Genomic DNA, 57,671 nt, shown 5'->3' on the forward strand with positions numbered 1-57,671 from the left:
TTATCTAACTGGTCGCCTTGTGACTTGTCGTGATGTCGCCCATCGTCGTTTGATCGAACAAGGACGTGAACTACCTGTCAATTTAGAAGGTGGCGCCATTTTCCATGCTGGTCCCATCGTCCGTAAAAAAGATAATGGCAGTTTTGAAATGGTATCCATTGGACCCACCACCAGTATGCGCATGGAAAAATTTGAGCGTGAGTTTATCAAACAAACAGGCGTAAAACTGATTGTAGGTAAAGGTGGTATGGGACCTGAAACCGTTGCCGGCTGTCAGGAGCATAAAGCTGTACATGCCATTTTTCCTGGCGGTTGTGCGGTACTCGCTGCCACTCAAGTCGAGGAAATTGAAGGCGCTGAATGGCAAGACTTGGGCATGCCTGAAACTTTGTGGATTAACCGCGTAAAATTATTTGGCCCTTTGATTATCTCGATTGATACGCATGGAAATAATTTAATTCAGCAAAATAAAACGCAATTCCAAGCCAAGAAAAAGCCTGTGCTAGAGCGCATTAGCAAAGAATTGAGTTTTATTAAATAATTTCCCAGCAGACAACATTTCCCTGTAAATGTTGTCTGCTTATAGCGCCTTCGCAAGATACAACCGCATTTTGAAGGATGAATGAGTAAAAAGTTTATTTTTCACATCCCATTTTGTCCCAAGCTCCAACAAAACCATGTGCCTAAATAAATACTTTTGACTCAACAGAATATGGACATTTTCACCTAAGTCATGGGATAAAAAATAACGATGGAAAATTTAGCAAGTCAACAGCCTTTATACATTCCCTATGCTGCACACACCCTCTTAGAACTTCCGTTATTAAATAAAGGGGCAGCCTTTACAACACATGAACGTAATACCTTCAATTTACATGGTCTAATTCCACATGTGGTTGAAACTATTGAAGAACAAAGCCAACGCTCTTATCAGCAATATTGCGCATTCAATGATGATATTAATAAGCATATTTACCTGCGCAATATTCAAGACACTAATGAAACCTTGTTTTATCACCTGATTGAACATCATTTGAGTGAGATGATGCCCATCATTTATACCCCAACGGTAGGTGAGGCCTGTCAGTGCTTCTCGGATATTTACCGCCGTCACCGTGGGATTTTTATTTCTTATCCTGACCGTGCACAAATTGATGACATTTTGTATAACGTGAATAAAAAGAATGTCAAAGTGATTGTGATTACTGATGGTGAACGTATCTTGGGCTTAGGTGATCAGGGTATTGGTGGAATGGGTATTCCAATTGGTAAGCTGTCATTGTATACCGCATGTGGTGGTATCAGTCCTGCCTATACTTTGCCAATTACCCTAGATGTGGGCACCAACAATCAGCAATTACTGAATGATCCGATCTATATGGGTTGGAGTCAGCCGCGGATCAGTGGTGAAGAGTATTATAACTTTGTTGATGAGGTGATGGCAGCAATTAAACGTCGCTGGCCGAAAGCACTGATTCAGTTTGAAGATTTTGCACAGAACAATGCGATGCCATTGTTAAATAAATACCGTGATCAAGTCTGCTGTTTTAATGATGATATTCAAGGCACTGCCGCTGTATCGGTAGGAAGTTTAATTGCGGCATCGCGTGCTGCAGGCAAGCAATTGAAAGATCAGATTATTACCTTCTTGGGTGCGGGTTCGGCAGGCTGTGGTATTGCGGAGCAAATTGTTGCACAAATGATGGCGGAAGGCTTAACCGAAACTGAAGCGCGTGCACGCGTGTTCATGGTCGATCGTTTTGGTTTAATTACTGAAAATCAGCCTAACTTGCTCGATTTCCAACGTAAATTGGCACAAAAGCCAGAGGCGATTGCAGCTTGGGGCAATGCAGAAGAGCATATCTCATTATTAGATGTGGTTAAGCAAGCAAAGCCTACAGTCTTGATCGGGGTGTCTGGTCAGCCAGGATTGTTCACTGAAGAGGTGATTCGAACCTTGGCGAGTAATTGTGAGTCCCCAATTGTATTGCCTTTATCCAATCCAACTTCACGCGTGGAGGCGGTGCCTGCAGATATCGTGCAATGGACCAAAGGTCGTGCCTTGATTGCAACAGGCAGTCCATTTGCACCAGTCAATTATCAGGGCAAGATTTATCAAATTTCGCAATGTAATAATTCGTATATTTTCCCAGGGATTGGTCTGGGTGTGGTGGCTTCAGGGGCAACCCGTGTCACGGACAGTATGCTCATGGCATCGAGTAATGCTTTGGCGGACTGCTCGCCAAAACTCAATAATCCTGATGCGGACTTACTGCCAGATATTAATGAGATTCAGCAAGTGTCCAAAATCATTGCTTTTAAAGTGGCAAAAGCAGCGATGGATGCAGGTGTGGCGCCGATGGTGAGTGATGAGTTGTTACATCAGGCGATTGAAGCGAATTTCTGGAAGCCTGAGTATCGTCAGTATCGCCGTATCACGATTTGATTGATCCTACATTCATGTTCAAATGCTGACGTAATTGCAGATTGCCTTTCAGGGTTACAACTCTATCAACTAAAAAGCACCCAGCCCTTCAGCAGAGTGCTTTTTTATATCTCTTCGGCTTTGTTGCACAAACCTACCGATAAGGTCTTATTCCACAATATAATTCTCAAATGAATAAGCCTAAACCTAAAATTTATCGTACAACCAATTGGTCTGCTTACAATCAAGATTTAATGAGTCGAGGAAACATCTCGATTTGGTTTGATCCTACTATCAAATGGTATGCCCAACGAAAATGAAACAAGGACGAATTCAAACTTATTCCGATACAGCTATTCAATGCTTTCTTATGATCAGATCTCTATTTCGATTGTCTTTACGCATGGTCACTGACTTTGTTCTAAGTCTCATTCGTCTTTGCGGATTAGATTGGACAGCCCCAGATTACTCCATCCTTTGTAGAAGACAAAAGCATATTGATATTGTAATTCGCTATCAAAAAAGTAGTGGTGGGCTTCATCCACTCGTTGATTCTACTGGCTTAAAATTTTAGGTGAAGGTGAATGGAAAAGGAAGAAACATCAGCCTGAATATCGTAGGCAATGGTGTAAACTGCATATCTGTACAGATGTAAAAGCATACAAATACGGGCTGTACAGTTGACTCCGAACAATGTGAGTGATTCACAAGTCTTTAGGGAGTTACTTGATTAAATTCCACAAGCGCATGCTGTTATTGCACGAAGAAAAAATGCGAAATCTTGGAAAGACAAAAAGCTGAGATCTTTAGAGAGAAATGAATGACTGAAAACGGTCAAATGCCTAGGAGGAACTATATACACAAGTTGTCACTTAAATTTGAGTAATTTAGGGTAACTTTAATTTTTAATTCTTTGTGCAACAAAGCCAGTAAGAAGTAATAAACCAGAGACTGTCGTACTTAGATCTGAATATTTTTATCAACTCTTAGATGAATTTGAAAGGGTAGAGATTGAAATTCTTGTAGAGTAAATGACAAGAGAGTTATTTGAAATTGCTGTACTAGAAGGGCGAAAGACTGCTTTTTACAAGGTTGATGAGAATGGAGTTTTTCGTGAAGATCATCACTGAACAACACTATGTGGCATTTAAGTTGTTATTGTCATTAATTCCAAACTTAACAATTTTTATCTCCTTGCAATCATCATTATAAAAAAACCTTCAAGGCGTGTTGACCGATCTAAAGAATACTCTATTAACAATGCAACTTTGCTTTGTGTTCAGTGTAGAGAAAGATTGGATTCCACACTGAACTAAGAATTTTAACTATGCTCTATGGAATAGATTTACACATCATATTCCGCAGAGCCATTAAAACTTGTTAAAAATAGTTTATTTGTTTGGAATTTGGCTAGATCGGAATGCCTTTGTTGAGAGAATTTAAAAGTCACTTTTTTTAGTATTTTCGCTAATAACGATTTAGTATTGTGATTTTAGCTTTTTAAGCATGTCTTTAATTGGATTTGATAGAATTGAGAAGGGGAAAATAATGCTAGAAGATGAAAATAACCAACAACATGATCCAAAATATTCATTACAAGTTGATTGTGCTTCAGCTTTGAGTTTTGTCTTACAACAAAATTCAGTTCCCCTGATTCGACAAATTCTAATATCTTCTACTGACATAGTTTCTGATTCCCGACTAGTTATTCGTTCTAATCCAGAATGTTTCAAGGAACACACGAGTCATATTGCAAGTTTGGATGCTCATCAAGTTTTGGCTCTTGATAAGCCAAAATTAGTTTTTGATATCAAACTATTGCAGGAGCTACCCGAGCCTCTTAAAGGCAGTATTGAAATACTTTGGTTGAATGAAAGGGACGAGATACTGGCAGATCAGCGGGTAGAGATTGATTTATTAACTATTGATACTTGGGGTGGGGAACGCCAACCCATAGAATTATTGGCGAGTTTTTCACAACCGAATGCTTCAGCACTCAGCCCGATTTTGGTAAAGGCCAGTGAAATTTTAAAAGCAAAAGAACTAGGTTCATTAAGTGGTTATCAAGACCGAGATCGAGATTCTGTTTTATCTCAACTGAATGCCTTATGGGAATCTTTATTACAACAAGATATTCATTATATTGTTAACCCAGCAAGCTTTGTTAAATCGGGCCAAAGAATACGTTTGGCAAAGCAGATATTTGACGAGAAGCTAGCATGTTGTTTAGACACGACAATACTTTTAAGTGCCTTGGCTGAACAAATAGGCTTAGATACTTTACTTATTATTGAAGAAGGACATTCGTATCTTGGTGTTTGGTTAAATGAGACGCCAAATGTTGACTTGATTATTGATGATATTCAAGCATTAAGAAAGCGTTATGATTTGGGTGAAGTTGTTTTTATAGAAACAACGCTGCTCACACAACAAGCAAAGTTTGCATCCGCACTTGAAACAGCAAAACAGTACATTAAGGAAGAATCCCGCCAGAATAATTTCTATCTTGCGATTGATGTTCGTCAGTCCCGGTTGCGTGGTATTAAACCAATTTCCTCATACCAGGATAAGAAAAATCATTTGGATGAAACAGAAATTGAATGGGCTCCTGCATCGATTCCTGTTTACGATGTTGAACGTCCTGTTGAAAATAAAGCCACTCGGGTTGACCGCTGGTTGCGTCGTCTTCTCGATCTAAGTCTGCGTAACAAGCTCCTAAACTTTAAGGACAATCGTTACAGCATTCCCTTACAATGTTCTGAGTTAACACTGGGTAAACTTGAAGATGCATTGGCGAACCAAGAGGGTTTCTTATTTAAGGGGGTTGATAGTATCTCGCTAAAAGACGTCCAGCGTGACAATGAAAGCCAGCATATCAATCAATATGTTGATGAGAGCCTGTCCAGAAAACTATTGTTTAGTCCACTCGATACACCCTTATTGGAAAAGCGCTTAATTGAGGTTTACCGTGCCTCACGTACTGCTTTGGAAGAGGGCGGAGCGAATACACTATTTCTTGCGATCGGTTTCTTGGAATGGAAAGAATCAGAGCGATCAAAACGCACCTTTAAAGCGCCTCTACTGCTTATTCCTGTGCAGATCACTCGCGAGACCGCTAAAACAGGTTATCGCCTGTTTATGTATGATGATGAGCCTCGCTTTAATTCGACCTTATTACAATTATTAAGACAGGATTTTGAACTAGATATTTCGGGTTTAAATCCTTTGCCTACAGATGATTCTGGTATAGATGTTAATCAAGTCTTACATATTGTGCGTAAGGCTATTGTGAATATAGCAGGATGGGAGGTTAAAGCTGAGGCTGCCATTGGTCAGTTCTCATTTTCAAAATATTTAATGTGGCTTGATTTGTCTACACGAATGGATCAACTTAAAAATCAATCTGTAGTAAATCATCTTATTGAAACACCACGAGAACCGTTCATTAAGCAAGATGATTTTCCGCAACCAGCTCAACTAGACCAACAATATCAACCGCAACAATTATTTACACCATTATCGTCTGACTCTTCACAGCTAGCAGCAGTGATGTCCGCCGCATTAGGACGTACTTTTGTACTTTCGGGCCCTCCTGGTACAGGTAAGTCGCAGACCATTACCAATATGATTTCACAATGTCTAGCAGATGGAAAATCCGTGTTATTCGTTTCGGAAAAAATGGCTGCTTTAGAGGTTGTCTATCGTCGTTTGACACAGATTGGTTTGAGTGAGTTGTGCTTGCAGTTACATTCTTCCAAAGCTCAGAAAATGGAGGTTTTGGATCAACTACGGGAAAGAGCACAGAAAAACAATGATCCATACTTTCTAAGTGCTCAGCCAAAGACAACTGAATGGCAGAAGCTATCGGACAGATTAATCCAGTCACGTGATGAACTGAATCAGCACGTAAATAACCTGCATACCGTACATGCGATTGGTTGGAGTCTGTATGCAGCAATGAGTGATGAACTTTGTTATCGGAATACACCACATTTACGGTTTCCTGAGATTAATATCGCGACATTGACATTAGAAAAGCGTGAATTGCTGAATAAGACTGTGACACAAGCGGTAAGCTTGCGTCAGCTAGTGAATGAAAATGCTAAAGACGTATTGGATGGTTTTGCGGAGGGCTTGTCTGAACCTATTTGGAGTCTGGCATGGCAGGAGCAATATCAGCTATTACAGGACCAACTTATCGGTCAGATACAGCAATTACAAAAGTCTATTTCTGCTTGGCAACAGGCTTTTGGATTAAGTGAGAAGCAAAATCTGAGTCTGGTTAAGCAGGATGTTTCGATTTTTAAGGCAATATCTAAACTAGTTCAGCAAACAGATTTAAAACTATTAAATACGATTAAAGATATCGATTTAAAAACCATTACCCAGACAAAATACTTAACGCAGGATCTTAAGCAACAGCGTTCTTCATTAGTAGGGCAATACCAATCTCAAATTTATCAAGCAGATTTAAGTCAAATGGGCTCTAAATGGCGTGAAGCAGAATCAAAAATGTTCCCATTTTCATGGTTCGCTAAATTCCAGTTGAGAAACTTAGTCAAGACCTATCAAGACTCGACTCAACGCCCAACAGCGTTGGCAGTTGCACATGACTTACCTATCTTGCAACATATCCAAAGCCAACAACGACAGTTTACTGAATGTGAAAAACAGTTAGCGAATGAGCTTGGTTCTTATTGGCAGGGTGAAGATAGCGCATGGCAAAGTTTTGAAACTATTCACAATCAGTGGCAAGAAATTAAGCAGATAGTTGCGTCGTCAATTACCGATCAAGCAACTTTATTAAAAGCGGTAGAGTTCAGTAAAAATCATGATTTGGATGAACTGACGCAAAATATAGCTCAGGTGGAGAATACATTCAGTCAATTGTTGAATGATCATGTACTGAAGGGTGATACTGAGATCACCGCATATTCAGATATTGATTTTAATGAAATTATCGAAAGACAACAGCAATTGCAGCAATATGTTCTAGCTTGGAGGCATTGGTTAAATTGGCAGGCAATTAAAAGCCAGCTTATTAAAAGTGGTTTAAAACCATTGGCATTTGAACTTCTGCATGCCCCACTGGATTTGGATGCTGCCCTAAAACGCTTGAATATTAATTTAGCGAGACACTGGATTACACATAAGTTTAGCCAGCATCCAGAGTTAAATCAATTTAACAGCCAACAACATGAACAGAAAATAATGTCCTTTGCCCAGCAGGATAAAGAACACCAACTTGCTGCAAGCCAGGAAATTATTCACCGTTGGAATAATATTTTTACTGAACAAAACCAGTATAAAGGGCAATGGACTGTTCTTAACAAAGAGTTGGGTAAGAAACGCCGTCATATTCCTGTACGAGAGTTGATGCGTCAAATTCCTGATGTTTTAGTTGGCTTGAAACCATGTTTATTAATGAGTCCATTATCAGTTGCCCAATATCTGGACACAGAAGCAAAATTTGATGTAGTAATTTTCGATGAAGCATCACAGATTCCTGTATGGGATGCAATTGGTGCATTAGCGAGGGGTAAACAGTCAATCGTGGTGGGTGATAATAAACAAATGCCACCAACCAGTTTCTTCGGTAAAGGCGATTCTGAAGAAGAAGTTGATGAGGAGGTTACCGAAGATCTGGAGAGTATTTTAGATGAATGCCTTGCTGCTCAGTTACCAGAATTAGCTTTGAACTGGCATTACCGCAGTCGTTACGAAAGCCTGATTCAGTTTAGTAATCAGAAATACTACAAAGGTGGTTTATTTACTTTCCCCGCACCTGTTGCTAAGGATACAGCTGTAAAATTGCATGTGGTTGATGGAGTCTATGACAAAGGGGATACACGTACCAATCCGAATGAAGCTAAGGCAATTGTTGAATTCATTATTCAGCATTTACAGTCACAGTTGGGGCAAGAGAATCCTTTGACTCTAGGAGTGGTCACTTTCAATATGACTCAGCAGAAGTTGATTGAAGATTTACTGGATAATGAATTGGCAAATCATCCCGAGTTAGAGACATTGAGTAAATCAGGCATTGAGCATTTATTTGTTAAAAATTTAGAGAATGTGCAAGGGGATGAACGCGATATTATCGTTTTCTCAATTACTTACGCAAAAGACCGTGATGGCCGCTTATCTATGAATTTTGGTGCGCTTAACCGTCAAGGTGGTCAGCGCCGTCTAAATGTAGCAATTACTCGCGCTCGTCAAGGATTACATGTTTTCTCGGCCTTAAGTCCAGAAGAAATTAATTTGGCACGCACCAATAGTGAGGGTGTAAGGGATCTAAAAGATTTCTTAGTTTTTGCTCGTAGTGGTCAGCTGCATTTAAATTATGTTGATCAAAACAAACAGCAGACTAAAAAAGAATTTGTACAGTACTTACAGAATAAGCTTCAAGAAAAAGGTTGGAGCGTGGACCTCGGAATAGGTCAGGGAGATAGCTGTGTAGATCTAGCTATTAAAGATGACTTGCATGCAGATAGCTATATTGTAGGTATTCTAGTCGATGGTGAAAATTATGCAAAAGCAGCTACAGCAAGAGACCGTGATCAGCTCAAACCAACAGTATTAAATGGGTTAGGCTGGCAGGTATTATCTGTGTGGACAGTTGACTGGTGGCTGGATCCAGAGCAGAACTTAACTAAATTGGTAAAAGAATTGGAAGAGATCAAAATAAATCAACAGGTTGCTTAAATTGTCTGAAAATTTTGAGATGAAAAGCATGCTTTAAATCAAGTCATTGACTTGGGCTGTATGGTCCATGCGAGTCGTAAATTCCATGAACTGCATGTGACGGGGAAAAGTCAGATCAATGAACAGGAATTTTTAAGGTCATCAGATTAAGTGCATTCTGATAATGAATAAAGTGCCGTTTGGCGCTTTATTCATCCTAGCCCTTCAATATTGCAAAATGCGATAATTGGTTTATACTTGATTTATAGCAAAATGCGATAAAATGTTATGCATGTGATCACCCACGCTCGAATTATAGAAGCAATGCACAAGTGGCCACAGGCTGAAACGGCATTAGATGGTTGGTATCGAACCATAAAGGCAAACGATCCGAAAGATTTTGCTGAGATGAAACAGCTCTTTCCAGCGGTCGATAAAGTTGGAAAGTTCCATGTGTTCGATATTGGCGGGAACAAGATCCGACTTATTGCAGTCGTGATGTATCAGGCGAAACGTGTGTATATCCGTCATGTCTTGTCCCATAAAGAATATGACAAAGGTCATTGGAAGGAAGGTTAGTATGAACGCGATGATTAAACAGGCCGTAGACCACTGGCACTACGTTGCACCATTGCTCAGCAAGCCAGAAAATGAAGAAGACTTTCATACACTTGTTGAAGCTTTAGATGAACTTTTAGATACCGTTGGTGATGATGAGTCTCATCCTTTAATGGGGCTTATTCATCAGCTTGGTGATCTGGTTTCTGATTATGAAAATGAGCATCTTCCTATGCCTAAAGGGGATGGTCGCGCTGCTTTGGCTTTTTTGATGGAGCAACATGGTTTAGGTCAGTCTGACTTAGCAGAGGTTGCAACCCAATCTGTGATTTCTGAGATTTTAAGTGGTAAACGCCAACTGAATATTCGTCATATTAAGGCATTGTCTGAGCGGTTTAATGTATCGGCAGATACGTTTTTCTAAAAGATAGGGCGCCGTGAGGCGCTCTATTAGTAATCAATTTGAATTTCTCGTTAGTCTTGATATTTCAATTTACAAAGTCTACGTGCCTATAATCGCTTTATTCCTTCGTTAAGAATCACAAAAACGGTAATAAATAAAAAAACCACTATATAAAATTATCATTGAAATACTGCTCATTGTAGCTTTATGCAGTAAAGTTTTTTGCTTTCTGCACTTAATAAAGTGAACCGTACCGAGTTTGTCTGAGACAAACTTTCTTGACGAATATGGCAACATTCTAACGCCATTTCAATATAGTGTTGCGTATAATTATACAATGAATAGCAAAGACATTATTAAGTGTCTAGAGCAGGAAGGCTGGTACAAAGTGGGAGATAAAGGCGACCATGAGAAATAAAAGCATCCTGAAAAATCTGGTCATGTTGTAGTTCCTCCCCCGAGGAAAGACATGCCGATTGGCACTTTACGCAATATTTATAAACAGGCTGGTTGGGAGTGGAGGTAAATATGTTATATCCAGTATATGTTCATAAAGATGAAGATACTGCATACGGCTTAACTTTTCCTGACTTTGAAGGGTGTTTTAGTGCAGCGGATGAAATGCAAGATATTCAACGCATGGCGCAAGAGGCTGTAGAGCTTCATTTTGATGGCGAGGAATCAAAATTACCAAAACCATCAAGCCCTGAACAATGGTTGGGTGATGAGCGATTTCAAGATGGGTTCTGGTTGTTGATTGATATTGATACAAGCAAAATCAGTCCGTATCAATGTCAGTATGTCAGAGTCTTTGGTCAAACGTCTTGATGCTGTTGCAAAAAGATAGCATTTAAGTCGATCTGCCTTTTTGGCAAAAAAAGTGCAGAATTAGCACTACACGATTAAGATCTTAAGAGAGCAACTACCCGTCTACATGGCGGTTTTTTTTTTGCGTAATTTATGAAAAATACCGATCTTCTTAGCGCTGATAAGGGATATGACTCGAAAGCTTTGAGAGAGCAGATAGAAAGAAAATCCACAAATGTTAAATGAACTCTGGCTGAAATAGCCTAAGCAAACTGAAAAGGGGGAATTGTTTAAAAATCTCTCTGGTTATAAGTAAGCTGTCTTTATGAAAAGCATCATGCTAACTTTGATTCATAATAAGGGGAATTTAAAAGCTTTAGCATCACAGTTTGATTGCTGGATTTACGAAAATGGTGTGAAGATTAGCACTTTGGTAAATCTATGAGCTGAAGTGTTGTAGTCCAAACCCGATCTGACAGTTACCCATTTTTTAGTGGGCCCGTCAGGTTAAATTTGAGCTAAATTTTTCTCAGCCCAAATTCATTTCCAATCAAGTAATGTTTCAAGTTATGTGCAGACACTGCACAATTTAATTCACCGTACCTAAGACTGGTATCAACTTTGGTCCAGCCATCCTTGCTTTACTAATAATCTCCACCAACTCATCATAAGTCAGTTCAAACTTATCTTCGCTATCAAAAACATAAACCATATTCTTGCCTTCATATTCAGGTGGAGTAGGTGGTACAAATCGTTTCGGGATTAGGAGTTGAGTAATTTGTTCGTCAGTTAGTTTAAATAAGTGCATGTTTTATCCTACTCTTGGTAAGTCAGACCATTTTGTTAAATACGATGGTGATCTAAGGTTTTGATTCATGTGCCATGAGGCTTCTCGATTGTTAGCAATGCCTAGCGTGACGAGATTCTTCCCAAACCGTTCACTGATGGCTTCGATGGCATCTGAAAGCCTTTCGCGCTCTTGCTTATGCGAATAGTCCGTGAATAGATCGGGCACAAACTTGGATTTATCTGTGATTTCGAGCAGCACGATTCCCGCCTTTTTATACTTAAAACCCTTCTTAAATATCTGATCGATACCTTTCATCGCAGCCTTGGTGATAAGCAATAAGTCGTCTGTATGTTCGTGCATTTGAACCACGATATAGGGGGAGTAACGCTCAGTCTTGTCAAAGCGACTGGTTTGGATATAGACACCGATCATCTTGCAGATTGAGCCATCTTCCCGCATACGCTTCACTGCTCTGGCCACATAAAGCCGGACAGACGCTTTGATATCATCCATTTCATACACTGGGTTGCCATATGAACGACTGCTGATGATTTGTTTCTTCGCTACTGCATCATCAGTCAGGTCAATACAAGAAAGGCCCTGTAGTTCAAGCACCGTCTTTTCCATCACGATACTGAACTGTTTTTTGATTTCTTTAGGATTGGCATTGATCAGATCTAGAACAGACTGAACACCCATGGCATTGAGCTTCTTACAGTTCTGTCTGCCGACGCCCCAGACTTCCGATACATCCACTTGTGCGAGTAGCGTTTCTGTAGAGCATGGGTCCATCTGGGCCAGATTACAGACCCCATTGAAGAACTTGTTTTTCTTGGCGAGATGATTGGCAATCTTGGCTTCAGTTTTAGAGCGACCGATTCCAATACAGCAGGGTAGTCCTAACCAACGCCAAGCCTTAGCCCTCATATCCTGAGCATATTCTGTCAGGTCAAATAAATGCTCATAAGCTGTGAGCTTCAGGAAGCATTCATCAATCGAATAGACTTCTTGATCTCCTGGTGCAACATAGTCCCCAAGCAGTTCCATAAAGCGCTTGGACATTTCGCCATATAAGGAGAAATTACTGGATAGCACCTGAATGTTATGTTGTTTGATCAGCTCTTTAATTTGGAATACAGGAACACCCATCTTGATGCCGAGATCTTTCGCTTCTTGGCTTCTGGCCACGGCACAGCCGTCATTGTTGCTGAGTACAATGGTCGGTCGATCATTCAAGGCAGGATTAAACACACGTTCACACGAGACGTAGCAATTATTCACGTCGACTAACGCGAATATTTCATTTTCACTTTTCATTGTTATTCTTCTTTTTATGAGCGGTGATGAATACGCTTTAGGTTAAAAGTCACTACACCCCAAACAGATATCGTCTGACTATCATCGGGAATGATGTGATTGAAATTAGGATTTTCAGCCTTTAACCAAAGTTCTGGAAGCGGATAATTTTCATCGCCAAATATCTCTTTGATTTCAGACTTTGACATCTTATTGGTGATCATCAACCGTTTAATGGTCGAGGCACTATTATCAATCAAGGCAACCACGATATCGTAATGTTTGGCTTCAATACTGCGATCGACAATGATTGGATCGTTGATCTCAAAACCTGCATCGAGCATGGATTCACTGTCTACATAAGCAATGAAAGTAGAAATAGGGTTGTGAATCAGGAACTCATTCAAATCGAGTGCTTTGTCTTGCTCATCCTTGGTGCTGAAGGCTGGACCTGCAGGGATTCGTTCTAAAGAGACAGGAATTGAGACTTTGGATTTTGGTAGGACTGCGGTAAGCCCTAACTGCGCAACCAGTTCATTTTGAACAGCGATTTGTTCAAGCACGGTATTGATGGTAGGGCTTGGCTTACCCTCTGGACCCATGAGCTCTTGTAAAGATGACCATGCGTCGTCAGAGAAGTAGATAGGCAACTTCTTAGACATATGATACTCCTACGCTACGAGGCGTGTTTGGAAGTAGAATTTGTCTAAATAGGATATTACTAACAACGTTTAAAATTCAAATTTAAAAAGTTGTGGATAAACAAGGATGCGTCAGAATAAGACGTTTTGTTTCTGCTCATCGCGTGGAAAAGTGACGAATTCATCGGGCATTGGAAAGAAATACTCATGCGCGTGTTCATGATCTGCTGTTAGCCAGTCTTTTCGATATTGCTCCGGAATCACGATGATGGATCGTTTCTCATCCTTCGGTGCATGGAATTGCTTCATGAATGGGTGCTGATCAGAATTGATGGTTAACATCGAAAAGGAGCGTACCTTATTCCCATCAATCACAGCATCATCATAGATCCCTGCTATCGTAAAAGGCTGATTATCTTTACGCTTGATAGTGTACCAGTGTGGCTTACCATTGATGTATTTCGGCTCGTAGAACTCTTGCACAGGGACTAGGCAGAACTTGCTGTACTTCCAAGCATGTCGAAAGCTGGGCTTATCTGCTACAGACTCAGTTCTGGCATTATAAGTATGACTGCTGAACTTCAATTCTTTTGCCCAGCTCGGCAGTAATCCAAATTTTGCGATATCAAGCTCCAAATGTTCTGAGCCATTCAAGATGATTGGAGCATGGTAAGAAGGGAATACATGGTCCTTAAGCTCAAGATCAAACTGGCTTGTATCGACACCTAAGAGCGTCAAATTTCTTTTACTTGGGAATAGGTAATTTGAGCACATATGGATGGCTTAAACTCAAAGTTTTAATTGGAATTATATACCTACTTACACGAACAAGCTGCGTGTAAGGCTCTAAATAAGGATGATGAAAGCCCTTTAGTGAGGATTGGGCGTTCAAGACTTTATTAATGAAAATAACTACATATCTATAATGATGAAATTACGAAAATAATTATTAAAAAAGGATCCCTTAAATCATCGAACTTAACTTTAACTTCCGCTTCATTTTCCATAAAAATATCATGATTATTGAATAGCCACCAACTAGCCCTATCAATTTCAATAGAGCTTTGTTTCATGGGCAATAGCATCTAATTGGTCACGTCTTTCGGATTCAGAAAAGCAATCAGCTCCATTACTTGGAAGAACAGATTGTCGGCTGAATTAAGCTATTTTAAAGAAGATCATCTATACAATGATCTTCTTCTTTTTATTTAGAAATTATAGAAGAACAATAAGTTCAGCATACGATTTGTACTATTGTCATCTCCAGCGGCAAGTGAATCAGCCGAACCGTTAATAAAGACGTCATTTTTGCCAATAATATATTCGGCGGCCATCGAAAACTGTTTAACGTCTAATTGAGCACCAATGATATTTCGTGTGGAATCTTTATAGCCTGACTTATTCTTAACATAGCTTGAATAAGTCAGATATGGTGTCAGAGTAAAGCGCTGATTTGGATCTTTATAAACATAGTTTAAATCTGCAGTATAAAAATCGGCATCATTAGCAACATAGTAAGTGCTGTCAAAAGACCCCATAACTGAATAGTCTGGCGATATTGGATCTTTGTTGGTAATTTTATTCTTACCACCTGTTAAGGTTATATTTAGCCCTTTATAGTTGGTCCGAGCAAATGCTGCCCAAGCGTTCCGACTTCCTGTGTCGCCACTGGTTAAGTTTTCAATTTCGGAATGCCAGTATGAACCACCAATACTTAGATTCAAGTCAGAGATATTGAAATTAGGGAGTTGCTGATCAATTCGACCTACAAACATATTTTTTTCATTGTAAGAGCTATCTCCAGAAACATTTGTTTTTACATAGTTTACAGTGTAACGAGATGAATCATAGCTTTTGCCTACGTAGTTGCCAGCATCCCCTACAAAATACGCTAAATCAATTTTGGTGCCATCAGAAATATAGGATTGAAAATCTAATCCGAGGTTATGTATATCTTCTAGACCTGCATTTACATCAATTCCACCATACCAGCTTGTTGACCAACCACGACCAGGTCCAAAAGGTACATCTTGTACACCGACAGTAACGCGATTAGCATCATTGAACTTATAGCCTAAATTCGCATTAACTAAGGATGAAAAATCACACAAAGTATCGAATTGATAGCAACGATATTCAAAGTTTCCAAATAACTTATTTGCATCATAATTTACATTAATTTTTGCAGCATTAAATTGTAGTTTATGATCGTTATCGGAATAGTCTTTATCCTGAATATTGGCTCTCAACCAACCTGATATCGTCACTTTACCGAGATCAGTATTGGCATCTCCTAACGCAAGATCGGATGCAAAAGATGGGGTAGTGGAGAACAAAGCAATGGATACCCCAGTGAATAGAGCATTAGATTTAGTGAAAATCATTTAAAAAATCCTAATTGTGTATCAAAAAATGCCCAATAAATAATTAAAAAATTCAGGCATTCTTTTAGATTTATTGATAAATATAAAAATTTTTTGGTAATTATGAGTTTGTCTGCATTAACCTGGATAAATACCACGTTCGATACGAGCAATCAGGATACGCTCACATGCAACGATATATGCTGCGGTTCTTAAGGAGCACTGGGTTTGAATTGATTTATTCCAAATATCATTAATCGCATCACGCATGATTTTATCCATGCGAAGATTAATTTCATCTTCAGTCCAGAAAAAGCTTGATAAGTCTTGAACCCATTCAAAATAACTCACTGTGACACCACCAGCATTACAAATTACATCTGGAACTACCGTAATATTACGACTGGCGAAGATGTCATCAGCAGCTGCTAATGTAGGCCCATTAGCACCCTCTAAAATTAACTTGGTTTGAATTGTTTGAGCAATTTCAGCATCAATGACACCTTCAAGAGCGGCAGGAATAAAAATTTCAGCTTCTAATTTCCAAAATTTGGACTTATCTACTTCATCATCAGGAGCATAATTTTTAATACCTCCGTGGTTTTTCTGATAAGACATTAATTTCACAACATCAATACCATTAGGTTGATATAAAGTGGCACTGTGATCTTGAATACAGATAACTTTTGCTCCATTTTTTTGGAACAATAGAGCAGCCTCACTGCCAACATTGCCGAATCCCTGAACACAAATACGCGCATTGGAAATATCAAGATTAATTTCTTTTGCAACTTCAAGACCAGTGATGAATACACCTCGTCCAGTTGCATGAACGCGGCCTAAAGATCCACCTAAATGTACTGGTTTCCCCGTTACGACTCCTGTAACTGTATTTCCAGCATTCATTGAAAAGGTATCCATCATCCAAGCCATAATTTGAGGTGTCGTACCTACATCTGGAGCAGGAATATCTTTTTGAGGACCAATGATTAAATTAATTTCTGCAGCATAACGTCGTGTCAGACGTTCAAGTTCACGTTTAGATAAAGAGCTTGGATCTACTCGTACGCCACCTTTTGCACCACCAAAGGGTAGGTTTAAAGCAGCACATTTAATTGTCATCCAGGCAGATAAGGCCATGACTTCATTTAAATCGACGTCAGGATGAAAACGAATGCCACCTTTACCTGGGCCTCTAGCTAAACTATGTTGAACACGGAAACCTTCAAAATGTTCGATGGTGCCATCATCCATTTCGACAGGAATATCTACGATTAATGCACGTTTGGGATGACGTAAAAAATCCAATCGCTGCCTTAATGGGTCATCCAGAAAAGGTTCTACCCGTTTTAGTTGCTGTAAATAATTGTCCCATGCCGAATTACTTTGGCTTACATATGAAAGACTTGCCATTTTATTACCTATGACAGAAATGACAGTAAAAATAGGTGTGTTACCTCAGATGTGTAGATATAAACCTATTTTGTTCATTTCTTTTAAAATTGATCTCTGTTAGTGCTTATTAAACAAAGCAAACCCTAAGCACGTATTCATAGTTATATAAGCGAGTGAAAAATGCACGAGTGCAAAGATGATTTGTTTAGGAAAATAAATCTTAGGGACATTCCCTTTTTTCGTTTTATTTCAAATGCGAAAATTTTTATTTTGTATGAGGGATAATGGGATAAATTTCTAGATGAAACGAAAACAAATTGATTTATTTGCAGTAGTTAGCATGATAATTCTATGTGCAATATGGGGATTACAGCAGGTGAGTATTAAGTCAATAATTTTTGATATTTCGCCTGTGCTACAGGGAGCCATCCGTTCTCTGATAGCAACTCTAGCAGTCTATGTTCTTATACAGTTTAGAAAAATACCATTATCATTATCTACTTCTGTATATAAATATGGAGCGCTCGCAGGACTGCTTTTTGGTTTAGAGTTTCTATTTGTGAATGAAGGGCTCAAATATACTTCAGCTGCGCACATTTCAGTATTTATTTATACCTCACCAATCTTTGCTGTGTTGGGTATGGGGTTATTTGTGCCAGAAGAGCGCTTAACCTCAAAGTAATGGAGTGGAGTTCTACTTTGTTTTATTGGAATCTTAATTGCTTTATTTTGGGGGCATCAAAGTACAGAAGACCAGACTTCACTTAAAGGAGATATTTTGGGGTTGCTTGCAGGCCTAAGTCTTGGGGCTACGACAATAGTCATTCGTTGTACTAAATTAGGATATGCGCCAGCAACACATGTGCTCTTTTTCCAAGTTTTGGGTGCGACACTGCTTTTGGGAATATATGCAGTTTTAACAAATCAATTGACTTTTAAGGTTACGTTTTTATCTATATCCAATCTTTTATTTCAAGGACTTATTGTTTCTTTTGCCAGTTTTTTGATGTGGTTTCACTTAATTAAAACCTATTATTTATCTCAAGTTGGGAACATTGGCTTTCTAACACCTATTTTCGGGGTGATTTTTTCAGTACTTTTACTGGGAGAAATACTCACCTTTAGTTTTATGATCGGTGGGATTTTTGTAGTTTTGGGGGTGATCTATTTAAGTTTATCTCCTAAGAAGAAAATTGAAAATTACGCATGAAAAAATGGAATGGCCCTATTAAATATATTCGCTTGATAAGCTGGTTATACAAAGATTAAATAAAATCTCATTCTAAATTTAAAATAATTTGAATCTTCTTGTTTGATTAAATCATAGTAAGGATATTTATCATTACATGATTGCTTAATGTTTAGATAGATCAATTTTTTTAATTTAACTCTAAAGTCAATATTTGAGGTTCATCATAATGAGATTGGTTAATTCAGATGAATTGAGATCTAGATATATAAAAATGGTCAATGATCACTTTTATATTAAAAATCATGAGTTCGCTATCATCTCAGATGTAATCAAAGATATTAATAATATTGAACTGATTAAGAGCCCGATTCTTTTGGAAAAACTGAGAAAACAAGGGGAAAGAGACTTTTACATCGAAGAGTTGGAGGTGCACTATAAAATTAGAAATAAAATTGATCTGAGTATTGTACGTCAAATTTTTGCAGTTCTTGGTTTGTTTCCAGTTGGGTTTATTCTACAAGGAAGTTTACAAAATCCTGTACCGTGTACTTTATTTCGTCCTATTAATAATTCGAACACAAAAAAACACTATATTAGAGTCAAGCTGTCTTATGCATATGATTTAAAATCTTTCAAAAAAACATCGAAAGAAGAAGTTTATATACCAAAAGCAGCTAAATCATGTCAAAAGTTAAAGCAATTTCTTGATGGATTTCAGAAAGATTCTTATTTCATTGATTCAGATGTAGAGCTGTTTTTAAAAGAAGTAATTGATTTTTTGCATCCTGAATTTAACACATCTACAGTTGATCAAGAAATACGCAATAGTGGTATGAGGGATAGTAATAGCATCTGTGAGATTAGATTCCCAACATTAAGTTTGTCGCGTACCCTGTCGATGATCAGCAAGTATAAGTTTGATATAGATTATAAGGTGAATTTACCGGAAGGTAGAAAACATCCTCTTTTATATAATCTTGCTAATATTTTCCTAAAATTAACAAACAACCACTTATATCAAACCAAAGTGGAGCCTGATGCTTTACTAAATATCCAATTGGTTCAACGAGGAATTGCATTAACACCTAAAGGTAAGAGTCAGTATAGTAAAACACTTGCTGAAATTTTTTCAGAACAAAATCAATATAATAAAAAAATTGATAATTTACAGCGTTCGATAAATCGAAATTTTAGAAAATTTCCAGATTCAACTTCTCAGTTATATCAAGAAGGTTTGGCTTATTTTTATTTTAAGTTGAAACCTGATATCCATTTATCAAATTATAAGAATTGGAGTAAAGAAGATCTCTCAGATTTAATTCATTCAAATCATATAGATGTATTACCAATCATGTTTGATGGTTTGATGGATACTCAAGAGTTAAAAATAAATCAATTAGATGAGTTAGTAAGAGCTCATAAGTGTGCATTTGAAGAAAAACTTGGATGTTCGATTCAAGATGAGCATGAGTATTACTTGATGCTTCAACATCAGTCATTGCAGCAATGTTTAGCTGTCTTAAATCAAGTCTCTTCTGTTCGTCAGAATGTGAATACCACAACCGCAATGATTTAATTTTAATCGCATTTTCATTAATTATTTAGATTTAGTACCCAATCATGACAGATCTAGCTCCAAATTTTTTAATCAAAGACTTTATTGATCAGCTAAAACCATTATTCTATGGTGATATTGATGAGTCAGATTCAGCCAAATATGTACATTCAACGGATAACTCGATTTATCAGGTTATTCCACAAGTTGTTATATATCCAAAAAACATTGAAGATATTCAGTCGCTTATGCAGTTGGCCCATTTGGATCAATATAACAATTTAGTCATAACTCCACGTGGTGGAGGTACTGGCACGAATGGACAATCATTGACCAATGGTATAGTGGTCGATTTATCTCGATATATGAATAAAATTATTCATATTGATCCAATCCATCGTACGGCAATCGTTGAAGCTGGTGTGGTAAAAGACCAATTGAATCTGGAATTAAAAAAACATGGTTTGTTCTTTGCGCCAGAATTATCAACATCAAATCGAGCCACTATAGGTGGCATGATTAATACTGATGCGAGTGGACAGGGGAGCTGTCGTTATGGAAAGACACATCATCATGTTTTGGGCTTAAAAACAGTATTAATTAATGGTGAATTACTTGAGTCAGAGGCTGTAAAAATTACAGAACTTTATTCTGTACTGTCACAAAAAACTTATTTTCAGCAAAATCTATATAAGCAATTGCTTGATATTGTGCAAAATAATCAAGGACTGATAGAAAAAAGTTTTCCTAAGCTGAACCGTTCTTTAACTGGTTATGATTTACCTGCACTTTATGATGATCAAGAGTTGAACATCAATAATATTCTGTGTGGAAGTGAAGGGACTTTAGGATTTATTGTTGAAGCAAAATTAAATGTTTTACCAATACCAAAGTGTCGTGCCTTAATTAATATTGGTTATGATAATTTCCAAAACGCATTAAAAGATGCGAAAGCGTTGATGGTGCTTAATCCATTATCAATAGAAACTGTAGATTCAAAAGTTCTAAATTTAGCTAAGAATGATATTGTTTGGCAAAAAGTAGGACGATATTTCCCTGAACCAGAGGCACCACTTCAAATACTAGGGATCAATTTGGTTGAGATTGATGCAGAAACACAAGAAGAACTGGATGTTTTAAAGACTAATTTTATACAGCATTTACAAAATGACCCAAGTGTTAAGCGGTTATGTATAACTTTGGCGAATGGTGATGATGAAATTAAGGATGTTTACACCATGCGTAAGCGTTCTGTTGGGCTACTTGGGAATGTTGTAGGAGAAAAACGACCACAACCTTTTGTAGAAGATACTGCTGTTCCTCCAGAGAACTTGGCAGATTATATTTTGGAATTTAGAGCATTGCTCGATAGCAATGGTCTAGATTATGGGATGTTTGGACATGTGGATGCAGGTGTTTTACATGTACGACCATTATTGGACATGAAGGATGCCCATTCAGCAGAACTAGTACAATTAATTAGCGATAAAATCGTTGAACTCACTCATAAATATGGTGGTGTAATTTGGGGAGAACATGGCAAAGGCCTACGTTCAGAATATGCTCCCATTTTTTTTGGCGAAGCATATCCATTAATTCAAAGAGTAAAGGCACTTTTTGACCCATTGAATAAGCTTAATCCAGGTAAAATAGCAACGCCTGATACTCAGCCGAAGGCAAGTTTAATCAAATTGTTGGAGGCTCCGTTAAGAGGAGACTTTGACAAGCAAATTGCAAGAAAAGACTGGCAAAAATTTTCAACGACGATGCATTGTAATGGCAATGGTGCTTGTTTTAATTTTGATGTGGATGATCCAATGTGCCCTTCATATAAAGTGACACGTGATCGCATCCACTCTCCGAAAGGTCGCGCAACATTAGTCAAAGAATGGTTACGTCGTGAAAATTCAGGAGAGCAAAGTCAGGCATTTGATGTAGAAGTTTATGATGCATTACATGGCTGTTTATCATGTAAATCTTGTGCTGGTCAATGCCCAGTGAAGGTGGATATTCCTGATAGTAAAGCCAGATTTTTACAAAAATATCATGAGAGATACAAGCATTCAATTCGTGATTATTTAATTAGTAATCTCGAGCGTTTTATGCCATTAATGTCTAATTTTTCTGCTTTATATAACTTTTTTCAAAGAATGAAATTAGTTCAAATTGTTCAACGAGATGTATTTAAAGTAGTTGATATACCTTTATTTCACCCTCAAGCAAAAGCTGATTTATCCGAACTAGGCGCTATTTTGCTAAATAACGATTTATCTAACTTACCTAAGTCATCAAATAAAGCGGTAATTTTAGTTCAAGACGCATTTACTCGATATTTCGACACGTCTGTATTTATCGAAACAATTCAATTTATTCGTAAACTGGGCGTGCAACCTTATATTTTGCCGTATTTCCCAAATGGTAAACCTCTGCATGTTCATGGATTTATTAGAGAGTTTGAGGACCTAAGATTAAAAACTTCTTTGCTATTGAATAAAGCTGCTCAAAGTGGCATTGCTTTAGTTGGGATAGATCCTGCAATGACCTTGGTTTACCGACAGGAATATAAGGCTCAATATGATCATGAACCACCAGAAGATTCGTTTAAAGTATTAATGTTGCAGGAATGGCTGAAAGGGTGGTTACAGTCAAATTCGTTACCAGCCTTACCAGCCATTTCGAATCAAAAATATTATCTGGCTGGTCATTGTACTGAGCGTACTCAGGTGCCTGCTTCTACCGCACAATGGCAGTCCATTTTTAAAGCTTTTGAAATTGAACTTGAGCCATTGGCTCTGGGATGCTGTGGCATGGCAGGTACCTATGGTCATGAGGCTGAACATCGCCAACTTTCTGAGCAGATTTATCAGCAATCTTGGCAGGAAAAGCAGATTGAATATGGGGAAAGCTTTCTAGTTACAGGTTATTCTTGTCGTAGTCAGATTAAGCGACTGCAGCAAGAACAGGCACTTCATCCAATTCAGATTCTTAATCATAGACTTCAGGCTGTTTAAGCCTGAAGTATCAAATTTCGTACTCTAAAAATGTCTCTATAAAAGCGTATAGGGACATATCTTGTATAAAACTCATAAAATATTTGTGGTAGAGCAAAGTAATGACAATAATCGGACTTTTGTAACTAGCTTGATTAAAGTGGGTTGTATCGCAGGATTTCTTTTTGGTCTTATTATACTGCAACCGGTTTTTCCTTGTCTTCAACTGAGCAAATAATGGAATGGTTGGAGCAGGTGGACTAGAACTTTCCACTAGCCTTTTAACTTCAATTGCTTTTGGAAGTATCACCATATTTGATGTGTTTTCATATTATTAAGCTAGGCTAATTTCTTTGTTTATAAAAGTGTATTTCAAAAAAGTAATATGAAAAAAAGGAATGTCAAAAGTCATTTTATTCGCTTGTGAACCTATCCATGCAACGCTTAAATAAACTCATCAACCACAATTCTAACGAGAAGTACAGTGAGTCAAAATCAAGGAGTATCAAGCGCATTAGGGCTGATTCATCCTGTCATTTTAGACAAAGGATGTAATGCCGAAGTTTGGGATGAAAACGGTCAGCGTTATATCGATTTTATTGGTGGCATTGGTGTGCTGAATTTAGGGCATTGCCACCCAAAAATTGTAGAAGCAATTCAGCAGCAAGCTGCAACGATGACCCATTATGCGTTTAATGCGGCACAGCACCGTCCTTACCTAGAATTTATGCAGCAGTTGCTGGACTTTATTCCTGTGGAATATCCATTGGCAGGTATGCTCACCAACAGTGGTGCAGAAGCTGCGGAAAATGCCTTGAAGGTGGCGCGTATAGTCACAGGTCGTACAGGTGTGATTGCATTTGATGGAGGCTTCCACGGTCGCACACTGGCAACAGTAAACTTGAATGGTAAGGTTGCACCGTATAAACAAGGCTTGAGTAATTTATCGAGTTCGGTGTATCACATTCCTTATCCAAGTCAGGACAATGGCATCACCACTCAAGATGCGAAAAAAGCCTTGGCTCGTTTGTTCCAAGTCGAAGTGGATATTGAAAATATTTCTGCGATCATTTTTGAGCCGATCCTTGGTGAAGGTGGTTTTCAAATGATGAATCCTGACTTTGCCCAGTATTTACAGCAATTCTGTCAGGAACACGGCATTTTAATGCTTGTGGATGAAATCCAGTCAGGTTTTGGCCGTACAGGAACACCTTTTGCTTTTAGTCATTTGGGTATTCAGCCTGATTTGCTACTGCTTGCGAAAAGCATTGCAGGTGGTATGCCTTTAGGTGCAGTGGTTGGACGTGCTGAATATATGAATCACCCAATCAAAGGTGCATTAGGTGGAACTTATTCGGGTAACCCGATAGCGTGTGCCGCAGGTCTGGCAACACTAGAAGTCATGCGCTCTGCAGAATATCAGGCAGGGGTTGAACATTATATTCAAACGCTTGAAGCACGTTATGCCCGTTGGAAAGAACAGGGCTTGACACCATGGTTGGGCCGTTTGACGGGTGTAGGCGCAATGCGTGGTATCGAATTACGCCATCCTGAGCTGGGTGCAGGTACAGCCATTTTAGTTGATGTCCTGCGTCAGGCACGTGAACAAGGATTATTGCTGATGCCAAGCGGTCAGGCGAAAAATATTATTCGTTTGCTGACACCGCTGACCATTCAGCCTGAAATTTTGGAAGAAGGTTTGAACATTTTGGAAAATGTGCTTGCCACCACCGTACAACAACACACACAAGCCATGGCGTGATGGCAGGGGAAATCAACATGACAACTTGGGTTAGTGCCGACACGATTCGGGCACAGTTTTCACAGTGTATGTCCGAGATGTATCAAACGGAAGTGCCACTGTATGGCGACTTGCTGCAACTGGTAAATGATGTCAATCAGCAAAGTTTACAACAGCATCCAACATTAAAAGTACAACTTGAACAAACAGGTGAATTGCCACGTTTATCGCAAGAGAGACATGGTGCAATTCGTTTGGGTAAACCTGAAGAATTGGTGAATATGCGCCGCGTGTTTGCAGTCATGGGTATGTATCCAGTCGGTTACTACGATCTTGTGCCTGCAGGTGTGCCTGTGCATTCAACCGCGTTTCGTGCAATTGATGCCGATGCTTTAAACCGCAGCCCTTTTCGTATTTTTACTTCGCTATTACGTTTGGAACTTATTGACAATGTTGAGCTGCGTCAATTGGCGGAAGACGTGTTGGCAAAGCGACAAATCTTTACTGAGCAAGCGTTAGCATTGACGGCTAAATTTGAACAGCAAGGTGGTTTGGATGCCAATGATGCTGAACAGTTTATCCAAGAGGTTTTGGAGACTTTTCGCTGGCATACAGCTGCACCTGTGAGCAAAGACTTGTATCAGGCATTACATGATCAACACCGTTTGATTGCTGATGTGGTTGCATTTAAAGGTCCACACATTAACCATCTTACGCCTAGAACTTTGGATATTGATGCCGTGCAAACAGGTATGGCTGAACGTGGTATTCCACCAAAAGCTGTGGTTGAAGGCCCACCACGCCGCAACTGCCCAATTTTACTACGTCAAACCAGTTTTAAGGCGTTGCAGGAAAAGGTGACTTTTACCGATCATCAAGGCAGCCACACCGCGCGTTTTGGTGAAATCGAACAGCGTGGCGTTGCATTAACACAGAAAGGTCGTGCGTTGTACGATCAGTTATTGACTAATGCACGTGAAAGTTTAGGGGCAACCCCAAATGAGGGAAATGCAGAACGCTATATGCAGATTTTGCAGGAAACCTTCCAAGCCTTTCCAGATAGCTATTTGGAACTGGCACAACAAGATTTAGCTTATTTTTACTATTTTGCTAAAGGTAATACCGTAAAACAAGGCAAGCGTTTATGGACGCAGCAAGATTTACTGGATCTCGTTACAACGGGTCAGGTTCAGATTGAACCGATTGTTTATGAAGATTTTCTGCCTGTATCTGCAGCAGGAATTTTCCAGTCAAACTTAGGTGAAGACGGAAAAGCGCATTATGCCGTGATGTCTAATCAGGGCATCTTTGAACAGTGCTTGGGGAGTAAGGTTTGCGATGAAATGCAACTTTATACTGAAACCCAGCAACAATCGATCGATACGTGTTTACAACAATTGAATAACCACAGCTTTGCAGGTGCATAAATGACTAATTTAAATGTCGGATTTGAAGAGAAATATACGATTCAGGACTTATTGAGCAGTTTAGGAGTTACACCTGAATTGTATCAGAATGGCACGCTACAGGTAAAAACGCCGATTGATGGTAGCCAGATTGGTCAGGTCGTGGTTCAGGATTTAGAACAAACTGAAACTCAAATTCAGCAAGCACAAGCGGCTTTCAAACAATGGCGCAAAATTCCTGCACCACGCCGTGGTGAACTAGTTCGTTTGTTCGGTCAGATTTTACGTGAATACAAAACTGAACTTGGTGCTTTGGTCTCTTGGGAAGCAGGTAAAATTACTCAGGAAGGCTTGGGCGAAGTCCAAGAAATGATTGATATTTGTGATTTTGCAGTAGGTTTGTCTCGTCAGTTGTACGGCTTAACTATTGCTTCAGAACGTCCAGGTCATCACATGCGTGAAACTTGGCATCCGCTGGGTGTAGTTGGTGTAATTTCTGCATTTAACTTCCCTGTAGCCGTTTGGGCATGGAACACAACATTGGCACTAATTTGCGGTAATGCCGTGATCTGGAAGCCATCTGAGAAAACACCTTTGACTGCTTTGGCATGTCAAGCATTGTTTGAAAAAGCACTTGAGCAGTTTGGTGCAGATGCACCAGCCAATATTGCACAGTTGTTGATTGGTGATGCAGCGATTGGTGACAAACTGGTGACTGACGAGCGTGTTGCATTGATCAGTGCAACAGGTAGTACCCGCATGGGTAAAATTGTTGCGCCGAAAGTTGCAGAGCGATTTGGTAAATGTATTTTAGAACTTGGCGGTAACAATGCCATGATTCTTGCACCGACAGCAGATTTGGAACTTGCGATTCGCGGGATTTTGTTCTCAGCTGTCGGTACAGCAGGTCAGCGCTGTACAACACTACGCCGTTTAATCGTACACAAATCAATCCAAGCTGAAGTGGTTGAGAAACTGAAAAAAGCCTATGCATCTGTTTCAATTGGTAATCCACTTGAAGGCAACTTGATTGGACCACTGATTGATGCACAAATTTTCAATCAAATGCAAACCATGTTGACGCGTGCTAAAGAAGCGGGTGCAGAAGTGTTTGGTGGAGCGCGTGTCCTTGAAGAACAGTACCCGAATGCGTACTACGTTCAGCCTGCAATTGTTGAAATTGCTGAGCAAAACGACATCGTTAAAACTGAAACTTTTGCGCCAATTCTTTATGTCATGGGTTATGAAGATTTCGAAGATGCTGTTGAATTACAAAATGATGTGCCACAAGGCTTGTCATCATGTATTTTCTCAAATGACCTTCGTGAAGCTGAAAAATTCTTGAGTGCTGAAGGTAGTGACTGCGGTATTGCCAATGTGAACATCGGCACTAGTGGTGCAGAAATTGGCGGTGCGTTTGGTGGCGAAAAAGAAACTGGTGGTGGTCGTGAGTCAGGTTCAGATGCATGGAGAAACTACATGCGTCGTCAAACTAACACAGTGAACTATTCGCGTGAATTGCCATTGGCACAAGGGATTAACTTCGGTTAATGATCGGTTTTACTTGGTGAATGTAGTTTTCGGACGGCATTCACCTTGAGTCACTAGATTTCTTTTATGAGTTGTTTTTATTTCTTTTGTGTTGAATTGAAATTATTTTAATAGGCTCAGGTAAAAAATAAAGAGGTGTTCAACACTCATGAAAGAAGTCGATAGCATATTCTTTTATTTATTTTCCGATGAAGTAATACCAAGATTCATATTATCAACCTGCCAACAACCGCAAAGTAGACCCAAAAAATCGGGAAGGACTGGCATAATAATATCAATCCGCCGTTGTTATTTTATTGCTATAGGTTAGGGCAATAAACATGTTAAAAAAACAAATCTTATGGTCAACACTCGTCGATAACGCGCCAAGTTTTGCTGGTTTGCAGGGCGATGTAAACGCTGATGTCTGTGTAATTGGGGGCGGTTTTACAGGTTTATCGTCAGCTATTCATTTGGCAGAAGCGGGTTATCGGGTTGTATTGTTAGAAAGTGCTCAGATTGGTTCAGGTGGTTCAGGCCGAAATGTCGGACTGGTCAATGCAGGAACATGGGCGCAGCCAGATGATTTGAATAAATATTTAGGCGAACAGGTTGGAGAAAAACTCACCACCGCATTAGGTAGTGCACCGAAACTGGTATTCGATACTATTGACCGATTAGGCATCGATGCACAAGACACCCGAACAGGTAATTTGCACATGGGACACAATGCTGAAGGCGAAGCTGATGTGGATAACCGTTATGCACAGCTCAGCCGACGTGGTGCAGATGTTGAAGTACTGACAGGGCAAAAATGCCATGAATACTGCGGTACAACATCAATTAATAAAGCTTTACTGGATAAGCGTGCAGGCACAGTCAATCCTTATGCTTATGTTACAGGTTTGGCAAAAGCGGCACAGCGTTTAGGTGTCCAAATTTATGAAAATACCATAGTGGATGCGGTTGTAAAAAGTAATGCTCAGTGGTGTGTGCAGACAGTTCAAGGTTCAGTCACAGCGGATAAAGTAATTTTAGCCACCAACGCCTATACACAAGGCGAGTGGACAGAAATTTTAAAAACAATTTATTTCGTTAAGTATTATCAGATTGCTTCTGAACCGCTGACAGGTATTGTTGCAGATCGAATTTTGCCGCATAAAAATGGTTCTTGGGATACTCGATTAGCTTTATCGAGCATCCGCCGTGATAAAGACGGACGTTTGCTGCTTGGAACCGTCGGCAGCTATGAAGGCAAAGAGTCGATTTATGTGTCATGGGCCAATACTATGAGCAAAAAATATTTCCCTGACCTTGGTAAGGTGAATTGGCAATACCAGTGGACAGGTCAGTTCGGTTTTACCTCTGATCACATCATGCGGATTTTTGAACCTGCACCAGGTATTCTTGCGGCGACGGCTTATAACGGACGTGGAATCACCACAGGTACGTTGATTGGTAAGGCATTTGCCCAATATTTACAGGATGATAACCGCGATAATTTACCGTTACCATTCAACGAAATTGAAGAGTGTAAAGTGTCTTATCGTAATGCACGTGCCATGTTCTATGATTGCAGTATTGCGCTGTATCATGCTGGACAATGCATGAAAATTATTACCTAATTTAGAATTGATGAAGATCAAAAAGTTGAGCCACTCATTGGAGTGGCTCAGATTTTTCTAGGTATCACTGCTAGTCTTGAGGTGGGTTTGTATCCATTGAGAAATACAGGCCACTTTCGGCGTCTTGGCCATCGAAGTAGGATAAGTCATGTAATAAGCTTGTGAGCTGCCCATTTCATAAGGCCATGCCTGAATGAGTTCACCTGTTGAAAGCTCTTTTTCCACCAAAAACTTAGGAATCAGTGCAATGCCACAGCCGGTCATTGCTGCATGAATACAAGAATAAAAAGTGTCTAAACGTGGTCCGATAAAGGGGTGTTCATTGACGAAGTCTTGAAGTTGGAAATACTCATCCCATGCCCGTGGACGTGAGCGAGATTGTAATAGCACATGGCCCTGAAACTCTTCCAGACAAGAAAATGGCTCATTCAACAAATCAGGTGAACAGACTGCAATCGAATGCTCTTCGAAGAGTTTGATGCTGGTCATGTCACGCCAAACTCCATCGCCATATAGAAAGGCTACATCGGTCTGATGGTTCTCAATATCCGAGGAACTAATTTGTTCCTGAATATCGAGATGAATATGTGGATTGAGCTTGCTAAAGCCTTTAAGTAAAGGAATCAGCCAGCGCGCGCACAAGGTAGGATGGACGGAAATTTCTAAGGTTTCAGCTTCACTACCATGTGCCAACATATTCAGTACCGACATTTCAATCTGGTTAAGAATATATTGGGTTTGACTAAGAAATAATTTACCAGCAGGCGTCAGGTTTAAACCTTTTAGCGTACGTTCAAACAATGAGGTATTGAGGCTGTCCTCTAAATGGGCAACTTGCTTACTGACTGCACTTTGTGTCATGCATAACACTTGTGCAGCTTTGGTAAAACTTAAAAATCGGGCGGATGCTTCGAAACATCGCAAGGACATGGTCGAGGGGTAAGTCCTTGAAGTCAATTTTTGCATTTTCGAACCTCCGAGAATGCATATTTTAAAAAATCCATTTCATTAAGCAAATTTTATACCATTGATTCTATCACAATAGTGAATATTTTTTTAAGAAGTATCATTTTCGGTGCGTCAATACATATATTGAAAGGGTTTTAAGTATTAATTTAGTGCATTTTAAGGAAAGGATTAGGTTCTGTGATGTACTTTTTTAAGATATAAATGGTAGATTATAGAAAATATGTTTTTATTTGGTGCGGTTTAAGGTGGGTGCCTAAATAGTTTAGATACAGATGTGTTGGTCATACAAATGCAATCTCATCTTGTTATAATTTAATAAATATAAACATATGTATTTATTATAAAAATAAAAAACTTTTTGATGAATAATCTCGACACAAAATTTATCTCTTAAAGCAGTCCTTGTGCCAAAAGGTAGTGAATGCTACGTAATTTGTGAACGAAAATAAGTTATGTTGAGATTCATTTTTTTCGTTTGTGAAAGTGCCAGCACAAAAAGATACTCGAAGCAAGGCTATGCGGTCTTCGAGTAAAATTTAGCATAAAACTGAATATCGAAAACTGCATCAACTCACATCTAATGCGAAATTTTTTGTGGCTTTGTGCATGTGTCAGTGCTGTACATCGCATACATCTCGCTTGGGTCTACCGAAAAATACGATGTATTGAATTAAGGGATGATATATGACAAATCAAGTTTTGGGCGAAGGCTTGAAAAGTCGTCAGGTGACTATGATCACTATTGGCGGCATTATTGGGGCCGGGTTATTTATTGGGTCTTCTTCTGCAATTGCCACAGCAGGCCCCGCAATTATTATCTCCTATGCATTGACTGGATTGCTTGTGTTTCTGGTGATGCGCATGTTGGGTGAAATGGCTGTGATGCAGCCTGATACAGGATCTTTTTCAACTTATGCAGCTAATGCCATTGGGCCTTGGGCAGGCTTTACCATTGGTTGGTTGTACTGGTGGTTTTGGGTGCTGATAATCCCGGTAGAAGCCATCGCAGGTGCAGATATTCTTCACTCTTGGTTTCCAGTATTACCCTCTTGGGCATACGCGATTGGTATTATGGTAATTTTAACCGCCAGTAATTTATTGAATGTAAAAAACTTTGGTGAGTTTGAGTTCTGGTTTGCGCTGATTAAAGTGATCGCAATTATTGGTTTTATCATCATTGCGGGTATGGCAGTCCTTGGTTTTTGGCCCTTATCTCCAGTCAGTGGATTCTCAAATTTGTATTCACAAGGAGGCTTTATGCCAAACGGTTTTGGTACAGTTTTAGGGGGTGTACTGATCACGATTTTCTCGTTCTTTGGAGCAGAAGTGGTTTCGATTGCTGCGGCTGAATCTAAAAACCCAAAAGAGCAAATCCGTAAAGCGACCAATCTAGTGATTTACCGTATTGCAATTTTCTATGTGTTGTCGATTTTTCTAGTGGTGTCATTGGTGAGCTGGAATGACCCTGCACTCAAAGAAATGGGAACTTTCCAATATGTGTTGTCTACTTTAAATGTCCCAGGCACTAAGCTGATCATTGATACTGTGGTGTTTGTGGCAGTGTGTAGCTGCATGAATTCTGGGCTGTATATTGCATCACGCATGCTATTTTCACTTGGTAAACGTGGCGATGCACCGAAAGTAACAGCACAGGTTACAGGGCAAAGTGTGCCAAAAGTAGCAGTGCTTGCATCGTGTGTGGCAGGTTTTGTGGGTGGTTTTGCTAACTATGCATTCCCAGGGCAAGTGTTTGGTTTCCTACTTTCAACTACAGGTGCAATTGCCTTGATCGTGTATTTAGTGATTGCAGTGTCGCAACTCAGAATGCGTTATAGCGTTGAACGTGCAGGTGTTCAGCTGAGCTTTAAAATGTGGTGCTTCCCATATGTAACTTGGGTTGTGATTTTGATGATTTTGGTGGTATTGGGCTATATGTTTATTTCCCCTGCGTACCGTTATGAAACGATGATGTCAATGGGCGTGACCACCATAATGCTGATTGCTAGCTTCTTTGTAACCCGTAACCGTCACTCCCAAAAACCGTGGCTTAAAAATCAAAATGCTGATGATTTGAACAGTAAAGTGGGAGAGTTTTCTAAATAATTGTGAGATATCGATGTAGAGACAGGCTCTACATCGATCAGTAGATCAAGTTTTTAAAGCTGAGCTAATCTCGTGCAACGACCACTAAATCACTTACTGTATATCTAACACATAATTGGCATTTTATATCATGCACACCGCAATTATAGATAATGGAATTGCCTGTTTATTGTTATCTACAGCTAAGAAGCCGCTTGGAAATTTGGGGGGGACAGGGTTTAATGCACAACCACCTATAATCAAGCAAATCAAAAAACAATTGCTGCAAAAGGTTGAGTGACTTCACAACCATAGGTCAAGTCGAAATAATTTTTGCTATTTTCCTGTGCAGAGATACACACCGTAAATCGCATATCAGTAGATATCTATGTTTTAACTAAATGAACGACCTGTTCACTAAACAGCATTTTGTGCTGATGATAATTGGTTTTGAGTGAATAAAACTGAAGAATCAGCCAACACTAAAGCAGAAAATGGAGGAGTCCATATTGTCATACTTCTTAATATATTGTTATTGAGGCAAATTAATTTATATGGCGTATTATAAGTAAAAACAAATTAATCATGTAAAGAGCAGCATATTCGACTCATCTGACAAAAAACGTATCTAGTCTGACTTGTTGGAAACTTCAAGAATACTCATCTTAAATCTTTTTACAATGGGCTGTAAAAGACTTGTTTAATACTAAATAATTAAAAAGTTTGTTATTAGAAATCTAATTTATAGTTGGTACTTATACTGGTTATATATTTCCGATTACCTTTAATAATATATATGTAAAACAATATATTACAATTTTATATGATGCGTAACCTACGCATCATATATAAAACGTTCTATTTTGATATAATTGATCCAATCAATCCTCTGATAGGTTTCAATTAAATTTCATGAGTCTTACTGAAATTAAAGTTCGCCAAGCTCATTGCAAGGAAAAAACCTGTTTTTTATCCGATGAAGATGGGCTTAGCCTGAAGATTGAACCGAGTGGAAGAAAATCTTGGTGCTATCGCTATACAGATCCACAAACTAAAAAACGTCGACGCATTCAGTTAGGTCTTTATCCTGATTTATCGCTGAAAAAGGCACGACAAGTCAGAGATGACTTTAAAGACAATAATTTCTGTTTTGAACATGATACTGCCTCTAATGTCATCACCTTTGGTAAGGTCGGGGAGGAGTGGTTACAGTTCAAACTGAAAAATGCCTTCAACGATCTACCCCGCTGTGGTGTACTACAGTTAGCAGAAAGATGCTTACAGCAAGATATTTATCCAGACCTTCAGGATTTACCTTTTCAAAACATCAAGCGTTATGACCTGGTTTCAGTAATCAAAAAAATAGAGGGACGCCAAGTAAAAGAACCTGTCAAGAAAGCTTGTAGTTATTTGAACCAAATTTATGACTACGCTGTAGCGATGGGTTATTGTGAATTCAACATCGCGCATGGTTTAAATAAAATCGCCATTAACAGTAAAATCAAGAAAAATTATCCGTATTTGAAAGCGGAGGATATATCTGATTTTAAGTATAAATTACAAAAATTGGATGCCCATCCGATTATTAAAAAAGCACTGATGTTTAAATTATATACTGGAGTGCGAGGGGCTGAATTGTTATTGTCTGAGCCTCATCATTTTGATTTAAATGAAAAAATATGGAAAATACCTGCCTTGCATATTAAACAGTTTCGACGAAAAGTCATATTAGGCCATGAGATTCCAGATTTTTTAGTTCCACTTTCAAATCAGGCTTTAGAGATTTTGAAAGACGTCATGCAGTGGTCATACGGTGAAAAATACCTTTTTGCTAGCCCTCGCAAACACAATCAACCGATTCATTTTAATACTCTAAATATGGCCATACGTAAGATGGGGTATGGCAAACATCAACTATCTTCTCATGGATTACGTTCAACTTTTAGTACCATTTTGAATGACTCAGGTTTGTTCCAAGATAATTGGATTGAGGCACAACTTTCACATATTGATAAGAACCGTACCCGTGCCAGCTATAATCACGCTGACTATTTAGCTCAACGGACTGAAATGATGCAGTGGTGGGGTGATTATTTAAGTACTAGTAAGTGAAAATCGTACTTTTATACATAAACTTAAAACATGATGGGGTGTCAAATGGATAGTAAACAATATACTTACCATGTTAAATTGTCAGCAGAAGATAATGGGTATGTTGGCTTGTGTGCTGAGTTTCCATCATTGTCTTGGCATGATGCGGATCAGTCTAAAGCATTCTCAGGAATAGAGGAGCTCGTTGCTGATGTTGTCGCTGATATGATTAGCAATAATGAAAAAGTTCCTACACCACTCTCCGGAAAAATATAGTAGGCAGTTTATTGTCCTTGTTCTCAGTGGTTCAACAAAAACTAGCCCTCGAAGCTGCAGAACGTAGTGTGGGCATGAACAAGAATTTATGCTTCATATATTCTGTAAATCGTATGAATTTGAATTAATAGGTATTTTTAAAGAAAGTTTTCTTTGATTTAGTGTTTTTATATAAAAAAATAATTTTTAAAAACAACTTAGGCTAATTGATAAACACTATCTGGAAAGATTAAAAGAAAATATTTTTTAATTTCTGCTAATTCATTTAAGTTAGGTTCCCTTTCAAGCAGTTGAAATGTCCAAATAAGTACAGCCTGATGATTATCATAGCAAGAATTGACTCCAAGAAAATTAGCCATTCCATAACCCCTATCGATGTTCATTTCTTTAATTAGTTGATTTCCCAAGTCACGAGCTTGCTGGCTGATCCATAACTCATTTGGCAACATGGCGGTCATCTCCACAAAATAATCTAATGTAGCTTCAATCCTTATATTTAAAAAGTTATAATTTAGTTGAAATAGATAAATTATGCTTTCTATAAGTTGTAATAGTCTGCTATAGGTTAATTCTAGCAGAGTATTACTCAGTCAACAACTTAAAATAACTTTTAGCAGGTTATTTTTTTTGTAAATGAATTGATATATGATTACTTGTAAGTTATCCAGCCTCATGGGCGATCGAAGAATTTTAAAATTAAGTGATGTGGTACATGCGACAGGCATCAATCGTAATACGCTGACAAGTATGTATTATGACCGTGCTATACGTATCGAATTGCCAGTCGCTGATAAGTTATGTAAATACTTTAACTGTACGATGAATGATTTGTTTGAGTTTAAGGACGAAGTTGAAGAAAAAGATTAACCAATACTTCTTTTGATAAGTTTTCTCTACAGGTCTAATACTGAATTTTATAAAATTTCATCGAAAACAGAGATTTACTTTATTATTTATATAAAAGAATCAATCGAATGATAGAGGTTTTTTTCTTATAACTTAGTTAAGAAGAGGGGCTAATGACCCACAATAGTTGTCACTATTGTGGGTTTGTCCCATGTAATGCAAATAGCCGTACACGGAACCTAAAATGACTTCACTGCAATACTGATCTTACGTTGCTATAGTACTTATTGCAAGATTTTGAGTCTTTTTACATGATTTTTCATTAATGATTCGAATTTCTTCTTTTAATCAAGTCGATAATTTTGGGTACCGAGGCCTGTCGTCATCACATTTGAAATTGAACGTTCTATAGATGTCCGTAATCCATCGAATAGCTGAACCTCATTTGAGATTCGAAGATAGTCCAAGATATTTCCGCTCAAGAACTCTATAATTGCTTTGGGATTTCTGATTCTAAATTGGTCACTTTCAGCCAATTTAATGAGATGTGACAGTTTTGGAAATACTTTACTACCCGCCAGTTTGAGTGCCATCTGATTATCAATCGATGCATAGATCAGGGTATGCGTAATATCAAACGGTGGTGAGACAAAAATGTTCTTCATATCTGGGGAATATTGTAGAGCAAAATTTTTAAGATGCGCATCGCCATTGCCGATTAGACAGTTGAATACGATGTATTTATACATTTTTTCAACTTCAGCTACGCTACTCGTATATAGATAAGTTGCTTTCAGCAGAGTTTCATAGCTACTGGTATATTTTGCACATGGATCATTTGACTTTTTCATGAGCGTCGTAAAGTCTTCATAGCCGAGTTTTGTACCATTGCAGGACCGATCAAACCGTTCTACCACATAGGTTTCTAAATTTTCAGACAAGTAAGCCTTTGGTGGCTCAAGTCCACAATGCTGCGCCGCTTGCATACAGACAAACTCATTGACCGTAAGCAATGGAAATTCGGAATCAAAGGACTTTACAATCAAATCCCTCTGTTGAACTGTGCTATCCGGTTGAACAGTATTCGAATTCGGAATGCTAACCTTGGGTTGCATCCCAGCCAATGAAGTCCTGAGAGAGTATTTATCTAAGAGTTGTGGGAAAAGAGGTTCTTTACTACGGTAGGATAGAATTTCACTTAAGCTCAAAGATTCAGCTTCGGGCAAATTTAGCTCACTTTTATAAGAGAGCATTCCTATTCCTTGTTCACCTTGCAGTGCCAATAAATACATGTCATTGACCTGAGCATATCTGGCTAGCTTTTCAGTAATCAACCGTCGATTAAAGCCTTCTGGTAAGTTTTGAGCAAAGATTGGATGTAATGCACTAGAAGAATAACCATCTATGCCTCGTTGAGTCATGGTGAGTGACACATGCCGTGTTTCTTGTGTCGGCTGATAGTGATGAGTGGAACCATAGGTCAATACGCCTAATTCAGCTTGATTGGCACACACCGTGATATTGCGGATTTTGGCAGGAAGATTGGTTTGATATCTCACTCGTCATCCTCCGCAAACATCTTTTCAATCTCATCCCAATGAGGCAGTGAATGTTGCTTTGGGGATACATTAAACTGCAAACCCACTGCATCAAGTACACGTTCAAATATGTCAAAAGAACCTGTAAATCTCCCATTCTCAATTTCAGAGATTGTAGTTTTATTGATTCGAATCAATTCGGATAGTTTTTGTTGTGTATAGCCAAGGGCTCTTCGTTCTATACGAACTTTTTTCCCAATTTCTACTCTACTCGCCATATCAACTTGACCACATTTTATTAGCTATATAGCAAATATATTAAATAAAAATTATAAAATTAGCTATATAGCTAATTTTAATCGTAGATAAGTGATTAGATTTGGCTGATAGTCCTGAAGTTATCGACTAGAGCAATGCAATTGGTCATGGGTAATTTGATCTTCCAGTGGAGTAACTCAAACGGCTGTTCGCCTTGCTGCCAATTTATTAGCATGTTTAACAGTACAAGAACAAGGCAGTTAGATAGGTCTGAATACAATTTTACGTTATGCTGTAGAAATCATTCTGAATTAGATAGGACTAAAGACAATGTACTACTTCACAGAGGATCCCTTCTAGGTAATGTCACCTAGGAGGAACAATGAAAAAACTGAAATACCAGTACCAACAATCTGTCAAAACACGCCCTCATGATTATTTTTCGAAACAATATCCCAGCATGAGAAGTGTGTATTTCAAAAAGTTTAGTACACAACAGGAGCGAAGTTTTTATTTCATGCATTGTATTGAATATAAAGATTATCCTCTAAATATCCGTGTTGCACGTGGTAAGGGCCTTCCGCATGTCTGGGATGATTTTCCAAGCTATGTCTATAAATGGGCTAAGAGTTGGAAGCACAATTCCAAGCGGAAAAACCAGTACTATAAAGAACAGGCTTTGTTGCACAAACCTACCGATAAAGCCTTATTCCGCAATATAATTCGCAAATGAATAAGCCTACACCTAAAATTTATCGTACAAGCAATTGGTCATTCTACAATCGTGCTCTGATAAATCGGGGAAATCTCTCAATTTGGTTTGATCCCAAAACTCAATGGTATGCTCAACCCAAAGGCAAACATGGACGAAATCAAACTTATTCTGACACAGCGATTCAATGCTGTCTGATGATCAAATCCCTATTTCGATTGTCTTTACGTATGGTCACTGGCTTTGTTCAAAGTCTCATTCATCTCTGCAGATTAGATTGGACAGCCCCAGATTATTCCACTCTCTGTAGAAGACAAAAGTATCTTGATATTGCAATTAACTATCAAAAAAACAGTAATGGTCTCCACCTACTCGTCGATTCTACTGGTTTAAAGTTTCTAGGTGAAGGTGAATGGAAACGAAAGAAACATCAGCCTGAATATCGCCGCCAATGGCGTAAATTACATATTGGTATAGATGCTGAAACCCTTCAAATACGGGCAGTTCAGCTCAGCACTAACAATGTGAGTGATTCGCAGGTACTTGGTGATTTACTTGATCAGATTCCACAAGATGAGCAGATTGACTCCGTATATACTGATGGGGCTTATGACACAAAACAATGCCGTCAAGTAATTTCGGATCGGCAAGCACATGCAGTGATTCCACCTAGGAAAAATGCAAAGCCTTGGAAAGATACAAAGATTTGCTCGTTAGAGCGAAATGAGCTGCTTCGAACAGTTAAGCATTTAGGAAGAACCATTTGGAAAAAATGGTCAGGTTATCACCGGCGAAGTTTGGTTGAAACTAAGATGTATTGCATCAAATTATTAGGGGATAAACTCAGTGCGAGAAACTTTCAAAGCCAAGTCAATGAAATACATACACGTGTGGCAATCTTAAATAAGTTTACGGAATTAGGCCGACCTCAAACCCGAGTTGTAACTTAAATTTGGATCTTCTAGGGGGGCTTTATCATTCAAGCCTTTGTGCAACAAAGCCCTGAAGAACTAAAGAAGATCTGACCATGTAAATCATATAAGCGATGTGTACCATCTAAACTAGATTCCACACGAATATCATTCTCTAACTTGTTCGCTAGGAACAATGCCGATAATATAACGCCTGTCAGTACCCCTAATGCTAAATTATGCGTTGCAACTACTACAATTACTGTAGCAATCATCACAACATTACTGCTCTTCGGGTTCTGTCTAAACTCGGTAAGAGAACGCCATTCGAATGTTCCTATTGAAACCATAATCATGACAGCTACTAGTGCAGCCATTGGAATGACTTTGAGCCAGTCACTAATAAAGACCACTAAGATTAAAAGGAAGATGCCTGCTGAGAATGTGGATAGCCGAGTGAGACCGCCAGACTTCACATTAATCATGGATTGACCAATCATGGCACAACCTGCCATCCCCCCCATGAAGCCAGAAGCAATATTGGCAATTCCTTGCCCTTTGCATTCTTGGAATTTATCACTTGGCGTATCTGTCATTTCATCTACGATGGTTGCAGTCATCATAGATTCAAGTAGACCAACAGCCGCCAGCGCAACCGAATATGGCAAAATAATCATCAGCGTTTCAATATTCAAAGGAATATTGGGTATCAAAAACATTGGAAGTGTGTCAGGTAAAGATCCCATATCTCCAACAGTTCTAACATCAATTCCGAGGACGATTGTTAGTAATGTGATCGCAATAATGCAGACAAGTGGAGAAGGGAGTAATTTTCCTAATTTGGGAACCAAAGGAAAGAGATAAATAATCGCCAGACCTAAAGCAACCAGAGCATATACATGCCAGGTCACATTAATCAGTTCAGGCAACTGAGCCATGAAAATTAAGATCGCTAATGCATTTACGAATCCAATAACTACGGATTTAGATACGAACCGCATTAACTTGGCGAGCTTTAAATAGCCTGCCAATATCTGAATCACGCCTGTCAGAATTGTTGCTGCCAGCAGATAGTCAAGCCCATGTTCTTTGACCAACGTGACCATGAGCAATGCCATCGCGCCTGTGGCTGCTGAAATCATAGCTGGACGACCGCCAACAAAAGAAATAACGACAGCAATACAGAAGGATGCGTATAAACCTACTTTAGGATCTACACCTGCAATAATTGAAAATGCGATAGCTTCAGGGATTAATGCAAGACCGACAACAAGTCCTGCAAGCACATCCCCACGGATGTTAGAGAACCATTGTTCTCGTACATTAGATAACATAAACATAGCCTGTTTTTTAATTTTTCAGATAGGCTAGTGATGTGATATATACAACACACAAGCGACTACACCACATCACTAGACAGTGATGAGTTATTTACTGATTTAATAGGTAAATAAACTTAAGGTGGCGTAAGTGTCATAAAGAATAGAACTTATTTCAGAGGGCTTTCAGGGACAAGGATACCATTGTATAGCGAATAAGGAAAATCAGCTAAATTCCATTTAACATAATGGCAGCTATACGATTTTTTAATGTTATTCCCAAGTAGAAATGTCCTATAGTGCAAAAAAAGAGAGCGTATCGCTCTCTTTTTTATGATCAATCTTTAAGTGTAAGCAACGTCCTTAAAATATTTTTTTCTCAGCCATAAAGAAACACTGACCAAACTAATAAGGACAGGAACCTCTACCAATGGACCAATCACGGTTGTAAATGCGACTGGTGATGCCAAACCAAAGGTAGCAATTGCGACCGCTAGAGCCAACTCAAAGTTATTGCCTGCTGCGGTGAATGAAATTGCAGTGGTTTTAGAATAATCATTGCCCATCCATTTACTCATAAAAAAGCTGATAAAAAACATCACAATAAAGTAAATGGTCAACGGAACCGCAATTCTCAACACATCTAAAGGCAAACTCACCACTTCACCACCTTTCAAGCTAAACATCGCAACAATCGTAAACAAGAGCGCAAGCAGGCTGATCGGGCTGATCTTTGGAATAAATTTAGTTTGATACCAGACTAAACCTTTCTGTTTCACCAAAATTAGACGAGTAAGAAAGCCTAATAGGAATGGAATCCCTAGATAAATCAGGACAGCATGGGTAATGGTCCAGAAACTCACCTGTATGACTTGAGCCTCAATTCCGAAATAAGGGGGAAGGAAGGTCAGGAATAACCAGGCATAGGTACTAAAGAATAAGATCTGGAAAATACTATTAAATGCCACCAAGGCTGCAACGTATTGATTATCACCACAAGCTAAACCATTCCAAACTAAAACCATTGCAATACAACGTGCTAACCCAATCAGGATTAACCCTGTCATATATGCAGGATAGGCTTGTAGAAAGATGACCGCTAAAGCAAACATTAAACACGGTGCAATCAGCCAGTTTTGTACCAGAGATAAGGTCAATGTGCGTTTATCTTTAAAGACCTGAGGCAATGTCGCGTAATCCACTTTGGCAAGCGGTGGATACATCATCAGAATCAGTCCGATCGCAATTGGAATATTCACCGAATCTATGCTGAGCTGATCCAGAGCAACAGATGCTTGAGGAAAGAACACACCAATGGCAATCCCCAACGCCATAGCAATAAAAATCCATAGCGTGAGGTTACGATCTAAAAAGGACAGGCGTGAAGTAGACATAGGTTTACTCGACATGAGAAATTTTATTAATTTCAGCAATCAGTTCGGGACGAGTGAGCTTGCTCAAATCTAAAGTAAATAAGGCATCTAAACGTTTATTAATGTGGTCTACAGTGACAAGAAAGGCTTTTAACTTTTCATCTTCAGGAAGATCCAAGTGAGATGGATCTGCAAGCCCCCAGTGCGCCTTAATTGCTCCACCTAAATAGAGTGGGCAGGCTTCATGTGCAGCTTGGTCACATACCGTAATCACGACATCAGGCTGATACTGCTCACAATCATCAATGGTTTTACTTGATAAACCTTCAGTAGATAAGCCTAGGTTTTCTAAAGTCTTGATTGTTAAAGGATGAACCTTACCTGTTGGTTTACTCCCCGCACTGTATGCCACCCAACCTTCAGGTGCACGACTATTAAATAACACTTCAGAAAGGATGCTACGGCAACTGTTACCTGTGCATAAGAATAAGAATTTCATGAAATTACTCGCAATGAAGTGAAACAGACGAATGAGTATTGTGCTTATTAATCATGTCGTCATTTTGACTAGAGATAATGGTAAGTATCTGTTTTGCCCAATCAGGTAACGCTGGATTTAAACGGTAATGTACCCATTGCCCTTGGCGTTGATCGAGAAGAATGGATAGGTTTCTGAGCAATGCTAAGTGTCTAGAAACTTTAGGCTGACTCATTGAAAGCTGTTCAGTCAGTTCGCATACGCAGACATCTTCTTTTGCCATAATGAGCTTTACAATTTCTAATCGGGTCGGATCTGACAGGCATTTAAAAAAATCAGCTTGGTTCATTTCCATTCTCGGGTAAAACAATATATTTAAATATACGCATATCCATATATATGTGCAACAACTTTGATGCTCACAAGCTGTAACATGCTAAATTAGATTGCTTATAGGTCATGTTATGGAAACAGCAATTATTTCTTTTATCTTGGCTATCATCATCATTCTTCTCATCATTTTTTATAACAAGAAGAAATGAAATTATTCCCAATTTAATATAATGGTGGTGATACAAGATACACATATAAGCCCCAAATAGAAATGTCCGCTTTTAGAATATGCGTATTTGCAATTTTCTTAGCGGGCTGTTTGAAATATTGGTTGGACTGCCACCTCTCATATTTAGAAACTGAGGTAGGCGCAACTCTACTTTTAAACGTCCTATCATATTTATGCAATAAAACCATCACGCCATAAAAAAACCAGCAGTCTAAGTTACTGGTTTTTTTTAAATAAAATTCATTTTGGACTTATTTATTTTTCTCAATTAGTTCCGCTACGGCTTTAGCTTCCAACACTTTACCGCTAGAAACGATTTTATTATCAATAATCAGCCCCGGTGTGCTTAACAGGCCTGTTTCCGCGATTTTCATCATATCCGTGACATATTCAATGTCCGCTTGCACGCCTGTTCCTTTGACTGCTTCTTCTGTTGCTGCCAAGAGTGCCTTACATTTACGGCAGCCTGTACCTACGACTTTAATTTGCATGTTTTATTCTCCAAACGTTTTATAAAAACCAGTAACCAAAACTATTTAAACTGTAGCCGATGACCAGAATTCCCACAAATACGATACCAATAAACAGGCTAAGTAAAGGAAGTTTCACCACCTGTTTTAACAGGATCAGGGATGGTAAGGAAAGTGCAGTGACTGCCATCATAAGGGCTAATACTGTACCTAGCCCCACGCCTTTCGCAACTAAAGCTTCTGCAATCGGAAGGGTGCCAAAGATATCTGCGTACATCGGTATCCCCACGATCGTAGCGATTAACACAGAATACCAGTGTTCCTGACCAAGTAAGACCGTAATCCATTGTTCAGGAATCCAGTTATGAATCGCCGCACCAATACCTACCCCAATCAGCACATAGAACCAGACCTTGTTAAAAATTTCGACTACCTGTTCCCAAGCGAACTCGCGTCGCTCTTTCGCAGTCATACTGAAATCCTCTTCTCCCTGAATGGCACCATTGAGGGTTACAAACTCAGCGACATACTTTTCCATTTTTAGGTAACTGATTAAGGAACCACCTAGTACGGCTAACACCAAGCCTAAGAGCACATAGATCATGGCAATTTTCCAGTTAAAGATGCTGGCCAATAAAATAATCGAAGCTAAATCCACCAGAGGAGATGAGATTAAAAATGAAAAGGTCACCCCAACCGGTAGCCCTGCACGGGTGAAACCAATAAACAGCGGAATGGAGGAACAGGAACAGAATGGTGTAATGGTCCCTAATAAAGCCCCCATGATATTGGCTTTTATTCCCGTCATTCGACCCAAAATTTGTCGGGTACGTTCAGGTGGGAAATAACTCTGAATATATGACAGGGTATAGATCAGAACAGTGAGCAGAATAAAAATCTTGAAGACGTCATAGATAAAAAAGTGAATACTGCCACCCAGCCGAGTTGCGACTGATAAACCAAGTAGATTTTCGACGAACCAGCGCACACCATCTGACAACCAGGTCATTTTCAGCAGCGCATTATTCAACCAAGTAAAGAGGGCAATTATTTGATCCATTTAAATCTCCTGATCTTGGGGGGAATAATATAGTTCTTGTGTAAATAGAGACAGCTCTTAAGCACGGATGAGATTTAGTGAATAGCGTACGTCTTTTCAGCCTTTAACCAAACTTGATTCAGTCAAACTTGATGTGATGTGATACAGTAGGCTGTGTGATGGCAAAATTTTTTAGCAATTCACATGCGCAACATTTCCCTGCCTATAGCATCTGTAATATCTTGAGACGAGTAGCGTCCGTCAAAAATTTATAAAGAGAAGTCGCTTGTTCATGATCCAATTAAGATTTTCCGAAACATACTTATAATATTGAGTATCTATATTACATTGATCACCATCAATGTATTTTTTCTATAACAAAGCCCATATTTCAACTTTTCCCTGATAACGCAATACTCCAACCTCTGAACTATCCGCAATTTCTGCGGATAAACCTTGGGGTAAGTTTTGTACGCTCTGGCTGACATGAATTAGGGAAGATTACGTCTATATCGCTCCCTAATTTTTTTCATATGATGAAATTATGGAGTACAGAATACTCCAGCACATAAAACAATAATGATAAGTGCAACATGTCTTAGAACTCATCAACCACATACGAAAAAGCCCGACAAAAATGTCGGGCTTTTTTATTATTTAAACTTCTTAAATCAAAGTCGGATGAGCATTCAGAATGTGAATTAGAGTCGCTGCAGGACCAGTCGGATAGCGACGACCTTGTTCCCAGTTCTGTAGCGTTCTCACGCTGATATGCAAACGTGCAGCAAACTCAGCCTGAGTTAAGCCAGTTTTCTCAAGTACTTCTTTAATATCTGGCAGTTCAAGCTCTGAGACTCGACTTGCCTTCATCTCATTACGTTTGATGGCACCAGCTTCTTTGATTGAAGCAACCAGATCATCAAATAAGTTGTTATCCATGAAATTGCTCCTTCACTAATTGACGCAGGATCGAGGTTTCTTTGTCTGTCAGATTATCTTTCATCGACTTTGGATAAGCCACCAAGAAAAAAATCTGATCATCCTCTGTGACCCAATAATAGATCACACGGATACCACCACTTTTGCCTTTATTGCCCTGAGCACAACGTACTTTACGAATTCCACCACCATTCTTGATTAAGTCACCATTATCAGACTGTACCAAGAGATATTGCTGGAGCTGACGATACTCTTCATCACTCACAAGCTCTTTGATTTGCTTGGTAAAAAAGTACGTCAATGGCGTTTAGCAGTTTTAGAATAAAAAACGAGAGATGTAGACTCTCATTTAGCATAATCCGTTTGATGTTAATTTTATAAAATCTAAAATTAACGTTACGTTAGCTTTAGAGGGAAGCATTGTCCATTATTTTGGCTAGGATCACACAACCTAAAGGTAACCAGGACGCAAATAAACTTATTCCGATACATCTATTTAATGCTTTCTAATAATTAAATCCCTATTTCGAATCTCTTTACGTACGGTCACAGGCTTTGTTCGGTAATCCTTCCTAAAAATAATGAAGAGCTCCATCTACTCATAGCCTCCACAGGCTTGAAGTTTTAGGTAGAATTACTTTGAAGGTGAGTGGAAATGTAAAAACATCAACCTGAATGTATCGTCGCTAATCGCGTAAATTTCATATTGGTATAAAGAACATACAAATGCCCTTTATTCATGAAAGAACAATTTTACTTAAGAAATACTTTAAGATCATATTGTTTGACTTGGTTTTTTTAGTGATTAAGCAAATTTTTGTTGAATAGGTCATCTCGGATTCTAGTAAAGATACCATTTGAGATTCAGAAACCCATTTTTTAGCATAATGATCAGGAAGAAATCCAAGAAAGTTTCCAGTTAGAATTAAAAAAGCTATTCCTTCTCGATCTGTAGCTGATGCTTTGGTATTGAGTAATTGATGTAAATGAATTGCATCGGAAGGGAGATTGTAGTTGGGCATAATTGCCTTGTATTTCTTTAATTCATTTAAAGATATTAAGTGTTTTTTAGAAAAAAGAGGGTGTTTATTCCCACAGTATAAATAAGAATTTTCTTCATAAAGATCAATATATTCTAGCCCTTTAAGTGGGGTGACAAAGGGGATTACGCCAATATGAATGCGTCCATCTAACACTTTACTTTCTATGTCTGAGAGGGTACTCATACTGATATTTATTTTAACATCAGGATGTTCATTACTTAATTGACGTAAAGCATCAGTAATATGTTCATTAGAAATAGTAACTAAGTTATTGATTATACCTATATTAAATTCACCTTTGAACTTATTATGGATTTGATTTACCTGAACTCTGAAATCGTCAATCGATGCCAAAAGTACATCTATATACTCTAATAATTCTTGACCTTCTTCTGTTACAGAAAAACCAGCTCGACCCCTTTGGCATAACCTAAAACCGACTCGCTCCTCTAAGTCACTCATATGTAAGCTGATTGCTGATCGGCTAATACCGATTAAACTTTCAGCTGCAGTGAAACTTCCACATTCGCAAACAGTTTTAAAAATTTTTAATAATTTAATGTCTGGATTTGTGACTTGTTGTAATTTTTTCACTTTCATATACGTATTTTTTTTTATATCTAAAGTTAAATTAAATTAAATTTATCAAAAGTATGTGAAGCTGTAAATTAAATCTAAATTGATATTTGGATTGCAGCATGAACCACGCGAATAATATTTCAAACATGAAGCTCGATGCCCATTGGATGCCTTTTACTTCAAATCGGAATTTTAAAAAGGACCCTCGTATTATTGTCGGAGCGAAAGGCGCTAATCTAATAGATGATAAGGGCAGAGAAATTTATGACTCTCTCTCAGGCTTATGGACTTGTGGCATTGGACATGGCAATTTAGAAATTCAAAAAGCAGTCAGTAAACAATTAATTGATTTGGATTATTCACCAGCTTTTCAATTTGGTCATCCCTTATCATTTCAATTAGCCGAAAAAATTATTGAACATATGCCTAAAGGGTTGAATCATGTGTTTTTCACTGATTCTGGTTCTGAGTCCGCGGATACTGCCATCAAAATGGCACGTGCTTATTGGAGAATTAAAGGACAACCCTCTAAAACTAAATTGATTGGACGTTCACGTGGTTATCATGGAGTCAATATAGGTGGTACAAGCCTTGGTGGAATTGGTGGCAATAGGAAGCTGTTTGGAGAATTATTAACTGCTGATCACTTACCTCATACTTTGCAAAAAGATCAATGCTTTACAAAAGGTATGGCAGATCAAGGGGGAATTGAGTTAGCGAACGAAATGCTCAATCTTATTGAACTCCATGATGCATCTAATATTGCCGCAGTGATTGTAGAGCCTGTTTCTGGTTCAGCAGGAGCAATTGTTCCTCCTGTTGGATATTTGAAACGTTTAAGAGAAATTTGTGATCAGTACAATATTTTACTGATCTTTGATGAAGTGATTACTGCATTTGGTCGAATGGGACGTTGGACGGGCGCTGAATATTTTGGTGTAACTCCTGATATTTTAAATTTTGCGAAACAAATTACAAATGGGGCAATTCCTTTGGGTGGGGTCGTTGCGAGCAGTGAAATTTATAATACTTTTATGGAACAAGACCTTCCCGAGCATATGGTTGAATTTCCACATGGTTATACTTATTCAGCACATCCTGTTGCTTGTGCTGCAGGTCTCGCGACCTTGGCAGAAATTAAAAATCGCCAATTAATTGAAAGTTCAGCTGAATTAGCCCTACATTTTGAAAATTTATTGCATGAATTGAAAGGCTCACCTCACATTATAGATATTCGTAATTGCGGTCTAATTGGTGCAATACAGCTAGCAGCAAGAGATTCAGATAGTTCAATACGACCCTTTGAATTGGGGATGCAATTATGGAAAAAGGGTTTTTATGTCCGCTTTGGTGCAGATACGCTTCAGTTTGGCCCTATGTTTAATTCAGAGCGTGATGATTTAGAACGGTTATTTAATGCTGTTGGAGATTGTTTATATTCTGTTCGGTAATTCTAATTGGTATGAATGCAACTGTTAAATCATTTTACAAATTTAAATCTCAAGCTGAAAACAGCTTGAGATTTATCAATTTACTCAACACAATAAAAAATTGAAAAGTGTTTGAAGCTAATACCTTAACACTTTATATAGGTGATTATTACCCTTTATTCTACTTGGGATAACAACCAATTATAGACTATAGCTAGTGCATCAGATTTTTCAGGCCGACGAGGTGTCACTAAATAAAATCCTGTATCCGTAACAATTTCCTTTTCAAATACTTTAATGAGTTTTCCTGTTTCTAGGTCTGAAGTTACGAAAATAGGATTGGTAAGCGTAATTCCTTGACCCGCAATCGCTGCGTCTATTGCCAGTAGTGTTTGATTAAAGCGTATATTTTTAAATAGATTTTGATTATTTAATAAAGGGATGGTTTCTAAAAAAAAATGCCAAAGATTGTTTGCATCGTGCAGTAATGTGTACTGCTGTAATTCTTCAAGTGCCAGTGGTCTTTTATCAGCAGGGATTAAATTTGGGTTGGCTACTGCAATAAAAGAATCTTTTAACAGTAACTGTGTGTTCAAACCAGCTCCAGAAGGAGGTTTCCCATACCGAATAGCGATATCCACGGCATCATTCTGAAAATGAGACAGTCTTTCTGTCGCTAAAATCTGTAAATCAATATCTGGGTACTGCTGTGTAAAATTATTCAGTCTTGGAATTAACCATTTCGATGCAAATGTTGGAGTTACGCTAATCGTTATGTGATTTGATTGATGTCGAAAAGATTGGGTAGCTTCATAGATTAAATTAAAAGCCTGACCAATACTTTGCGCATAGTTCCGACCATTCATCGTTAAAATAATCCCTTTAGGGTGGCGTTCAAATAATTTTGAACCCAGCTCATCTTCTAGACTTCTAATTTGCTGAGCAATAGCACTTTGAGTGACGTGCAATTCCTCCGCAGCTAATTTGAAATTTAGATGTCTACTTGCAGCTTCAAATGCTTTTAAAGCATTCAGTGAAGGTAATCTATTAAGTTGCTTCATGCTGTAGTTTTTCTACACCAAATGAGGAGAAAAGATTAAGCCGGCTGCACAAGCTCCTATGCTAATCTGACTTTAATGTCTGAGTTCTAATGAACTCTTCTATTATTGAGGATAGCATAGATGACTGTAGAAAAAGTAGCACTAATCATGGCAGGTGGCAGTGGTATGGGAGCTGCTGCTGCACGAAAATTGCATCAAGAAGGCTATCATATCGGTATTCTTTCATCTTCTGGAAAAGGTGAGCAAATTGCAAAAGAATTAGATGGCATTGGTGTGACAGGTACAAATCAATCTCCTCAGGATATTCAAAATCTTGTTGAACAAGCATATGAAAAATGGGGGCGGGTAGATGTACTGGTCAATAGTGCAGGACATGGACCACGAGCTCCGATTTTAGAGATCACAGATGAGCAATGGCATTTAGGCTTAGACACCTATTTATTAAATGTTATTCGTGCCACTCGACTGGTTACACCAATTATGGAAAAACAGAATGCTGGTGTAATTATTAATATTTCTAGTGCTTGGACATTTGAACCCAGTGAGATGTTTCCAACCTCAGCAGTTTTTCGCGCAGGCCTTGCTTCATTTACTAAAATTTTCGTGGACAAGTATTCTGCGAATAATATACGCATGAATAATATTCTTCCTGGGTGGATTGATAGTTTGCCTGAAACGGAAGAGAGAAGAAATTCTGTACCACTGCAAAGATATGGTACGAGCGAGGAAATCGCGTCAACAATCAGTTTCCTAGCTTCTGATGGGGCAGCATATATTACGGGGCAAAATATTCGTGTAGATGGTGGTATTACACGTTCAGTCTAACCTTGTTTCATCACATCAATTGGTTAAGCCTCGTAATTTAATTTACGAGGCTTTTTAAGTGAGTAAAAAAGATGGCAGCATTGATTCTAGGGAAATCGTCTAAATTAGATGTGACAAGGAAAATCATCTCAGTTGTTATTTTTACAGCTTTTTCATATTTATCGGTTGGATTGCCTTTAGCAGTTTTACCCAACTTTATTGTAAATGAACTGAAATTTACTCCATTTATAGTTGGTTTGATTATCAGTCTACCTTATTTGACCACGTTGTTTACTCGCCCTACTGCTGGAAAGCTCGTCGATATAAAAGGCTCAAGATATGTCGTTCTTCTAGGTTTAATTTGTTGTGGCTTAAGTGGAGTGTTCGCATTTTTTGCATTATGGGGAGATGAGTATCCTATTTTATGTCTATCATTACTCGTTATTTCTAGATTATTTTTAGGATGTAGTGAGAGTTTTTGTAGTACAGGAGCAACATTGTGGGGAATCCAATTAGTTGGACAGCAAGAAACTTCACGGGTAATTTCATGGAATGGTGCGGCAACCTATTTATCAATGGCAATTGGTGCTCCCTTGGGAGTATTTTTTAATGCTCAATTTGGAATTTTTGGTTTTGCAGTTTTCACAGTAATTCTTGCAGTTATTGGGTTATCTCTGGCTTATCGAAAACCGGGTATACGGACTGGAAATGTAAGACCTGAAGGGCTGCCAATGATTACAGTATTATCAAGAGTATGGGTATTCGGTTTAGGTCAGGCTTTAGGTACCTTAGGTTTTGGAGTGCTTTCTACTTTTGTTGCATTATTCTTCTTGGAGAAGGGCTGGGATAATGCAGCGATTGCTCTCACTTTATTTAGTGTTGGTTTTGTTGGCGCACGATTTATTTTTTCTAATACCATTGAGCATTTTGGTGGGAAAAGAGTTGCACTATGGTGCTTTTTAATTGAAGCCTTAGGATTACTCATTATATGGCAATCAGAGGATCGAATCATTGCTTATATTGGAGCATTTTTTGTAGGAGTTGGTTTCTCTATGGTTTTTCCTGCTTTGGGTGTGGAAGCCATGAAAAAGTTTAGTGATGAAAATAAGGGCGTTGCCTTAGGTGTGTTCACAGCATTTTTTGATATTGCATTGCTATTCATTGGTCCAATAGCTGGAGTTCTGATTCCTATTATTTCGGTGCAGGACTTATATGGGGTGATGGGAGGTGTGACTTTAGTATCAATTCTTATACTCTATTTCTTATTTAACAGAGAAAATAATAAGAACTACGAATAAGTACATTGAATGATATGACAAGAGTATTGTGTTTAAACCACAATACTCTTTTTTTAACTTAACGAACGTAATCCGCACCAGTAATGTCGATGGTTGCACCCGTTGTATGGCGTGCACGACCTGTTGCCAAGAAAGCGACCATTTCAGCAACATCGCTTGCAGGGGTGACCTCACCTAACGGTAAATTAGCCAATACTGATGGTTCAATAGCACCATCAGCTAAATCTGTTGCGACCCATCCAGGAGCAATTGCATAAGCAAGAATATTATCACGACCATATCCTCGGGCAATACCCTTAGTTAAAGCTAATAATCCACCTTTTGCTGCACCATATGCGAGATGTTCAGCATCATCGCCACGGTGTGCTGAACGGCTGGTAATATTTATAATAATACCACCTTGATGTTCCTTAAAATGTAATAAAGCTAATCGACAAAGTTCTGCTGGAGCCGTTAGATTAATTGCCATATTGCTTTCCCAGCCATCACGCCATGATTTGGCAGATGAGATATCTGACGATAACCATGCTCCTGCATTATTGACCAGAACATCAATATGACCGTAAGCAGCAACTGCTTCATTCCACAAAAGTTCAACAGCATCAGCACTACCTAAGTCACCTAAGACTAAGTGCGCACGTTCTCCTAATTGGTTTAAAACTTCTTGTAACGCAGGTGTAGAACTACGGGCATGCATTACAACTTGTGCACCACGTTGATGTAAAAGCTTTGCTGTAGCAAGTCCGATTCCTCTTGAACTGCCAGTGATAAAAATAGTTTTACCCATTAAATCATTAATGAAAGTATTGATAGTTGTCATAAATCTTCCTTTAAGCTACAGCTTGAGCACCAGTAATTTCGATACATGCACCACAGGTAAATTCTGCTTCCTTTGAAGCTAAGAATGCAATTAATGCAGCAACTTCTTCAGGTTTACCAATACGACCGAAAGGAACCATCGCATCTAAATCAGCAATAGTTTTACCTTTTTCAGCAATCCCTTTTTCTAACATTGGGGTATGAATCTCACCTGGACAAACAGCGTTCACTCGGACTTTATTGGGTGCATAATCACGCGCTAAACTCTTTGTGAAAGCAACGACCGCAGCTTTACTCACGTTATAAGCGATGTGACCAGGGGCAGGGGTTAAACCCCATTGCGATGCAGTGTTTACAATAGCACCACCACCTGCTGCAATCATTTTGGGTAAAACCGCTTGGCATAAATGAAACAGAGCATTGACATTAACTGTCAAACTTAACTGCCAATCAGACTCAGATGTGTTGAGTAAGTCACCACGTCGCATAGCACCTGCATTATTAACAAGTACATCAATATGCCCATATTTGGCTTCTACTTGTGCAATAGCATTGTGACAAGCTTTTCCATCAGTTAAGTCAAATACTAGGCTTTCAGCTTTTCCACCTGCACTGAGAATATCATTTACAGTTTGTTCTGCTGTTGTTGTGACCGCATCCGCTACAATGACATTTGCACCTTCGGTTGCAAAACGTTTTGCTGTGGCTGAACCAATGCCACCACCAGCACCTGTTATTAATACTGTTTTTCCTACAAATCGAGCCATTCTATTACCTTATCCCTATAATTAATTAAGTCCACATGTACATTGCATACATATATGTATGCAATGTACATGTGGACTTTTCTAGTGTCAATTGTCAAAGTGATGAAGTATTTTTATGCTTTACTTTTTAAGCATAAATATTTCGATTCAATTGAATTAAAAGCTATTTAACTTAAGTGTATTACTTGATTTTTGGCAAAACTGATATTGAATTAACGGATATAGCTACCACCATTGATATCTATAGTGGAACCATTTAACGATAATTGGGATGGTCTAAGTAAGAAAGAAACGAGTTCTGCTAATTCTTCAGATTTAACCAATTCACCAACGGGTATTTCGCTCATTGCTGCTTGTTGTGCACTATTGGAAATTGCATTTTCGGACAGTTCAGATTCAACCCAACCCGGTGCAATGGCTACAGCCGTAACTCCATCTTTTGCAAAAGAACGTGCAATTGACTTAGTTAAATTAATTAATGCTGCTTTACTACAGCCATAAGGTAATGCTTCAGCAACGTAACCACGTTGTGCAGCTCGACTGGCAATATTAATAATCCGACCACCACCATTTAATTTAAAATGAGCAATCGCATTTTTAGAAAGATCTGCTGCAGAAAAGAAATTAATTTGAAACTCTTTTTTCCACACAGACTGCCATAACTCAGGCTCTGAATGAATATCAATTTCAGTTCGGATACTTGCGCCATTTACAACGGCATGAATTTCTTGAGCTACTTGAATAGCACTATCCCATAAAGTGAAGGCAGAATCAGGAATGGATAAATCTGCTTGAATGATCCAACCATGATTATTAATTTCAGAGAGTAGTGCTTCAGCTGATTTTCTATCATTTTCATATTGAATAATCACTTTAGCACCATCATTCGATAGTTTTTTTACAATTGCTTTTCCTATGCCATGTGATGACCCAGTGACAAGTATGGTTTTATTTTTAAGTGGTTGTTGCATCGTATTTTCCTTCACTTGGTTTTAATTTGAAATTAGTTAAATAGAGACAGTGTTTCAGTTTTAAAATTAAATGGCGTTGTACCGGTACAACGTTTAAACATATGTGAAAATCCTGAAATGCTGTCATATCCTAGATCTTTAGAAATATGTTCTAAGGATAAATTTTCATTAAGCTTAAGGATCATATTTTTAATTTTTAATTGAATTAATACGTCATACAGACTCATACCCATCTCCTTGTGCCAGTATTCAACTAATGTTTTATTCTGCATGTCCAATTTGTTCTCAATATCTAGGGTATTTTTTTTATTAATTTTTTGAGTTAATGCAGCTAGAAGTATGAAACTTAAATGTATATCGCAGATCATGGGGAGTAAGTTTTTAGAACAATTTAATGTCCTCAACTGATCAAGTAATACTTGCTTTAAATTGACTTCTTGAAGAGAGTCATTGAATGATATTTCTTTTTGTTCCTTATAGTATCTTAAGATTGAATCTATGAACGGGGTCATTCTAATTAAACAGATAGTATCTGGGAATATTTTAGCTTTAGTTTTAATCAAGCTGTATTCTACTGAACATACTTCAATTACATCATTTGAATATTTTTTTGGGATCCAGAGTGCATAAGAAGGAGGGATATCAATTAAATTGGAATTAATGATTAAATGTGAGGTACGTTTGAAGGGATAGAGTAAAAATCCAAAATTAGAATAATTTTTATAATTAATTGATCGATTTTTTTTAGTGAAAAAATCACATTCTAGTAGTTGTTGCATTTTCTGTACGATCTTTTTTCTTGGGTATACAGTTATTTAAATTGTGTTAAAGCCAGAATGGGCTAGCTTTAACACAATGTTTGATGTTAGTTACAGTGTAGGCATTGAGAATTGAGCACCTTCTCGAACAGATGAAGACGGCCAACGTTGGGTAATGGTCTTACGACGAGTGTAGAAACGAATACCATCTGGACCATACACATGAAGATCACCGAATAATGAACGTTTCCAACCACCAAAACTGTGGTAAGCGACAGGAACAGGAAGAGGAATATTTACACCCACCATACCAACAAGGACGTTATCGCAGAAGTAACGTGCAGCTTCACCATCACGAGTATAAATACATGTACCATTACCGTATTCATGCTTATTAATGAGTTCCAAGGCTTCTTCCATTGTATCTACACGGATTACTTGTAAAACTGGTCCGAAGATTTCAGCTTTATAGCTTTCCATTTCTGGAGTAACGTTATCAATTAAGGTTGCACCAACATAGAAACCATTTTCATAGCCATTAACTGTAGCAGCACGACCATCTACAACAATTTTTGCACCTTGTTGCTCTGCACTTGTAATATGACCAACAACTTTATCTTTGTGTGCTTTGGTAATGACAGGCCCAAAATCATTACTATTGATAGAATAGGCACCAAATTGAAGTGATCCGATTGCTTTTGATAAGTTTTCGATTAATTGATCACCAATCTCCTGACCTACAGTTACCGCAACAGACAAGGCCATGCAACGTTCGCCAGATGAACCAAATGCTGCACCAAGTAGAGAGTTAACTACATTATCAAGGTCAGCATCTGGCATAACAATCGCATGGTTTTTTGCACCACCTAACGCTTGGCAGCGTTTACCATTTTCAGCTGCTGTCTTATAAATATATTCAGCAATTGGAGTAGAGCCTACAAAACTTACAGCTTGAACACGGCTATCTGTTAGTAAAACATCTACAGCTTCTTTGTCACCATTAACGATGTTCAAAACACCTTCTGGTAATCCAGCTTGGTACAGCAGTTCGCCCAAAAACATTGTAGAACTCGGATCACGCTCAGATGGTTTCAAAACGAAAGTGTTACCGCAAACGATCGCCATTGGAATCATCCACAATGGAACCATTGTTGGGAAGTTGAATGGAGTAATACCAGCAACAACACCTAAAGGTTGGAAATCACTCCATGAGTCAATATTTGGACCCACATTTTTAGTGAACTCGCCTTTTAATAATTCTGGAGCACCACAGGCATATTCAACAACTTCGATACCACGTTGTAATTCACCTTTTGCGTCATGCAGAATTTTTCCATGCTCTTCACCAATTAGGTGGGCAATTTTTTCAGCATTTTGTTCAAGTAATTCTTTAAATTTAAATAGAATACGGGCACGACGTAATGGTGGCGTATTTTTCCATGCAGGAAAAGCTTCTTGAGCAGCTGCAATTGCTTCTTCAACAGTTGCTTTTGATGCTAAAGCTACTTTTTTACTGACTTCACCTGTTGATGGGTTAAAGACATCTTGTGTGCGGTCAGTATCGTGAATTTTCTTACCATTGATTAAATGCCCAACGACATCTAATTGACTAACAATATTTAACTGGTTCATGTTATCGCTTCCTTAATTATTGAAAACTAATTTCTGTTAAAACTTCATCGTAAATTTTTAAAGCTTCGAGGACTTCTTCTTTAGTGACAATACATGGAGGAACTACATGAATTCGATTGTCAGCAATAAAAGTGAGTAATCCTTTATGCGCACATAAGTTTTTAATTTCGGTCATTGCTTGTGCTGAAACACGTTCTTTTGATTTCTTACAATTCACTAACTCAATTGCCCAAAACACACCTGCACCTCGGACTTCACCAATCATGCTATGTTTTTCAGCAAGTTGATTTAAACCTGGGCCAAGTACTTCATTGCTAATGTATTCAACATTTTCTAGTACTTTTTCTTCTTTCATGGCATCAATTGTTGCAACGATTGATGCCATAGCCAGAGGATGTCCTGAATAGGTTAACCCGCCAGGGAAAAAGTTTGTCTCAAAGTGATTGCTTATCTTTTCTGAGATGACAATACCACCTACTGGTACATAGCCAGAATTTACGCCCTTAGCAAAAGTGATCAGATCAGGAGTTACACCATAATGTTCCAGGGCAAACCATTTTCCTGTACGGCCAAATCCAGCCATAACTTCATCAAAAATCATGATGATGCCGAATTCATCGCAGAGTTGGCGAACACCTTGCATGTAATTTTTAGGTGGAACTAAGATACCTGCGGTACCAGGAAGGCTTTCTAATAGAATGGCAGCAATGGTCGTTGGACCTTCGCTTTCAATGATACGACGTAAGTGTTGTAAGGCACGTTCACACTCTTCAACTTCATTAGTCGAATGGAATTCGGTGCGATATAAATACGGACTAAAGAAATGGATATGACCACGAGCATATTCATTTGGAAGGCGGCGTGCATCACCAGTAGCTACAATCGCAGCACCTGTATTACCGTGATAAGAACGGTAAGAAGATAAAACTTTTGTCTTCCCAGTAAATAATCGAGCCATACGGATGGCATTTTCATTCGCATCAGCACCACCGTTGGTAAAAAATACCTTTTTAAAACCATTTGGTGCTAATTCTAAAATTCTTTTGGCTGCTTCATTACGTGCAAGATTTGCTGTCGAAGGTGCAATAGTGGCTAATTCTTTTACTTGTTTAACAATTGCATCTACAACTTTTGGATGCTGGTGTCCAATATTGGTATTGACCAATTGACTGCTGAAATCAAGATACTCGCGACCATCAAAATCCCATAGGCGTGAACCTTTACCAGATTTGATAACTAAAGGAT

General features: G+C 38.5%; 48 protein-coding genes and 4 pseudogenes (1 of these 52 running past the window's edge). 25 read left to right on the top strand and 27 right to left on the bottom strand.

What is annotated here, in order from left to right:
* From ttdB to GWK51_RS00040, 8 genes and pseudogenes are all read left to right on the top strand, one after another.
* A partial coding sequence (ttdB, locus tag GWK51_RS00005; RefSeq protein ID WP_161932192.1) for a L(+)-tartrate dehydratase subunit beta occupies positions 1 to 541 on the top strand: 541 nt, incomplete at its 5' end.
* A 210-nt stretch (positions 542 to 751) separates the two neighbouring features.
* Complete coding sequence (locus GWK51_RS00010; RefSeq protein ID WP_161932193.1) at positions 752 to 2,446, top strand: NAD-dependent malic enzyme; 1,695 nt, start codon at positions 752 to 754, stop codon at positions 2,444 to 2,446.
* Between the two features lie 170 nt (positions 2,447 to 2,616).
* Positions 2,617 to 3,246: pseudogene (locus tag GWK51_RS00015) on the top strand (IS5 family transposase); the annotation flags it as partial.
* 727 nt (positions 3,247 to 3,973) lie between these two features.
* The gene (locus GWK51_RS00020) at positions 3,974 to 9,130 is read left to right on the top strand and encodes a DUF4011 domain-containing protein (protein WP_161932757.1); all 5,157 of its coding nucleotides are present in this window, start codon (positions 3,974 to 3,976) and stop codon (positions 9,128 to 9,130) included.
* A 267-nt stretch (positions 9,131 to 9,397) separates the two neighbouring features.
* Positions 9,398 to 9,688 carry a type II toxin-antitoxin system HigB family toxin gene (locus GWK51_RS00025; RefSeq protein ID WP_016165531.1) on the top strand — a complete coding sequence of 97 codons (291 nt, stop codon included), beginning with the start codon at positions 9,398 to 9,400 and terminating at the stop codon, positions 9,686 to 9,688.
* A gap of 1 nt (position 9,689) precedes the next feature.
* The gene (locus GWK51_RS00030) at positions 9,690 to 10,091 is read left to right on the top strand and encodes a helix-turn-helix domain-containing protein (RefSeq protein ID WP_016165532.1); all 402 of its coding nucleotides are present in this window, start codon (positions 9,690 to 9,692) and stop codon (positions 10,089 to 10,091) included.
* A gap of 409 nt (positions 10,092 to 10,500) precedes the next feature.
* Positions 10,501 to 10,596, top strand: a pseudogene (locus GWK51_RS16780) (type II toxin-antitoxin system HicA family toxin); the annotation flags it as partial.
* A gap of 2 nt (positions 10,597 to 10,598) precedes the next feature.
* Positions 10,599 to 10,898: a type II toxin-antitoxin system HicB family antitoxin gene (locus tag GWK51_RS00040; protein ID WP_100243283.1), complete on the top strand. Its 300-nt coding sequence runs from the start codon at positions 10,599 to 10,601 to the stop codon at positions 10,896 to 10,898.
* A gap of 568 nt (positions 10,899 to 11,466) precedes the next feature.
* Here GWK51_RS00040 and GWK51_RS00045 read toward each other — a convergent pair.
* The 6 genes from GWK51_RS00045 to GWK51_RS00070 form a co-directional block, all read right to left on the bottom strand.
* On the bottom strand, positions 11,467 to 11,685 hold the full coding sequence (locus tag GWK51_RS00045; protein WP_161932194.1) for a hypothetical protein: 219 nt from the start codon (positions 11,683 to 11,685) through the stop codon (positions 11,467 to 11,469).
* A 3-nt stretch (positions 11,686 to 11,688) separates the two neighbouring features.
* Positions 11,689 to 12,984 carry a Y-family DNA polymerase gene (locus GWK51_RS00050; protein WP_161932195.1) on the bottom strand — a complete coding sequence of 432 codons (1,296 nt, stop codon included), beginning with the start codon at positions 12,982 to 12,984 and terminating at the stop codon, positions 11,689 to 11,691.
* 14 nt (positions 12,985 to 12,998) lie between these two features.
* Positions 12,999 to 13,625 (bottom strand): LexA family protein, encoded by a 627-nt coding sequence (locus tag GWK51_RS00055; RefSeq protein WP_161932196.1) that lies wholly within the window; start codon positions 13,623 to 13,625, stop codon positions 12,999 to 13,001.
* A gap of 111 nt (positions 13,626 to 13,736) precedes the next feature.
* Positions 13,737 to 14,378, bottom strand: a complete 642-nt coding sequence (locus tag GWK51_RS00060) for an SOS response-associated peptidase (protein WP_161932197.1) — start codon at positions 14,376 to 14,378, stop codon at positions 13,737 to 13,739.
* 434 nt (positions 14,379 to 14,812) lie between these two features.
* On the bottom strand, positions 14,813 to 15,988 hold the full coding sequence (locus GWK51_RS00065) for a TonB-dependent receptor (protein ID WP_161932198.1): 1,176 nt from the start codon (positions 15,986 to 15,988) through the stop codon (positions 14,813 to 14,815).
* A 117-nt stretch (positions 15,989 to 16,105) separates the two neighbouring features.
* Positions 16,106 to 17,380, bottom strand: coding sequence for a Glu/Leu/Phe/Val family dehydrogenase (locus GWK51_RS00070; RefSeq protein ID WP_161932199.1), 1,275 nt, complete (start codon positions 17,378 to 17,380; stop codon positions 16,106 to 16,108).
* A 283-nt stretch (positions 17,381 to 17,663) separates the two neighbouring features.
* Between GWK51_RS00070 and GWK51_RS00075 the strand changes: the two genes are divergently transcribed.
* The 8 genes from GWK51_RS00075 to amaA all read left to right on the top strand — a co-directional run bounded on the left by GWK51_RS00075 (position 17,664) and on the right by amaA (position 29,401).
* A complete protein-coding gene (locus GWK51_RS00075; RefSeq protein ID WP_161932200.1) occupies positions 17,664 to 18,044 on the top strand; it encodes a DMT family transporter in 381 nt (126 codons plus the stop codon).
* A gap of 96 nt (positions 18,045 to 18,140) precedes the next feature.
* A complete protein-coding gene (locus GWK51_RS00080; RefSeq protein ID WP_161932201.1) occupies positions 18,141 to 18,572 on the top strand; it encodes a DMT family transporter in 432 nt (143 codons plus the stop codon).
* Between the two features lie 208 nt (positions 18,573 to 18,780).
* Positions 18,781 to 20,130 carry a 2-oxoadipate dioxygenase/decarboxylase family protein gene (locus GWK51_RS00085; RefSeq protein WP_161932202.1) on the top strand — a complete coding sequence of 450 codons (1,350 nt, stop codon included), beginning with the start codon at positions 18,781 to 18,783 and terminating at the stop codon, positions 20,128 to 20,130.
* A gap of 44 nt (positions 20,131 to 20,174) precedes the next feature.
* Positions 20,175 to 23,120 (top strand): FAD-binding and (Fe-S)-binding domain-containing protein, encoded by a 2,946-nt coding sequence (locus GWK51_RS00090; protein ID WP_171519120.1) that lies wholly within the window; start codon positions 20,175 to 20,177, stop codon positions 23,118 to 23,120.
* A gap of 463 nt (positions 23,121 to 23,583) precedes the next feature.
* Entirely contained in the window at positions 23,584 to 24,861 is a 1,278-nt protein-coding gene (locus GWK51_RS00095; RefSeq protein WP_161932203.1) for a 2-aminoadipate transaminase, read from the top strand.
* A 17-nt stretch (positions 24,862 to 24,878) separates the two neighbouring features.
* Positions 24,879 to 26,267, top strand: a complete 1,389-nt coding sequence (gene hglS, locus GWK51_RS00100) for a 2-oxoadipate dioxygenase/decarboxylase HglS (protein WP_161932204.1) — start codon at positions 24,879 to 24,881, stop codon at positions 26,265 to 26,267.
* Positions 26,268 to 27,797, top strand: coding sequence for an L-piperidine-6-carboxylate dehydrogenase (gene amaB, locus GWK51_RS00105; RefSeq protein ID WP_161932205.1), 1,530 nt, complete (start codon positions 26,268 to 26,270; stop codon positions 27,795 to 27,797).
* 320 nt (positions 27,798 to 28,117) lie between these two features.
* Entirely contained in the window at positions 28,118 to 29,401 is a 1,284-nt protein-coding gene (gene amaA, locus GWK51_RS00110) for an L-pipecolate oxidase (protein ID WP_161932206.1), read from the top strand.
* A 57-nt stretch (positions 29,402 to 29,458) separates the two neighbouring features.
* Here the strand turns inward: amaA and GWK51_RS00115 are convergent, their stop codons facing one another.
* Positions 29,459 to 30,367: a LysR substrate-binding domain-containing protein gene (locus GWK51_RS00115; RefSeq protein WP_161932207.1), complete on the bottom strand. Its 909-nt coding sequence runs from the start codon at positions 30,365 to 30,367 to the stop codon at positions 29,459 to 29,461.
* A gap of 687 nt (positions 30,368 to 31,054) precedes the next feature.
* Here GWK51_RS00115 and GWK51_RS00120 point away from each other — a divergent pair.
* The 3 genes from GWK51_RS00120 to GWK51_RS00130 all read left to right on the top strand — a co-directional run bounded on the left by GWK51_RS00120 (position 31,055) and on the right by GWK51_RS00130 (position 34,819).
* Positions 31,055 to 32,473 (top strand): amino acid permease, encoded by a 1,419-nt coding sequence (locus GWK51_RS00120; protein ID WP_161932208.1) that lies wholly within the window; start codon positions 31,055 to 31,057, stop codon positions 32,471 to 32,473.
* Positions 32,474 to 33,364: 891 nt separating this feature from the next.
* Complete coding sequence (locus GWK51_RS00125; RefSeq protein ID WP_161932209.1) at positions 33,365 to 34,564, top strand: tyrosine-type recombinase/integrase; 1,200 nt, start codon at positions 33,365 to 33,367, stop codon at positions 34,562 to 34,564.
* A gap of 33 nt (positions 34,565 to 34,597) precedes the next feature.
* Positions 34,598 to 34,819 carry an antitoxin HicB gene (locus tag GWK51_RS00130; protein ID WP_161932759.1) on the top strand — a complete coding sequence of 74 codons (222 nt, stop codon included), beginning with the start codon at positions 34,598 to 34,600 and terminating at the stop codon, positions 34,817 to 34,819.
* A gap of 197 nt (positions 34,820 to 35,016) precedes the next feature.
* On the opposite strand, the gene GWK51_RS00135 is transcribed toward GWK51_RS00130, so the two are convergent.
* Positions 35,017 to 35,268 (bottom strand): hypothetical protein, encoded by a 252-nt coding sequence (locus GWK51_RS00135; protein ID WP_004762875.1) that lies wholly within the window; start codon positions 35,266 to 35,268, stop codon positions 35,017 to 35,019.
* A 196-nt stretch (positions 35,269 to 35,464) separates the two neighbouring features.
* Here GWK51_RS00135 and GWK51_RS00140 point away from each other — a divergent pair, with 196 nt between their 5' ends.
* Positions 35,465 to 35,686, top strand: a complete 222-nt coding sequence (locus GWK51_RS00140; protein ID WP_004762874.1) for a helix-turn-helix domain-containing protein — start codon at positions 35,465 to 35,467, stop codon at positions 35,684 to 35,686.
* Between the two features lie 323 nt (positions 35,687 to 36,009).
* On the opposite strand, the gene GWK51_RS00145 is transcribed toward GWK51_RS00140, so the two are convergent.
* Together GWK51_RS00145 and GWK51_RS00150 are read right to left on the bottom strand one after the other, a co-directional pair.
* Positions 36,010 to 37,224 carry a type II toxin-antitoxin system HipA family toxin gene (locus GWK51_RS00145; RefSeq protein WP_161932210.1) on the bottom strand — a complete coding sequence of 405 codons (1,215 nt, stop codon included), beginning with the start codon at positions 37,222 to 37,224 and terminating at the stop codon, positions 36,010 to 36,012.
* On the bottom strand, positions 37,221 to 37,481 hold the full coding sequence (locus tag GWK51_RS00150; protein WP_161932211.1) for a helix-turn-helix domain-containing protein: 261 nt from the start codon (positions 37,479 to 37,481) through the stop codon (positions 37,221 to 37,223). The genes GWK51_RS00145 and GWK51_RS00150 overlap by 4 nt, the downstream gene beginning before the upstream one ends.
* 362 nt (positions 37,482 to 37,843) lie before the next feature.
* Between GWK51_RS00150 and GWK51_RS00155 the strand changes: the two genes are divergently transcribed.
* Both GWK51_RS00155 and GWK51_RS00160 read left to right on the top strand, forming a co-directional pair.
* Positions 37,844 to 38,194 carry a hypothetical protein gene (locus tag GWK51_RS00155; RefSeq protein ID WP_161932212.1) on the top strand — a complete coding sequence of 117 codons (351 nt, stop codon included), beginning with the start codon at positions 37,844 to 37,846 and terminating at the stop codon, positions 38,192 to 38,194.
* Positions 38,191 to 39,123 carry an IS5-like element ISAba40 family transposase gene (locus GWK51_RS00160; protein ID WP_161932213.1) on the top strand — a complete coding sequence of 311 codons (933 nt, stop codon included), beginning with the start codon at positions 38,191 to 38,193 and terminating at the stop codon, positions 39,121 to 39,123. The genes GWK51_RS00155 and GWK51_RS00160 overlap by 4 nt, the downstream gene beginning before the upstream one ends.
* Before the next feature lie 53 nt (positions 39,124 to 39,176).
* Here GWK51_RS00160 and GWK51_RS00165 read toward each other — a convergent pair.
* The 10 genes and pseudogenes from GWK51_RS00165 to GWK51_RS00210 all read right to left on the bottom strand — a co-directional run.
* Positions 39,177 to 40,418, bottom strand: a pseudogene (locus tag GWK51_RS00165) (SulP family inorganic anion transporter); the annotation flags it as partial.
* A gap of 329 nt (positions 40,419 to 40,747) precedes the next feature.
* Positions 40,748 to 41,797, bottom strand: coding sequence for an ACR3 family arsenite efflux transporter (arsB, locus tag GWK51_RS00170; RefSeq protein ID WP_161932214.1), 1,050 nt, complete (start codon positions 41,795 to 41,797; stop codon positions 40,748 to 40,750).
* 4 nt (positions 41,798 to 41,801) lie between these two features.
* Positions 41,802 to 42,275: an arsenate reductase ArsC gene (locus GWK51_RS00175; RefSeq protein WP_161932215.1), complete on the bottom strand. Its 474-nt coding sequence runs from the start codon at positions 42,273 to 42,275 to the stop codon at positions 41,802 to 41,804.
* A 4-nt stretch (positions 42,276 to 42,279) separates the two neighbouring features.
* Entirely contained in the window at positions 42,280 to 42,603 is a 324-nt protein-coding gene (locus GWK51_RS00180) for a metalloregulator ArsR/SmtB family transcription factor (protein ID WP_161932216.1), read from the bottom strand.
* A gap of 464 nt (positions 42,604 to 43,067) precedes the next feature.
* Complete coding sequence (locus GWK51_RS00185) at positions 43,068 to 43,307, bottom strand: thioredoxin family protein (protein ID WP_161932217.1); 240 nt, start codon at positions 43,305 to 43,307, stop codon at positions 43,068 to 43,070.
* Positions 43,308 to 43,326: 19 nt separating this feature from the next.
* Positions 43,327 to 44,346 (bottom strand): permease, encoded by a 1,020-nt coding sequence (locus GWK51_RS00190; RefSeq protein WP_161932218.1) that lies wholly within the window; start codon positions 44,344 to 44,346, stop codon positions 43,327 to 43,329.
* A gap of 118 nt (positions 44,347 to 44,464) precedes the next feature.
* A pseudogene (locus tag GWK51_RS16785) lies at positions 44,465 to 44,536 on the bottom strand (helix-turn-helix domain-containing protein); the annotation flags it as partial.
* A 455-nt stretch (positions 44,537 to 44,991) separates the two neighbouring features.
* Entirely contained in the window at positions 44,992 to 45,264 is a 273-nt protein-coding gene (gene nadS / locus GWK51_RS00200) for a NadS family protein (RefSeq protein WP_161932219.1), read from the bottom strand.
* Positions 45,257 to 45,565: a type II toxin-antitoxin system RelE/ParE family toxin gene (locus tag GWK51_RS00205; RefSeq protein WP_161932220.1), complete on the bottom strand. Its 309-nt coding sequence runs from the start codon at positions 45,563 to 45,565 to the stop codon at positions 45,257 to 45,259. Before GWK51_RS00205 ends, nadS begins: the two co-directional genes overlap by 8 nt.
* Before the next feature lie 436 nt (positions 45,566 to 46,001).
* On the bottom strand, positions 46,002 to 46,907 hold the full coding sequence (locus GWK51_RS00210) for a LysR family transcriptional regulator (protein ID WP_161932221.1): 906 nt from the start codon (positions 46,905 to 46,907) through the stop codon (positions 46,002 to 46,004).
* A gap of 98 nt (positions 46,908 to 47,005) precedes the next feature.
* Between GWK51_RS00210 and GWK51_RS00215 the strand changes: the two genes are divergently transcribed.
* Positions 47,006 to 48,337 carry an aspartate aminotransferase family protein gene (locus GWK51_RS00215; RefSeq protein ID WP_161932222.1) on the top strand — a complete coding sequence of 444 codons (1,332 nt, stop codon included), beginning with the start codon at positions 47,006 to 47,008 and terminating at the stop codon, positions 48,335 to 48,337.
* A gap of 155 nt (positions 48,338 to 48,492) precedes the next feature.
* On the opposite strand, the gene gcvA is transcribed toward GWK51_RS00215, so the two are convergent.
* Complete coding sequence (gcvA, locus tag GWK51_RS00220) at positions 48,493 to 49,377, bottom strand: transcriptional regulator GcvA (RefSeq protein ID WP_161932223.1); 885 nt, start codon at positions 49,375 to 49,377, stop codon at positions 48,493 to 48,495.
* Positions 49,378 to 49,497: 120 nt separating this feature from the next.
* Here gcvA and GWK51_RS00225 point away from each other — a divergent pair, with 120 nt between their 5' ends.
* Both GWK51_RS00225 and GWK51_RS00230 read left to right on the top strand, forming a co-directional pair.
* Positions 49,498 to 50,202, top strand: a complete 705-nt coding sequence (locus tag GWK51_RS00225; protein ID WP_161932224.1) for an SDR family oxidoreductase — start codon at positions 49,498 to 49,500, stop codon at positions 50,200 to 50,202.
* Positions 50,203 to 50,273: 71 nt separating this feature from the next.
* Positions 50,274 to 51,479: an MFS transporter gene (locus tag GWK51_RS00230; RefSeq protein WP_161932225.1), complete on the top strand. Its 1,206-nt coding sequence runs from the start codon at positions 50,274 to 50,276 to the stop codon at positions 51,477 to 51,479.
* Positions 51,480 to 51,537: 58 nt separating this feature from the next.
* On the opposite strand, the gene GWK51_RS00235 is transcribed toward GWK51_RS00230, so the two are convergent.
* From GWK51_RS00235 to GWK51_RS00260, 6 genes are all read right to left on the bottom strand, one after another.
* A complete protein-coding gene (locus GWK51_RS00235; RefSeq protein ID WP_161932226.1) occupies positions 51,538 to 52,299 on the bottom strand; it encodes an SDR family NAD(P)-dependent oxidoreductase in 762 nt (253 codons plus the stop codon).
* 10 nt (positions 52,300 to 52,309) lie between these two features.
* Positions 52,310 to 53,065 (bottom strand): SDR family NAD(P)-dependent oxidoreductase, encoded by a 756-nt coding sequence (locus GWK51_RS00240; RefSeq protein ID WP_161932227.1) that lies wholly within the window; start codon positions 53,063 to 53,065, stop codon positions 52,310 to 52,312.
* 212 nt (positions 53,066 to 53,277) lie between these two features.
* A complete protein-coding gene (locus GWK51_RS00245; RefSeq protein WP_161932228.1) occupies positions 53,278 to 54,036 on the bottom strand; it encodes an SDR family NAD(P)-dependent oxidoreductase in 759 nt (252 codons plus the stop codon).
* Positions 54,037 to 54,068: 32 nt separating this feature from the next.
* Positions 54,069 to 54,815 (bottom strand): helix-turn-helix domain-containing protein, encoded by a 747-nt coding sequence (locus tag GWK51_RS00250; protein WP_161932229.1) that lies wholly within the window; start codon positions 54,813 to 54,815, stop codon positions 54,069 to 54,071.
* A 90-nt stretch (positions 54,816 to 54,905) separates the two neighbouring features.
* A complete protein-coding gene (locus GWK51_RS00255; protein ID WP_161932230.1) occupies positions 54,906 to 56,426 on the bottom strand; it encodes a CoA-acylating methylmalonate-semialdehyde dehydrogenase in 1,521 nt (506 codons plus the stop codon).
* A 16-nt stretch (positions 56,427 to 56,442) separates the two neighbouring features.
* Positions 56,443 to 57,671: the 3' portion of an aspartate aminotransferase family protein gene (locus GWK51_RS00260; RefSeq protein WP_161932231.1), read on the bottom strand. It continues 106 nt past the right edge of the window; only the last 1,229 of its 1,335 coding nucleotides appear in the window; the start codon falls outside the window, past its right edge — the gene reads right to left on this strand; it ends in the stop codon at positions 56,443 to 56,445.

This window comes from Acinetobacter kanungonis, assembly GCF_009939195.1.
Lineage (GTDB): Bacteria > Pseudomonadota > Gammaproteobacteria > Pseudomonadales > Moraxellaceae > Acinetobacter > Acinetobacter kanungonis.

What these genes read in the sequence shown, in the direction of transcription:
- GWK51_RS00185 (WP_161932217.1), bottom strand. Translation starts at nt 43,307, where the DNA reads ATGCAAATTAAAGTCGTAGGTACAGGCTGCCGTAAATGTAAGGCACTC.
- GWK51_RS00135 (WP_004762875.1), bottom strand. Translation starts at nt 35,268, where the DNA reads ATGTTGCCAAATGAGTTATGGATCAGCCAGCAAGCTCGTGACTTGGGA.
- amaB (WP_161932205.1), top strand. Translation starts at nt 26,268, where the DNA reads ATGACTAATTTAAATGTCGGATTTGAAGAGAAATATACGATTCAGGAC.
- nadS (WP_161932219.1), bottom strand. Translation starts at nt 45,264, where the DNA reads ATGGATAACAACTTATTTGATGATCTGGTTGCTTCAATCAAAGAAGCT.
- GWK51_RS00055 (WP_161932196.1), bottom strand. Translation starts at nt 13,625, where the DNA reads ATGTCTAAGAAGTTGCCTATCTACTTCTCTGACGACGCATGGTCATCT.
- GWK51_RS00025 (WP_016165531.1), top strand. Translation starts at nt 9,398, where the DNA reads ATGCATGTGATCACCCACGCTCGAATTATAGAAGCAATGCACAAGTGG.
- GWK51_RS00065 (WP_161932198.1), bottom strand. Translation starts at nt 15,988, where the DNA reads ATGATTTTCACTAAATCTAATGCTCTATTCACTGGGGTATCCATTGCT.
- GWK51_RS00085 (WP_161932202.1), top strand. Translation starts at nt 18,781, where the DNA reads ATGAGATTGGTTAATTCAGATGAATTGAGATCTAGATATATAAAAATG.
- amaA (WP_161932206.1), top strand. Translation starts at nt 28,118, where the DNA reads ATGTTAAAAAAACAAATCTTATGGTCAACACTCGTCGATAACGCGCCA.
- GWK51_RS00250 (WP_161932229.1), bottom strand. Translation starts at nt 54,815, where the DNA reads ATGCAACAACTACTAGAATGTGATTTTTTCACTAAAAAAAATCGATCA.
- GWK51_RS00125 (WP_161932209.1), top strand. Translation starts at nt 33,365, where the DNA reads ATGAGTCTTACTGAAATTAAAGTTCGCCAAGCTCATTGCAAGGAAAAA.
- GWK51_RS00050 (WP_161932195.1), bottom strand. Translation starts at nt 12,984, where the DNA reads ATGAAAAGTGAAAATGAAATATTCGCGTTAGTCGACGTGAATAATTGC.
- GWK51_RS00020 (WP_161932757.1), top strand. Translation starts at nt 3,974, where the DNA reads ATGCTAGAAGATGAAAATAACCAACAACATGATCCAAAATATTCATTA.
- GWK51_RS00090 (WP_171519120.1), top strand. Translation starts at nt 20,175, where the DNA reads ATGACAGATCTAGCTCCAAATTTTTTAATCAAAGACTTTATTGATCAG.
- gcvA (WP_161932223.1), bottom strand. Translation starts at nt 49,377, where the DNA reads ATGAAGCAACTTAATAGATTACCTTCACTGAATGCTTTAAAAGCATTT.
- GWK51_RS00120 (WP_161932208.1), top strand. Translation starts at nt 31,055, where the DNA reads ATGACAAATCAAGTTTTGGGCGAAGGCTTGAAAAGTCGTCAGGTGACT.
- GWK51_RS00230 (WP_161932225.1), top strand. Translation starts at nt 50,274, where the DNA reads ATGGCAGCATTGATTCTAGGGAAATCGTCTAAATTAGATGTGACAAGG.
- GWK51_RS00130 (WP_161932759.1), top strand. Translation starts at nt 34,598, where the DNA reads ATGGGGTGTCAAATGGATAGTAAACAATATACTTACCATGTTAAATTG.
- arsB (WP_161932214.1), bottom strand. Translation starts at nt 41,797, where the DNA reads ATGTCTACTTCACGCCTGTCCTTTTTAGATCGTAACCTCACGCTATGG.
- GWK51_RS00215 (WP_161932222.1), top strand. Translation starts at nt 47,006, where the DNA reads ATGAACCACGCGAATAATATTTCAAACATGAAGCTCGATGCCCATTGG.
- GWK51_RS00190 (WP_161932218.1), bottom strand. Translation starts at nt 44,346, where the DNA reads ATGGATCAAATAATTGCCCTCTTTACTTGGTTGAATAATGCGCTGCTG.
- GWK51_RS00225 (WP_161932224.1), top strand. Translation starts at nt 49,498, where the DNA reads ATGACTGTAGAAAAAGTAGCACTAATCATGGCAGGTGGCAGTGGTATG.
- GWK51_RS00240 (WP_161932227.1), bottom strand. Translation starts at nt 53,065, where the DNA reads ATGGCTCGATTTGTAGGAAAAACAGTATTAATAACAGGTGCTGGTGGT.
- GWK51_RS00115 (WP_161932207.1), bottom strand. Translation starts at nt 30,367, where the DNA reads ATGCAAAAATTGACTTCAAGGACTTACCCCTCGACCATGTCCTTGCGA.
- GWK51_RS00180 (WP_161932216.1), bottom strand. Translation starts at nt 42,603, where the DNA reads ATGAACCAAGCTGATTTTTTTAAATGCCTGTCAGATCCGACCCGATTA.
- GWK51_RS00210 (WP_161932221.1), bottom strand. Translation starts at nt 46,907, where the DNA reads ATGAAAGTGAAAAAATTACAACAAGTCACAAATCCAGACATTAAATTA.
- GWK51_RS00150 (WP_161932211.1), bottom strand. Translation starts at nt 37,481, where the DNA reads ATGGCGAGTAGAGTAGAAATTGGGAAAAAAGTTCGTATAGAACGAAGA.
- GWK51_RS00060 (WP_161932197.1), bottom strand. Translation starts at nt 14,378, where the DNA reads ATGTGCTCAAATTACCTATTCCCAAGTAAAAGAAATTTGACGCTCTTA.
- GWK51_RS00070 (WP_161932199.1), bottom strand. Translation starts at nt 17,380, where the DNA reads ATGGCAAGTCTTTCATATGTAAGCCAAAGTAATTCGGCATGGGACAAT.
- GWK51_RS00155 (WP_161932212.1), top strand. Translation starts at nt 37,844, where the DNA reads ATGAAAAAACTGAAATACCAGTACCAACAATCTGTCAAAACACGCCCT.
- GWK51_RS00255 (WP_161932230.1), bottom strand. Translation starts at nt 56,426, where the DNA reads ATGAACCAGTTAAATATTGTTAGTCAATTAGATGTCGTTGGGCATTTA.
- GWK51_RS00045 (WP_161932194.1), bottom strand. Translation starts at nt 11,685, where the DNA reads ATGCACTTATTTAAACTAACTGACGAACAAATTACTCAACTCCTAATC.
- GWK51_RS00235 (WP_161932226.1), bottom strand. Translation starts at nt 52,299, where the DNA reads ATGACAACTATCAATACTTTCATTAATGATTTAATGGGTAAAACTATT.
- GWK51_RS00075 (WP_161932200.1), top strand. Translation starts at nt 17,664, where the DNA reads ATGAAACGAAAACAAATTGATTTATTTGCAGTAGTTAGCATGATAATT.
- GWK51_RS00175 (WP_161932215.1), bottom strand. Translation starts at nt 42,275, where the DNA reads ATGAAATTCTTATTCTTATGCACAGGTAACAGTTGCCGTAGCATCCTT.
- GWK51_RS00140 (WP_004762874.1), top strand. Translation starts at nt 35,465, where the DNA reads ATGATTACTTGTAAGTTATCCAGCCTCATGGGCGATCGAAGAATTTTA.
- GWK51_RS00040 (WP_100243283.1), top strand. Translation starts at nt 10,599, where the DNA reads ATGTTATATCCAGTATATGTTCATAAAGATGAAGATACTGCATACGGC.
- hglS (WP_161932204.1), top strand. Translation starts at nt 24,879, where the DNA reads ATGACAACTTGGGTTAGTGCCGACACGATTCGGGCACAGTTTTCACAG.
- GWK51_RS00160 (WP_161932213.1), top strand. Translation starts at nt 38,191, where the DNA reads ATGAATAAGCCTACACCTAAAATTTATCGTACAAGCAATTGGTCATTC.
- GWK51_RS00010 (WP_161932193.1), top strand. Translation starts at nt 752, where the DNA reads ATGGAAAATTTAGCAAGTCAACAGCCTTTATACATTCCCTATGCTGCA.
- GWK51_RS00030 (WP_016165532.1), top strand. Translation starts at nt 9,690, where the DNA reads ATGAACGCGATGATTAAACAGGCCGTAGACCACTGGCACTACGTTGCA.
- GWK51_RS00245 (WP_161932228.1), bottom strand. Translation starts at nt 54,036, where the DNA reads ATGCAACAACCACTTAAAAATAAAACCATACTTGTCACTGGGTCATCA.